51 protein-coding genes and 1 tRNA gene (1 of these 52 running past the window's edge) are annotated in these 57,017 nt (G+C 64.9%); 23 read left to right on the plus strand and 29 right to left on the minus strand.

Features of this window, described 5'->3' with window-relative positions:
- Window positions 1–542: 542 nt before the first annotated feature.
- The 4 genes from AC10QF_RS11225 to AC10QF_RS11240 form a co-directional block, all read right to left on the minus strand.
- On the minus strand, window positions 543–2,261 hold the full coding sequence (locus tag AC10QF_RS11225) for a thiamine pyrophosphate-dependent enzyme (protein WP_005418578.1): 1,719 nt from the start codon (window positions 2,259–2,261) through the stop codon (window positions 543–545).
- 109 nt (window positions 2,262–2,370) lie between these two features.
- Window positions 2,371–3,003, minus strand: coding sequence for an SH3 domain-containing protein (locus AC10QF_RS11230; RefSeq protein ID WP_229295589.1), 633 nt, complete (start codon window positions 3,001–3,003; stop codon window positions 2,371–2,373).
- A gap of 486 nt (window positions 3,004–3,489) precedes the next feature.
- Window positions 3,490–4,347 carry an SH3 domain-containing protein gene (locus AC10QF_RS11235; RefSeq protein WP_494542216.1) on the minus strand — a complete coding sequence of 286 codons (858 nt, stop codon included), beginning with the start codon at window positions 4,345–4,347 and terminating at the stop codon, window positions 3,490–3,492.
- Window positions 4,348–4,383: 36 nt separating this feature from the next.
- Window positions 4,384–4,866, minus strand: a complete 483-nt coding sequence (locus tag AC10QF_RS11240) for a DUF3574 domain-containing protein (protein ID WP_021202058.1) — start codon at window positions 4,864–4,866, stop codon at window positions 4,384–4,386.
- Between the two features lie 214 nt (window positions 4,867–5,080).
- On the opposite strand from AC10QF_RS11240, the gene AC10QF_RS11245 reads away from it, so the two are divergent.
- The 4 genes from AC10QF_RS11245 to otsA all read left to right on the plus strand — a co-directional run bounded on the left by AC10QF_RS11245 (window position 5,081) and on the right by otsA (window position 11,666).
- On the plus strand, window positions 5,081–7,516 hold the full coding sequence (locus AC10QF_RS11245) for a TonB-dependent receptor plug domain-containing protein (protein ID WP_494542217.1): 2,436 nt from the start codon (window positions 5,081–5,083) through the stop codon (window positions 7,514–7,516).
- Window positions 7,517–7,723: 207 nt separating this feature from the next.
- The gene (gene otsB / locus AC10QF_RS11250; protein ID WP_053499173.1) at window positions 7,724–8,482 is read left to right on the plus strand and encodes a trehalose-phosphatase; all 759 of its coding nucleotides are present in this window, start codon (window positions 7,724–7,726) and stop codon (window positions 8,480–8,482) included.
- Between the two features lie 41 nt (window positions 8,483–8,523).
- Complete coding sequence (locus tag AC10QF_RS11255) at window positions 8,524–10,305, plus strand: glycoside hydrolase family 15 protein (RefSeq protein ID WP_111177546.1); 1,782 nt, start codon at window positions 8,524–8,526, stop codon at window positions 10,303–10,305.
- The gene (otsA, locus tag AC10QF_RS11260; protein ID WP_065178921.1) at window positions 10,302–11,666 is read left to right on the plus strand and encodes an alpha,alpha-trehalose-phosphate synthase (UDP-forming); all 1,365 of its coding nucleotides are present in this window, start codon (window positions 10,302–10,304) and stop codon (window positions 11,664–11,666) included. The genes AC10QF_RS11255 and otsA overlap by 4 nt, the downstream gene beginning before the upstream one ends.
- A 71-nt stretch (window positions 11,667–11,737) precedes the next feature.
- Here the strand turns inward: otsA and AC10QF_RS11265 are convergent, their stop codons facing one another.
- From AC10QF_RS11265 to rluD, 4 genes are read right to left on the minus strand one after another with little or no spacing between them, the layout of a single operon-like run.
- Window positions 11,738–12,175, minus strand: a complete 438-nt coding sequence (locus AC10QF_RS11265) for a thiol-disulfide oxidoreductase DCC family protein (RefSeq protein ID WP_494542218.1) — start codon at window positions 12,173–12,175, stop codon at window positions 11,738–11,740.
- A complete protein-coding gene (locus AC10QF_RS11270) occupies window positions 12,153–12,656 on the minus strand; it encodes a DUF4166 domain-containing protein (protein ID WP_494542219.1) in 504 nt (167 codons plus the stop codon). The genes AC10QF_RS11265 and AC10QF_RS11270 overlap by 23 nt, the downstream gene beginning before the upstream one ends.
- 20 nt (window positions 12,657–12,676) lie before the next feature.
- Window positions 12,677–13,447, minus strand: coding sequence for a peptidoglycan editing factor PgeF (pgeF, locus tag AC10QF_RS11275; protein WP_069139323.1), 771 nt, complete (start codon window positions 13,445–13,447; stop codon window positions 12,677–12,679).
- Complete coding sequence (rluD, locus tag AC10QF_RS11280; protein WP_138952674.1) at window positions 13,447–14,436, minus strand: 23S rRNA pseudouridine(1911/1915/1917) synthase RluD; 990 nt, start codon at window positions 14,434–14,436, stop codon at window positions 13,447–13,449. Before rluD ends, pgeF begins: the two co-directional genes overlap by 1 nt.
- A gap of 113 nt (window positions 14,437–14,549) precedes the next feature.
- On the opposite strand from rluD, the gene AC10QF_RS11285 reads away from it, so the two are divergent.
- The gene (locus AC10QF_RS11285; RefSeq protein ID WP_032960726.1) at window positions 14,550–15,437 is read left to right on the plus strand and encodes an outer membrane protein assembly factor BamD; all 888 of its coding nucleotides are present in this window, start codon (window positions 14,550–14,552) and stop codon (window positions 15,435–15,437) included.
- Window positions 15,438–15,636: 199 nt separating this feature from the next.
- Window positions 15,637–16,842, plus strand: coding sequence for a lipase family protein (locus AC10QF_RS11290; RefSeq protein WP_065196690.1), 1,206 nt, complete (start codon window positions 15,637–15,639; stop codon window positions 16,840–16,842).
- 114 nt (window positions 16,843–16,956) lie between these two features.
- Here the strand turns inward: AC10QF_RS11290 and AC10QF_RS11295 are convergent, their stop codons facing one another.
- The 3 genes from AC10QF_RS11295 to sucC all read right to left on the minus strand — a co-directional run bounded on the left by AC10QF_RS11295 (window position 16,957) and on the right by sucC (window position 20,841).
- Window positions 16,957–18,591, minus strand: coding sequence for an NAD+ synthase (locus AC10QF_RS11295; protein ID WP_069139321.1), 1,635 nt, complete (start codon window positions 18,589–18,591; stop codon window positions 16,957–16,959).
- A 180-nt stretch (window positions 18,592–18,771) separates the two neighbouring features.
- Window positions 18,772–19,647, minus strand: coding sequence for a succinate--CoA ligase subunit alpha (gene sucD, locus AC10QF_RS11300; RefSeq protein WP_005418610.1), 876 nt, complete (start codon window positions 19,645–19,647; stop codon window positions 18,772–18,774).
- 24 nt (window positions 19,648–19,671) lie between these two features.
- Window positions 19,672–20,841: an ADP-forming succinate--CoA ligase subunit beta gene (sucC, locus tag AC10QF_RS11305; protein WP_005418614.1), complete on the minus strand. Its 1,170-nt coding sequence runs from the start codon at window positions 20,839–20,841 to the stop codon at window positions 19,672–19,674.
- A 408-nt stretch (window positions 20,842–21,249) separates the two neighbouring features.
- On the opposite strand from sucC, the gene AC10QF_RS11310 reads away from it, so the two are divergent.
- Together AC10QF_RS11310 and AC10QF_RS11315 are read left to right on the plus strand one after the other, a co-directional pair.
- Window positions 21,250–22,863 (plus strand): ATP-binding protein, encoded by a 1,614-nt coding sequence (locus AC10QF_RS11310; protein WP_188240665.1) that lies wholly within the window; start codon window positions 21,250–21,252, stop codon window positions 22,861–22,863.
- Between the two features lie 60 nt (window positions 22,864–22,923).
- Window positions 22,924–24,297, plus strand: coding sequence for a sigma-54-dependent transcriptional regulator (locus AC10QF_RS11315; protein WP_069139320.1), 1,374 nt, complete (start codon window positions 22,924–22,926; stop codon window positions 24,295–24,297).
- A gap of 169 nt (window positions 24,298–24,466) precedes the next feature.
- Here AC10QF_RS11315 and pilB read toward each other — a convergent pair whose 3' ends face one another.
- Window positions 24,467–26,197, minus strand: a complete 1,731-nt coding sequence (gene pilB / locus AC10QF_RS11320; RefSeq protein ID WP_111177532.1) for a type IV-A pilus assembly ATPase PilB — start codon at window positions 26,195–26,197, stop codon at window positions 24,467–24,469.
- A gap of 11 nt (window positions 26,198–26,208) precedes the next feature.
- Complete coding sequence (locus AC10QF_RS11325) at window positions 26,209–29,262, minus strand: fused MFS/spermidine synthase (RefSeq protein ID WP_494542220.1); 3,054 nt, start codon at window positions 29,260–29,262, stop codon at window positions 26,209–26,211.
- Between the two features lie 515 nt (window positions 29,263–29,777).
- On the opposite strand from AC10QF_RS11325, the gene AC10QF_RS11330 reads away from it, so the two are divergent.
- From AC10QF_RS11330 to AC10QF_RS11340, 3 genes are read left to right on the plus strand one after another with little or no spacing between them, the layout of a single operon-like run.
- Complete coding sequence (locus AC10QF_RS11330) at window positions 29,778–30,650, plus strand: glycosyltransferase family 2 protein (protein WP_494542221.1); 873 nt, start codon at window positions 29,778–29,780, stop codon at window positions 30,648–30,650.
- Window positions 30,651–30,694: 44 nt separating this feature from the next.
- On the plus strand, window positions 30,695–31,876 hold the full coding sequence (locus AC10QF_RS11335) for a glycosyltransferase (RefSeq protein ID WP_253136418.1): 1,182 nt from the start codon (window positions 30,695–30,697) through the stop codon (window positions 31,874–31,876).
- Window positions 31,866–33,110 carry a lipopolysaccharide biosynthesis protein gene (locus tag AC10QF_RS11340; protein WP_494542222.1) on the plus strand — a complete coding sequence of 415 codons (1,245 nt, stop codon included), beginning with the start codon at window positions 31,866–31,868 and terminating at the stop codon, window positions 33,108–33,110. The genes AC10QF_RS11335 and AC10QF_RS11340 overlap by 11 nt, the downstream gene beginning before the upstream one ends.
- Here the strand turns inward: AC10QF_RS11340 and AC10QF_RS11345 are convergent.
- Together AC10QF_RS11345 and AC10QF_RS11350 are read right to left on the minus strand one after the other, a co-directional pair.
- A complete protein-coding gene (locus AC10QF_RS11345; protein WP_253136420.1) occupies window positions 33,079–34,188 on the minus strand; it encodes a glycosyltransferase in 1,110 nt (369 codons plus the stop codon). The two genes, AC10QF_RS11340 and AC10QF_RS11345, sit on opposite strands and share 32 nt — an antisense overlap.
- Complete coding sequence (locus AC10QF_RS11350) at window positions 34,185–35,045, minus strand: FkbM family methyltransferase (RefSeq protein ID WP_494542223.1); 861 nt, start codon at window positions 35,043–35,045, stop codon at window positions 34,185–34,187. Before AC10QF_RS11350 ends, AC10QF_RS11345 begins: the two co-directional genes overlap by 4 nt.
- Before the next feature lie 108 nt (window positions 35,046–35,153).
- On the opposite strand from AC10QF_RS11350, the gene AC10QF_RS11355 reads away from it, so the two are divergent.
- On the plus strand, window positions 35,154–36,266 hold the full coding sequence (locus AC10QF_RS11355; RefSeq protein ID WP_494542224.1) for a glycosyltransferase family 4 protein: 1,113 nt from the start codon (window positions 35,154–35,156) through the stop codon (window positions 36,264–36,266).
- On the opposite strand, the gene AC10QF_RS11360 is transcribed toward AC10QF_RS11355, so the two are convergent.
- The 3 genes from AC10QF_RS11360 to AC10QF_RS11370 all read right to left on the minus strand — a co-directional run bounded on the left by AC10QF_RS11360 (window position 36,260) and on the right by AC10QF_RS11370 (window position 39,075).
- Entirely contained in the window at window positions 36,260–38,134 is a 1,875-nt protein-coding gene (locus tag AC10QF_RS11360; protein ID WP_494542225.1) for a hypothetical protein, read from the minus strand. The genes AC10QF_RS11355 and AC10QF_RS11360 overlap by 7 nt on opposite strands.
- A gap of 29 nt (window positions 38,135–38,163) precedes the next feature.
- Complete coding sequence (locus AC10QF_RS11365; protein ID WP_253136424.1) at window positions 38,164–38,568, minus strand: pilin; 405 nt, start codon at window positions 38,566–38,568, stop codon at window positions 38,164–38,166.
- Window positions 38,569–38,661: 93 nt separating this feature from the next.
- The gene (locus tag AC10QF_RS11370; RefSeq protein WP_032975177.1) at window positions 38,662–39,075 is read right to left on the minus strand and encodes a pilin; all 414 of its coding nucleotides are present in this window, start codon (window positions 39,073–39,075) and stop codon (window positions 38,662–38,664) included.
- A 354-nt stretch (window positions 39,076–39,429) separates the two neighbouring features.
- On the opposite strand from AC10QF_RS11370, the gene AC10QF_RS11375 reads away from it, so the two are divergent.
- Genes AC10QF_RS11375 through coaE form a run of 3 tightly spaced genes read left to right on the plus strand, consistent with a single transcriptional unit; the run spans window position 39,430 to window position 42,183 of the window.
- Window positions 39,430–40,689 (plus strand): type II secretion system F family protein, encoded by a 1,260-nt coding sequence (locus AC10QF_RS11375; protein WP_253136425.1) that lies wholly within the window; start codon window positions 39,430–39,432, stop codon window positions 40,687–40,689.
- A 7-nt stretch (window positions 40,690–40,696) separates the two neighbouring features.
- On the plus strand, window positions 40,697–41,560 hold the full coding sequence (locus tag AC10QF_RS11380) for a prepilin peptidase (RefSeq protein WP_005418626.1): 864 nt from the start codon (window positions 40,697–40,699) through the stop codon (window positions 41,558–41,560).
- An 11-nt stretch (window positions 41,561–41,571) separates the two neighbouring features.
- On the plus strand, window positions 41,572–42,183 hold the full coding sequence (gene coaE / locus AC10QF_RS11385; protein WP_494542226.1) for a dephospho-CoA kinase: 612 nt from the start codon (window positions 41,572–41,574) through the stop codon (window positions 42,181–42,183).
- Between the two features lie 146 nt (window positions 42,184–42,329).
- Here coaE and AC10QF_RS11390 read toward each other — a convergent pair whose 3' ends face one another.
- The 8 genes from AC10QF_RS11390 to AC10QF_RS11425 form a co-directional block, all read right to left on the minus strand.
- Entirely contained in the window at window positions 42,330–42,716 is a 387-nt protein-coding gene (locus AC10QF_RS11390) for a hypothetical protein (RefSeq protein WP_065196692.1), read from the minus strand.
- A 522-nt stretch (window positions 42,717–43,238) separates the two neighbouring features.
- Window positions 43,239–44,609 carry a sensor histidine kinase gene (locus tag AC10QF_RS11395; RefSeq protein WP_069139309.1) on the minus strand — a complete coding sequence of 457 codons (1,371 nt, stop codon included), beginning with the start codon at window positions 44,607–44,609 and terminating at the stop codon, window positions 43,239–43,241.
- Window positions 44,572–45,249: a response regulator transcription factor gene (locus tag AC10QF_RS11400; RefSeq protein WP_005410804.1), complete on the minus strand. Its 678-nt coding sequence runs from the start codon at window positions 45,247–45,249 to the stop codon at window positions 44,572–44,574. Before AC10QF_RS11400 ends, AC10QF_RS11395 begins: the two co-directional genes overlap by 38 nt.
- A 162-nt stretch (window positions 45,250–45,411) precedes the next feature.
- On the minus strand, window positions 45,412–45,873 hold the full coding sequence (locus tag AC10QF_RS11405) for a hypothetical protein (RefSeq protein WP_005418645.1): 462 nt from the start codon (window positions 45,871–45,873) through the stop codon (window positions 45,412–45,414).
- 115 nt (window positions 45,874–45,988) lie between these two features.
- Window positions 45,989–46,459: a hypothetical protein gene (locus AC10QF_RS11410; RefSeq protein WP_494542227.1), complete on the minus strand. Its 471-nt coding sequence runs from the start codon at window positions 46,457–46,459 to the stop codon at window positions 45,989–45,991.
- Between the two features lie 94 nt (window positions 46,460–46,553).
- Complete coding sequence (locus AC10QF_RS11415) at window positions 46,554–47,033, minus strand: hypothetical protein (protein ID WP_494542228.1); 480 nt, start codon at window positions 47,031–47,033, stop codon at window positions 46,554–46,556.
- 258 nt (window positions 47,034–47,291) lie between these two features.
- Window positions 47,292–48,170: a 30S ribosomal protein S6--L-glutamate ligase gene (gene rimK / locus AC10QF_RS11420; RefSeq protein WP_005418651.1), complete on the minus strand. Its 879-nt coding sequence runs from the start codon at window positions 48,168–48,170 to the stop codon at window positions 47,292–47,294.
- Between the two features lie 97 nt (window positions 48,171–48,267).
- Window positions 48,268–48,510 carry a hypothetical protein gene (locus AC10QF_RS11425; RefSeq protein WP_005418653.1) on the minus strand — a complete coding sequence of 81 codons (243 nt, stop codon included), beginning with the start codon at window positions 48,508–48,510 and terminating at the stop codon, window positions 48,268–48,270.
- A 145-nt stretch (window positions 48,511–48,655) separates the two neighbouring features.
- Here AC10QF_RS11425 and AC10QF_RS11430 point away from each other — a divergent pair, with 145 nt between their 5' ends.
- Window positions 48,656–49,159 carry a hypothetical protein gene (locus AC10QF_RS11430; RefSeq protein ID WP_494542229.1) on the plus strand — a complete coding sequence of 168 codons (504 nt, stop codon included), beginning with the start codon at window positions 48,656–48,658 and terminating at the stop codon, window positions 49,157–49,159.
- A gap of 49 nt (window positions 49,160–49,208) precedes the next feature.
- On the opposite strand, the gene AC10QF_RS11435 is transcribed toward AC10QF_RS11430, so the two are convergent.
- Together AC10QF_RS11435 and AC10QF_RS11440 are read right to left on the minus strand one after the other, a co-directional pair.
- A tRNA-Gly gene (locus tag AC10QF_RS11435) sits at window positions 49,209–49,282 on the minus strand.
- 115 nt (window positions 49,283–49,397) lie between these two features.
- The gene (locus tag AC10QF_RS11440; protein WP_026347045.1) at window positions 49,398–51,218 is read right to left on the minus strand and encodes an autotransporter domain-containing esterase; all 1,821 of its coding nucleotides are present in this window, start codon (window positions 51,216–51,218) and stop codon (window positions 49,398–49,400) included.
- A 240-nt stretch (window positions 51,219–51,458) separates the two neighbouring features.
- Here AC10QF_RS11440 and thiS point away from each other — a divergent pair, with 240 nt between their 5' ends.
- The 4 genes from thiS (at window position 51,459) to AC10QF_RS11460 (ending at window position 55,169) form a co-directional block, all read left to right on the plus strand.
- A complete protein-coding gene (thiS, locus tag AC10QF_RS11445) occupies window positions 51,459–51,659 on the plus strand; it encodes a sulfur carrier protein ThiS (protein WP_019660184.1) in 201 nt (66 codons plus the stop codon).
- Between the two features lie 106 nt (window positions 51,660–51,765).
- Window positions 51,766–52,560, plus strand: a complete 795-nt coding sequence (locus AC10QF_RS11450; RefSeq protein WP_494542230.1) for a thiazole synthase — start codon at window positions 51,766–51,768, stop codon at window positions 52,558–52,560.
- Entirely contained in the window at window positions 52,560–53,294 is a 735-nt protein-coding gene (gene trmB / locus AC10QF_RS11455; protein WP_019660186.1) for a tRNA (guanosine(46)-N7)-methyltransferase TrmB, read from the plus strand. Before AC10QF_RS11450 ends, trmB begins: the two co-directional genes overlap by 1 nt.
- Before the next feature lie 27 nt (window positions 53,295–53,321).
- On the plus strand, window positions 53,322–55,169 hold the full coding sequence (locus AC10QF_RS11460; protein WP_494542231.1) for an SLC13 family permease: 1,848 nt from the start codon (window positions 53,322–53,324) through the stop codon (window positions 55,167–55,169).
- A gap of 152 nt (window positions 55,170–55,321) precedes the next feature.
- On the opposite strand, the gene AC10QF_RS11465 is transcribed toward AC10QF_RS11460, so the two are convergent.
- Window positions 55,322–55,657, minus strand: coding sequence for a Rieske (2Fe-2S) protein (locus AC10QF_RS11465; RefSeq protein ID WP_111098281.1), 336 nt, complete (start codon window positions 55,655–55,657; stop codon window positions 55,322–55,324).
- Window positions 55,658–55,835: 178 nt separating this feature from the next.
- Here AC10QF_RS11465 and AC10QF_RS11470 point away from each other — a divergent pair, with 178 nt between their 5' ends.
- The 3 genes from AC10QF_RS11470 to mscL form a co-directional block, all read left to right on the plus strand.
- The gene (locus AC10QF_RS11470) at window positions 55,836–56,117 is read left to right on the plus strand and encodes a hypothetical protein (RefSeq protein ID WP_019660189.1); all 282 of its coding nucleotides are present in this window, start codon (window positions 55,836–55,838) and stop codon (window positions 56,115–56,117) included.
- A gap of 75 nt (window positions 56,118–56,192) precedes the next feature.
- Window positions 56,193–56,909, plus strand: a complete 717-nt coding sequence (locus AC10QF_RS11475; protein WP_019660190.1) for a fumarylacetoacetate hydrolase family protein — start codon at window positions 56,193–56,195, stop codon at window positions 56,907–56,909.
- Between the two features lie 54 nt (window positions 56,910–56,963).
- Window positions 56,964–57,017, plus strand: the start of a protein-coding gene (mscL, locus tag AC10QF_RS11480; protein ID WP_019660191.1) for a large-conductance mechanosensitive channel protein MscL. 351 nt of this gene lie beyond the right edge of the window; 54 of the gene's 405 nt are visible here — the first part of the coding sequence; its start codon is at window positions 56,964–56,966; the stop codon falls past the right edge of the window.

Below are 57,017 nucleotides of genomic sequence, written 5' to 3' on the forward strand. Positions count from 1 at the left end.
TCCCTGGGGGCTTGGCCGCGGCATCCATGCCGCGGACACCCCCGCGCCACCTACCCGACCGGCCCCTGACAGTTTCCTGCGCGTGCCAGCCACGGAAGAGAATCAAAAGATCAAAAGCAAAGGCAGGCTCTCGTTGTAGCGCCGAGCCCACGCTCGGCCGCTGTACGCGAAGCTTCTGAGCCGAGCACGGTTCGGCTCTACAAGAACAATTCGATCATTTCCACGCTATCCACGCACGGCGTGGATCTACCGGCAGATCGCGATGATCTGTCTAAGGCGGGGTGGGTCCGGTTGCGGGGGCGTGAGCCGCATGGATGCGGCGACCGAGCTTACATGGGTGAGGGCACTTTGCTTGCGAAGCATTGCTTCGCAAGCGCCCGAACGCACAGCCGCCAGCGGCTGGGCCGGGCCCCGGAGGGGGACTTGCAGCGCCCCCCGCAACCGGACCCACCCCGCCATCCCACGGATACCCAGCTGTTGCTGTTGCTTCGGCTGTTGCTTTGGCCTCCGCAGGTGCAGGGCGCAGCCCTGCATCGCCCCCCCTACTTCTTCAGGAAGTTGTCCACCAGCAGATGCTTCACGTCATCGAAGCGACCGTTCAACACTGCCTTGGCCGCATACAGCGCCGTGCCGGCGACCTGCTTGGCCTCGATCTGTGGTGGCATCACCAGCTCGGCGCGGCTGGTGTGCACATCCAGCAATGCCGGGCCGCGCTGCGACAGGAAATCCTGCACCGCTTCCTCCAGATCCTCGCTGCGGGTGACCGTGCGGCCATGGAAGCCGATCACTTCGGCCAGTCGGCCGAAGTCCGGGTTCTTCAGGTCGGTGTAGTTATCCAGAAGGCCTTCCACCTTCTGCTCCAGCTCGACGAAGTTCAGCGAGCCGTTGTTGAACACCACCACCTTGATCGGCAGATTCTCCTGTACCGCGGTCAACAGGTCGCCCAGCAGCATTGCCAGCCCACCATCGCCGGACAGTGAAATCACCTGCCGGCCGGGGAAGGCCTTCTGCAGTCCCAGCGCCTGCGGCATCGCGTTGGCCATCGTGCCGTGCAGCAGGCTGGTCAGCGTGCGGCGGCGGCCGTTCACGCGGATATGGCGCAGCACCCACACCATCGGCGAGCCGCCGTCGGCGGTGAACAGTGCATCCTCGGTAGCGTGCTTCGAGAGCAGCGCGGTCAGGTGCTGCGGATGGATCAATTCGCCTTCGCCCGGCTGCTCTTCCTGTTCGCGCTTCTTCAGCGCCTTGTCGCGATGCTCGATGCACTCGTCCAGGAAACTGCCGTCCTCGCGCGGCGGCAGCATCGGCAGCAATGCATCCAGCGTCGGTGCGATATCGCCGACCACGCCGAGGTTCACCGGGTGGCGGCGGCCAAGGTGGCTGCCATCGCGGTCGACCTGGATGATGGTGGCCTTGTCCGGGTAGAACTGGCCCCAGGCGAAGTCGGCGCCGAGCAGCAGCAGCGTGTCGCACTCCATCAGCGTGTGGAAGCCGGACTCGATGCCGAAGATGCCGGTCATGCCCATGTTGTACGGGTTGTCCGGCTCGACGAAATCCTTCGCGCGCGAGGTATGCGCGATCGGGGCCTGCAAGCGCCGGGCCAGCTCCAGCAGCTGCGCGTGCGCACCCTGGCAACCGGCACCGGCGTAGATGCCGATGCGCTTGCCCTGCCCCAGCAGCTCGGCGATGCGCTGCAGCTCGGCGTCGGAGGGGCGCAGTACCGGCTGGGTGTAATGCACCGAGAACGGCACGTCGTGCTTCACCTCGGCCTGGCTGATATCGGCCGGCAGGATCACCACCGCCACGCCACGGCGGCTGATCGCGGCCTGGCAGGCCAGGGCCACCACGCGTCGCGCCTGCTCCGGGCTGTGCACCTGCTCGCAGAACACCGTGCAGCTGCCATAGACCGCCTTGAAATCCACTTCCTGCGGGAATTCCATGCCCAGCTCGCTGGTCACCACCTGGCTGGCGATCAGCACCATCGGCGCACGGTTGCGGTTGCTCTCGAACACGCCGTTGATGAAGTGCAGGCCACCGGGACCACAGGAACCCGCGCAGGCGGTCAACTCGCCGCTCACCAGCGAATCGGCGCCGGCAGCGAACGCTGCCACTTCTTCATGGCGCACGTGCACCCAGGCGATCTCGCTGCCATGCATCGCATCGGTCACATGGTTGAGCGTATCGCCCACGATGCCGTAGCAACGGCGGACACCGGCCTGCTGCAGGGCGTCCACCACGATTTCGGCTACGCGCTTGCTCATCGGATACATCCTCGAACGGGGGAACGTCCGAGGCTAGACCCGATGAAGTGATGCCTACGTGGGCAAGTTGCCCATCGCCTCAATGTGCAGACTGCGGGTAGACCTCTCGTCAATCATTGACGTTGATCCAACCCTCCACTGCACCGCTTTTCGGGTTGCGGTAGCGCAGCTTCACCCAGCCGTCCTGTTCATCCAGCAGTTCCACGCGATCCCCCTGCACCAGGTAACGCTTGGTGCTGGACGCGCCGGGTCGATCGAACAGGAACAGGCGCGCGGGTACCACGGTGGCAGTCAACGCAACCAGCGGGCTGCCGTTGTCGGGCACAGCCAGTCCGTCATTGATGGCTTGCTCTTCAATCTCTGCGGTCGCCGAGTAGCCGGTCCAAACGGCTAGCGGGCCACCAAACCGCGTCGTCTCCAAGCTCAGCACTTCTCCGTCCAACCTGGGCAACGCAAGCATACGCTCGGAGCGATAAAGGTACAGAACTCCGTTGGAAGGACGGTATACATCAACACGCCAAATCGCACTTCGGCAGCTACTACGGAGCATCTGATTCTTGGAATCCAGTTCGATCCGGCCGAACTCCCCGCAACTTCGCCTGGCTTTGCGGATGACGGGCAGTGTCATGAACCTGCCAAGTTTCCGATCAAATTTATAGACGAGTGTCGAAAAATTGACCATTCCAACGGGTATCTGCACTACCAGATCAAGCTGACCGTCAAAGTCCACATCCAACGCCATCAGCTTTGTTTCAGATTCTGGCGACTCCGATGGGGCGCGTGGCAGCTGCTGTGTCGCGCCAGAGGGGAGTTGGACCTGGATGCTCCCGTCACGTTGATGGGAGACCGTCACCGGTGTTGCTGGCGCTACCTCGAACGATAGCTGCGCTTGTTCCCCGATTGGCTTCGACCAGGCAGTACCCGGCTGAAACAACCCAATCTGGAGAAGAATCAGCGAAGTCAGCGCAACAACCGACCGCAGGCTCCCTCTCTCAAGCAACCACTTCAGTCGCGGCGGGAAGCCGATCCCCATTGTCATTGGAATGCCCGTGCAGAAACTGGCTTTTCAGCCGGCACCACGATCATGTGGCGGAGTGCCCGGTGACTCCATGCAAGAAATCCGAAATTGCTTCCGGGACCGAGGGAACTCCAGTCCTGCAAGCGAGAAACACACCAGGCAGCAGTCGCCCGGACATCCGGGCGTCTGATCGCTGTCAGTTCCGATCAATCAATTGTTGACGTTGATCCAGCCCAGCACGTCGCCGTGCTTCGGGCTGCGATAGCGCAGCTTCACCCAGCCGTTCTGTTCATCCAGCAGTTCCACCCGATCGCCCTGCACCAGGTAACGCTTGGTGCTGGACGCACCAGGCCGGTCGAACAGGAACAGCCGCGCGGGTACCACGGTGGCCTGCTGGCCGCGCAACGGTCCATCCGGCGGCGCGCCCAGGCCATCGGCAATGGCACTTTCCAGCACACGGCCAGCGGGATCATAGGTGCGCCAGACGGCCAGCGGACCCTGCTCGTCGGTCTGCTCCCACTGCAGCGCGGCGTTTACCGTATCGCCCAGCATCAGCACGCTCTCGGCGCGGTACAGATAGAGTGTCGCGCCTGCAAAGCGATACTGGTCGGTGTACCACATCGGGCCGCTGCGGCAGCTGCTGGTCAGGGTGCGGCTCAGGTGGTCGACCATCAGGCCCATCAGCTCGCCGCAGCTCTCCCTGCCGTGGGTTGCAGCCCGCAGCGCGCGGAACCCGGCACTGGCGGGATCGAACCGGTACACCGCCACCGCTTCGTTGACCATGCCGACCGGGGCGCGTGCGACCAGTTCCGGGTAACCATCGGAATCGACATCTTCGAGCGACCATCGCGAAGTGCCGTCGGCATCCGCCGCGCCGGCCAGCGTCTGCCGCTTGCCCGACGGTGACAGCTGCACGGCAATGCTGCCGTCCTGCAGGGGATCGGCCTGTGCCTGCACGTGCGCGGCCACCTGGAAGCGCAAGGTTTCGCCGTCGTCCCCACCGGCGTGCGCCGTCGGTGCCAGCGTGCCGGCCAACACCAGGCCCAGCAGGCATTCCCTGTAGTTCATCATTGCTCCCTGCGGCACCGCAGCGGCACCTTCAACTCAGAACGATACCTCGACCGGCTGCCGCGACCACAGCACCGACTGATGCCTGGTCTGCTGCTTCCACGCCAGGCGGATCGCTTCGATATCGGCGCGGCGCTGCGGGGTGTCCTCATGCAGCACCACCAGCACCTTGGTGCGCAGGCGGTTGGGCGCGGCATCGCCGCGGAACAGCCACTGGCCATAGGCATCGAACACGGTCAGGCCATCCGGGAAGCGCGGGGTCACTTCCTTGTCCAGGAAGGTGCGCCACTGCGCGTCGCTGATGGTGTCGGCCTGCGGGCGGTTGCCGGCGCCCTGCTCCTCGCCCACGCCGAAGTACAGCTCGCTGCGCACCCAGCCGTGCGCGGAAGACGGGCGCGCGGCGTCGCCCTTCAGTTCGGCGGTAGTGGCCGTGGCATAGGCGCTGGGCGCCTGCGATGAGAGGCTGGCGCAGCCGCTGGTGGCCAACAGCACGGCGAAGACGAGGCCAAGGTGTTTCATCGGTACAGCTCCGGGGAAGGGGGACAAGGCGAGCCGGCAGCGTACAGCGCCACCGGCCCGGCGTGCTGATGCCAACCGGGCATCAGCTCATGCCGGACCGGCAGGGGCTTGCATCCGCGCCGGTCATCACGCGAAGATAATATATCGCTTCATCCGGATGGATGTAAGTGAAACTATCTCCCCTTCCCCCGTCGTCGTTGTTGCTGGAGCCCCCATGTCCGCCCGCCTGCCCGCGTCGCCGCTCGGCCTCGCCATCGCCCTCGCGCTTTCCTCCGCCGCCGCCCCGGCCCTGGCCCAGGACGCCACCAACCTGGATACGGTGATCGTCACCGGCACCCGTGCCGCCGACCGCACCGTGCTCGAATCCACCTCGCCGGTGGATGTGCTCACCGCCGAGGACATCCGCAAGGCGGGCGTGGTCAACGGTGAGCTGGGCAGCGCGCTGCAGGCGCTGCTGCCGTCGTTCAACTTCCCGCGCCAGTCCAACTCCGGTGGCGCCGACCATGTGCGCGCCGCGCAGTTGCGTGGCCTGTCGCCGGACCAGGTGCTGGTGCTGGTCAACGGCAAGCGCCGCCACCACACCGCGCTGGTCAACACCGACAGCAAGATCGGCAAGGGCACCACCCCGGTCGATTTCAATTCGATTCCGGTCAGCGCGATCAAGCGCATTGAAGTGCTGCGCGATGGCGCCGGGGCGCTGTACGGCTCGGACGCCGTGGCCGGCGTGATCAACGTGATCCTCGACAACGGCGGTGACGGCGGCGAGATCGAGGCGAGCTACGGTGCCAACCACACCGACCTCAAGCCGATCGGCCGCACCCTCACCGATGGCCAGACCGGCAACCTCAGCGCCAAGGTCGGCACCTCGCTGGGCGAAGACGGCGGCTTCCTGCGCGTCGGCCTGGAATACAAGCACCGCAACGGTACCAACCGCGCCGGCTTCGACCAGATTCCGCCGTGGGACCAGACTCCGGGCAACCTGGTGCTGCAGGGCAAGCGCAACTATGTGCTGGGCGATGGCAAGAGCAAGGACATCAACCTGTGGCTGAACACCGAGATTCCGGTCGGCCAGACCTCGACGTTCTACGCGTTCGGCACCTTCAACCAGCGCGACACCGAAGGCGCGAACTACTTCCGCTATCCCGATGGCGATGCCAACTGGAAGCAGGTCTATCCGAACGGCTACCGGCCGATCTCCGAAGGTGAGAACCGCGACGTGCAGGCCGTGGCCGGCGTGCGCGGGCAGTGGGGCGAATGGAGCTACGACGGCAGCCTGGATTACGGCCAGAACGACTTCACCTACCGCCTGCGTGATTCGCTCAACGCGTCGCTGGGCCCGACCAGCCCGACCCGCTTCAAGACCGCCGATTACCAGTACGCACAGACGGTGGGCAATCTCGATCTGAGCCGCGTGTTCACCCAGAGCGACAGCATCAGCCACACGCTGGGCCTGGGCGTGGAAGCACGCCATGAGCGCTACCAGACCCGCCCCGGCGACCCGGCCAGCTATGCGGCCGGCCCGTACACCGACCGCCCGACCGGTTCACAGGCCGGTGGTGGCCTGACCCCGCAGGATGCAGCCACCCTGTCGCGTGATGTGGCCAGCGCCTATGCCAGCCTGTCCAGCCAGTTCGGCGAAAAGTTCTCCACCGATCTGGCCGCGCGCTACGAGCACAACGACGACTTCGGCGGCGAACTGACCGGCAAGCTCGGCCTGCGCTATGAGTTCACCCCGGCGTTCGCGCTGCGCGGCGCGATCTCCAACAACTTCCGCGCGCCGTCGCTGGCACAGATCGGCTACGAGTCCACCTCCACCGGCTACAACGCAGGTGGCCAGCTGGTGCAGGGCCGCCTGCTGTCAGTCAACAATCCGATCGCACGCGGCCTGGGGGCGCAGAACCTGAAACCAGAGAAATCGCTGAACACCTCGCTCGGTTTCACCAGCCGCATCGGCGAGCATTTCGACCTGTCGCTGGACTTCTTCCAGATCGACATCGATGACCGCATCGCGCTGTCGGAGAGCATCACCGGCGATGCGCTGACCGACTACGTGGCCGCCAACTACGGCGTCAGCGGCCTGCAGAGCGCCAGCTTCTTCGTCAACGCCGCCGACACCCGCACCCGTGGCGCCGAGCTGGTGAGCAACTGGCGCCAGTCGCTGGGCGATGGCCAGCTGCTGCTGACCGGCACCTATGCGTATACCAAGACCACGCTGAAGAACGTGCTGGCCACCCCGGCCCAGCTGCGCGCGCTGAATCCGGACTACGTGCTGTTCGGCATCGAAGAGACCAACACGCTGACCGACGCCACGCCGCGCACGCGTGGCAGTTTCTCGGCCGCATGGAGCAACGACCACTGGTCGCTGAGCACCCGCGTGAACCGTTATGGCAGCGCCACCCGTGTGTTCAACTTCGGAGACGGCTACATCCCGCGCCAGACCTACCAGGCCGAGTGGCAGCTGGATGCGGAAGTCGAATACCGCATCACCCCGCAGTGGAGCGTGGCCATCGGCGGGCAGAACCTGACCGACAACTATCCGGATCGATCCAACAGCGATATCCACTACTTCGGCAACCTGCCGTACGACGTGCTGTCGCCGATCGGCAGCAACGGTGCGTACTACTACGGCCGCGTCCGCTATACGTTCTGATTGCATTGGACCAATCACTCCCGGTGGGTGCGGACCGCTGGTCCGCACTGCCTGGGTTCCATGCAAGCCTCCCCTTCGTGCCGACCAACGGTCGGCACCCACCGGAGGTGATCGCTCTGGGTGGGTGCCGACCGTTGGCCGGCACTAGCCCGATCCGTAGCCTGCCCTCGACCCCACGTACACGCCCGCGCTGGCAAGCTGGGCTTCATGGCTGAACCGCTACCCCTGCGTCCGCCGCCGCCATTGCTGGATGACGCCTGCGCGTTGTTCCTTGATGTCGACGGCACCCTGATCGAATTCGCTGCACGCCCGGATGCCGTGCAGCTGCTGCCGGATGTGCGCGAAGCCATCGGCCGCATCAGCGACCGCCTGGAAGGTGCCGTGGCACTGATCAGTGGTCGCCCGCTCGAACAGCTGGATCAACTGTTCGCTCCGCTGCAACTGCCTGCTGCTGGCCTGCATGGCCATGAACTGCGTGGGCAGGATGGTCGCGTACTGCGCGACGAACACGATGACGACACCGCCGAATGGCTGCACGCACTGCACCAGCAGGCGATGCGCTTCGCCCACGGCCATCCCGGCGTGCTGGTGGAAGACAAGGGTGTCGGCCTGGCCCTGCACTGGCGCGGCGCGCCGCATGCAGCCAGGGACGTCCGCGCCTTCGCCGACCGCCACGTGCGGGGCCGTGCCAGCTACCGCCTGCAACCCGGCGACCATGTAGTCGAATTCGTGCCCGTCGGCACCGACAAGGGCCGTGCGGTGCTTCGGATGATGCAGTACCTGCCCTTCCGCGGTCGCCTGCCGGTGTTCCTCGGCGATGACCTGACCGATGAGTTCGGCTTCGATGCCGCCAACGGCCAGCATGGCTGGAGCGTGCTGGTGGGTGAACGTGAACCCAGCGCGGCGGTGTTCGCGCTGCCCGACATACGCAGCGTGCACGCCTGGCTGCGTGAGAATGCCTATTGACCCGGCCAACCCCCACGGCCGCAACCGAGATGTACCGCGTGATGACCCAACCCGATCTTGATCTGGGCGTGGTCGGCAACGGCAGCTTCGGCGCCCTGGTCGACAAACGTGCCCGCGTTGTCTGGAGCTGCCTGCCCACCTTCGACGGCGACCCTACCTTCTGCGCGCTGCTCGGCCCCAACCAGCAGACCGGTGGCGACTTCGCCATCGAGCTGGAAGACTTCGCCAGCAGCGAGCAGGAATACCTGACCAACACGGCGATCCTGCGCACCGTGCTGCGCGACGCGCACGGCGGCGAACTGGAAATCCTCGACTTCGCCCCGCGCTGGCGCCAGAACGACCGCTTTTACCGCCCGGTCAGCCTGATCCGCCAGGTGCGTCCGCTGGCCGGCAGCCCGCGCATCACCGTACGCGCACGCCCGCTGGCGGACTGGGGCGCGCGCGTTCCGGAATCCACCTGGGGCAGCAACCATGTGCGCTGGGTGCTGCCCGAACACGTGCTGCGGCTGACCACCGACGTGCCGGTGCGCTTCGTGCGCGACGGCCTGCCGTTCGTGCTCAACCATCCCATCCACCTGATCCTGGGCGTGGATGAATCGCTCAACCGTTCGATCAGCGGCTATGTGCAGGAGGCCTTCCAGCGTACCCGCGATTACTGGCGCGAATGGGTGCGCTACCTGTCCATTCCGCTGGAATGGCAGGACGCGGTGATCCGCAGTGCGATCACGCTGAAGCTGTGCCAGTACGAGGACAGCGGCGCGATCATCGCGGCGATGACCACCTCCATTCCTGAAGCCCCCGGCAGCGTGCGCAACTGGGACTACCGCTACTGCTGGCTGCGTGATGCGGCGTTCGTGGTGCGGGCGCTGAACCGCCTCGGCGCCACGCGCACGATGGAACAGTTCCTCGGCTACATCTTCAACCTGGCCACCACCGACGGCACGCTGCAGCCGCTGTACGGCATCGGCTTCGAAGCCAAGCTGGACGAAGATGAGGTCCCCAGCCTGTCCGGCTACCGCGGCATGGGCCCGGTACGGCGCGGCAATCTGGCCTGGGTGCAGCGCCAGCACGATGTCTACGGCAGCGTCGTGCTGGCGTCCACGCAGCTGTTCTTCGACCGGCGCCTGCAGGACCCAGGTGATGCGCACACCTTCGCCCGCCTCGAACCCCTCGGCGAGCAGGCCTTCGCCCTGCACGACGTACCCGATGCCGGCCTGTGGGAGTTCCGCGGCCGCACCGAGGTACACACCTACACCAGCGCGATGTGCTGGGCCGCCTGTGACCGCCTGTGCAAGATCGCCATACGGCTGAAGCGCGACGACCGCGCCCACTACTGGCGCACACGTGCCGACACCATCCACGCGCGCATCATGGCCGAATCCTGGAGCGAAGAGCTGGGCCACTTCACCGATACCTTCGGTGGCCATCGCCTGGACGCCTCGCTGCTGCTGCTGGCCGACATCGGCTTCATCGACGCGATGGACGCCCGCTTCATCGCCACCGTCGAAGCCATCGGCCGTGACCTCAAGCATGGCAATTCGCTGTACCGCTATGTCGCTCCGGATGACTTCGGTGAGCCGGAAACCAGCTTCACCATCTGCACGTTCTGGTACATCGATGCACTGGCGGCGATCGGGCGCCTGGACGAGGCGCGCGAGATGTTCGAACTGCTGCTGAAGCAGCGCAACCACCTGGGCCTGCTGTCGGAGGATCTGGCCTTCGACACCGGCGAGGCCTGGGGTAACTTCCCGCAGACCTATTCGCATGTCGGCCTGATCACCGCCGCGATGCGCCTGTCGCGGTCCTGGCAGGAGGCATCGTGAGTCGTCTGGTCGTGGTATCAAATCGTGTGGCCGTGCCCGGCGAGAACCGCGCAGGCGGCCTGGCGGTCGGCCTGCTGGCCGCCCTGAAGGAGCGCGGCGGGCTGTGGTTCGGCTGGAGCGGCAAGACCGTGAAGGAAGGCAGCGGCACGCTGCACCGGCAGAAGGATGGTGACATCGACTACGTCACCATGGACCTGAGCAAGCGCGAGGTCGATGGCTACTACAATGGTTTCGCCAACCGCACGTTGTGGCCATTGCTGCACTTCCGGCTGGACCTGGTCGACTACGACCGCGGCACCCGCGAGACCTACCACAAGGTCAATGCGCTGTTCGCCGACAAGCTCGCACCATTGCTGCGCGAGGACGACATCGTCTGGATCCACGACTACCACCTGATCCCGCTCGGCGCACTGCTGCGCGAGCGCGGCATCGGCTGCCGCATCGGCTTCTTCCTGCACATCCCGATGCCGTCGGCCGACCTGCTGCAGGCCATGCCCGACCACCTGCGGTTGTTCTCCGCGCTGTACGCCTACGACCTGGTCGGCTTCCAGACCCAGCGCGATGCCGATCGCTTCCAGACTTACCTGCGCCTGTTCGGTGGTGGCCGCGTGCTCGACAACGGTGAGCTGGAAGCACCCGGCGGGCGCCGATTCCGCGCGGCGGCCTTCCCCATCGGCATCGACACCGACCTGATCGCACGCCAGGCCGGCACCGCCGCGACCAAGGCCGCAGTGAAGAACCTGCGCAGCAGCCTGCGGGACCGCCAGCTGGCGATTGGCGTGGATCGCCTGGATTACTCCAAGGGCCTGCCCGAACGCTTCCTCGGCTTCGAACGCTACCTGCAGCGTCACCCCGACCAGCGCGGCTCGCTCACCTACCTGCAGATTGCGCCGGTCTCGCGCGGCGATGTCACCGAGTACCGGCAGCTGCGCAGCCAACTGGAACAGATCGCCGGCCACATCAACGGTGGCCACGCCGAGCCGGACTGGACGCCACTGCGCTACGTCAACCAGAACTTCACCCATGCCACGCTCACCGGCTTCTACCGAGCGGCGGCGGTCGGCCTGGTCACGCCGCTGCGCGATGGCATGAACCTGGTGGCCAAGGAATACGTGGCCTCGCAGGACCCGGAGGATCCCGGCGTGCTGGTGCTGTCACTGCTGGCCGGCGCCGCCGACGAACTGAAGCAGGCACTGCTGGTGAACCCGCACGACCTCGACGGCGTGGCCGACGCAATCGCCACCGCAGCGACGATGTCGCTGAGCAGGCGCAAGGAACGCTGGCACGCGATGATGGAACATCTGCGCACCTACGACATCAACCACTGGCGCCGCAGCTACCTCGACGCGCTGGAAGGCTGAAGAAAAAAGGGGACGGAGGGGATTAAGTCGTTTATGCACAAACGACCTAATCCCCTCCGTCCCCTTTTTCGTCAATCCAGGAACCGCGCGGCCTGTTCCGGTGCGGGTAGATGGCAGGTGTCATGCCGACCGAACCAGCGGTAGCGGTTGCGTGCCAGCGCGCGATACGCCGCATCACGCCAGCCGCGCCGCACGAGCCGCAGCACGCCGGCCAGGCGCCAGGCGCCGCCCAGCCCCGCAAGTACGCGCAGGATCGCATCGGTATCGGTCCAGGCACCCTGTGCGTCCAGCAGCAGGAACGACATCGGGTCCTGCGGATCCAGCCCGTGCGCGCGCAGCATCGCGCTGCCCTTCTGCCCCTGCATCGCTGCAAAGCGGTAGCGCCCCCTGCGGTCGAAACGCAGCAGGAACCGAACCCAGCGATTGCACAGTGCGCACACGCCATCGAACACGACCACCGCGCTGCCAGCCTCGGCGGCAGCGTCACTACGGTTCGAGCCAACCTTCATAGCGGATCAGGGCTCCGGCCCAGGGCAGCGTCACATCGACCAGGAAAGTGTAGCGCTCGCCCTGCCAGGCTTCACGGCAGCGCACACCGCCGAACCAACGCGTCGGCAGCGGCAGCAGCCCGAACGCCCAGACCCGACGCACCGACCAGTCGATACCACCGTCGCGGGCCTGCAGCGCGAACTCGAAGCGCACCGCGCCCAGCTGCTCGCGCAGATGCCCGTCGTGCGCCCACAGCCGCGACACCATTGGCCAGCGGCCGAACCGCCGCGCCCACTGCTCGCCCTGCCGATAGCGGCTGAACGCCACCTCGGTGGGCAGCGCGTCACCGTCCTGTGGCAACCGCGCCAACGCAGCCAGCAGCGGCACCAGCCAGTGCCGCCCCCTCACGATGCAGGCCTGCCCTGCGTAGCGGCAGGGCAACGGCGCGGCATGCAGCGCCTGCACCGGTCCTGCCAGGGTGGCAAAGGCCGGCCCCAGCACACGCGCGAACAGCGGCGGAGTCAGGGCGCGATCCAGGCCAGGGTCGCCATGCGCCCGGTGCGACGATCGCGCCGATGCGAATACAGGTCCGGGTCGGCCATCGTCGACACCGTGCCGCCATACACCTGTGCCGGGTCCATCCCCGCAGACTGCAGGCGCTGCCGCGCCAGCGCGAACAGGTCCACTTTCCAGTGTCCGGGACGGGTCGCGACGAACGCCCGCTCAGCAGCGGGATCATGGCCGACGAAGGCGTGATAGACCTCCTCGCCGATCTCATAGTCGGACGGCCCGGCGGCCGGGCCCAACCAGGCCCGCAGCTGCGCCGGCGGCGTCTGCAGGGCGGCCACCGTGGCCTCCAGCATGCCGTCGGCCAGCCCCCGCCAGCCGGCATGGGCCGCGCCCACCTCGCTGCCGTCCGCGGCGGCGAACACCACCGGCAGGCAGTCGGCGGTCAGGATCGCCAGCACCACGCCCGGCACCGAGGTTACCGCCGCGTCGGCCACCGGCTCGCTCGCGCCGGGCGCCGGCGGTGCATCGAAGCGCAGCACGGTGCTGCTGTGCACCTGGCGCAGCCAGTGCGGTGCCGACGGCAGCGCCAGCCCCTGCTGCAGCAGCTGGCGGTTGTGCTCAACGTTGGCTGGGGTATCACCATCGGCCGCGTGCCGGTTGCCCAGGTTGAACTGCGCGAACGGCGCCGGCGAGATGCCCGCACCGTGCCGGCGCGTGGTCAGCGCATGGACGCCTGCGGGCGCCGGCCAGTCGGCCTGCAGCAACGGCAGCGCGGCCGCCATCACCAGCGGTCCCGCTCGCGGGCGGCGAAGGCTTCGCTGTCTTCGCGCAGCACCTTCAGCAGGTGCAGCATGTCCTCCGGCACCGGCGCGGTGTTGCGCACCGGTTCACCGGTGATCGGGTGCATGAACTCCAGGGTCTCGGCGTGCAGGGCCTGGCGCTTGAAGCCGCGCAGCGCGGCCACCAGCTCGTCGCTGGCGCCCTTGGGCAGCTTCAGCGCGCCGCCATACAGCGGGTCGCCGATGATCGGATGGCGCACGTGCGCCATGTGCACGCGGATCTGGTGGGTACGGCCGGTTTCCAGGCGGCACTCCAGCGCGGTGTGTGCCCGGAAGCGCTCGCGCAGGCGGTAGTGGGTCACCGCTTCCTTGCCGTCCTCACGCACCGCCATCTTCAGGCGGTCGCGCGGGTGGCGGTCGATCGGGGCATCGGCAGTACCACCGGCCACCAGTGCGCCCATCACGATGGCCAGGTACTGACGGTGCACGTCACGTGCCGCCAGCTGCTCGACCAGCGCGGTCTGCGCTTCCAGGGTCTTGGCCACCACCATCACGCCGCTGGTGTCCTTGTCCAGGCGGTGCACGATGCCGGCGCGCGGCAGCACCGCCACCGACGGATCGCGGAACAGCAGCGCGTTGACCAGGGTGCCGCTGTGGTTGCCGGCACCCGGATGGACCACCAGGCCGACCGGCTTGTTGATCACCAGCAGGTGCTCGTCCTCGAACAGCACGTCCAGCGGGATGTCCTCCGGCTGGGCATCGGTCTGGGTTTCCAGCACCGCGTTGAGGGTCACCACCTCGCCGCCGCGCAGCGGATCGCGCGGGCGCACCTGGGCACCGTCCAGCAGGACCTCCCCGGCCTTGATCCACTCGGTCAACCGCGAGCGCGAGTATTCGGGGAACAGTTCGGCCACGACCGCGTCGAAACGGCGGCCGGCGGCGGTGTCGGGGACGATGGCCTGGCGGGCCGATTCAGAGGGTTGTTCAGACATGGCAGGGGGCATTCTTTGAAATTTTGGGGTCCCGGCGGCCGGTTTCAGTCGCTGGACAGGACACTAGGCTATCATCGACCCTTCGTATTCCAGCCGCGTCCCGCCTCGACCCCATGATCCGACGCTCCGCCATGCTCTCCGCGCCCGTCCGCCTCACCGCCCTGCTGCTGGTGCTGGTCATCGCCGCAACCGGCTGCCATCGCGGCGCCAAGAAGGGTGATCGCCCCGATGAAGGCGTGCCGGTCGAACAGCTGTACGAGAAAAGCCACAAGCTGATGCAGGGCGGCAACTGGAGCGGCGCCGAAGCCAGCTTCCGCCGTCTGGTGGCCCAGTATCCGTACGGTCCGTACACCGAGCAGGCGATGATCGAAACCGCCTACGCGCAGTACAAGGCCGGCAAGCACGATGACGCGGTGTCCAGCATCGACCGCTTCATCCGTACCTACCCGACCCACCGCAACATTGCCTATCTGTACTACCTGCGCGGCCTGGCCAACTCCAACCGCAGTACGGTTTTCCTGCGCCGCGTATGGTCGCTGGATGCCAGCCGCCGCGACCTGTCCACGCCGCACCAGGCGTACTCGGACTTCAACATCGTGGTTGATCGTTACCCGAACAGCCGTTACGCCGCCGATGCGCGCCAGCGCATGCTGGAGCTGCGTGACGTGTTCGCCCAGCACGAGCTGGACAACGCGCTGTACTACATGCGCCGCGGCGCCTGGGTGTCAGCCGTGGGCCGCGCCAACTACCTGCTGGAAACCTACCCGCAGAGCGCCTTCCAGTACGACGCCGTGGCCGTGCTGGCCGATTCCTACACCCACCTGGGCAACAAGACCCTGGCCGACGACGCCCGCCGCGTCCTGCAGCTGAACCAGCCGGACCACCCGTGGCTGGAAGGCAAGTGGCCGAAGTACCCGTGGATGATCCGCAAGCTGAACCCGTTCGCCGGCGAGAAGTCCGCCAGCACCGGCCAGCGCAACGCGCGACTGGAAAAGAAGTAAGCGAGGGCCCCGAAAGGGGCCCTTCTTCTTTGTAGAGTCAAGCCATGCTCGACTGCTTTCCTCGTCCGCCTCCCCGCGCCGGGGCCGGCACCTAGGAATGCTACGAATCCACGGCGGATGCGACGCCGGTCGCAGCCTGCCCGGGCACGGCCATCCACACTGCAGCGCCACGGCCACACCGGCCATCACGGAGCGCCCCATGGCCCGTCTGCCCTGCTGCAGTATCCGCCCTCTGTCCTGCCTCCTCGCCATCGCGCTGCTGGCGCTGACCTCGGCGCCGCCGGCCGCCGCACAGGACGCAGCGGGCGATCTGCTGTCCGCAGCCCCCTATCGCGCCACCTGGGTGCCGTCCCAGGCCGCCCAAGCCTACAAACTGCACTACCGCACCCCTGACCACCGCGGGCAGCTGGCCGAAGGCACCGGCCTGCTGTACCTGCCCGCCGGCACGCCGCCCATCGGCGGTTGGCCGGTGGTGTCGTGGGCGCATGGCACCCAGGGCATTGCGGATCGTTGTGCGCCCTCGGTCTCCGGCCCCTACCAACCCGAACGCGACGGGCGCTTTCTCGATCGGTTCCTGGCACAGGGCTATGCAGTGGTCGCCGCGGATTACCAGGGCCTCGGAAGCTCAGGCGACCATGCCTATCTGCATGTGCGCACTGCCGCGCGCAACGCCATCGACATGATCAAGGCCAGCCGCCAGTACCTCGGCAACGGGACGCTGTCGCCGCGCTGGGTCTCGGTCGGCCATTCGCAGGGCGGTGCCGCCGCGCTCACGGCGGGCCACATCGCCCCCACCTATGGCGGACCGTCGCTGCAGTACCGCGGCAGCTTCACCACCGGCACGCCCACCGCAGTCGAACTGACCGCGCTGGTGATGAAGCCGGACAACCGCACCGCCAATCCGGGCGCGCTCAACGCGTATCACGCGTATCTGCTCGATGGCCTGCTGCAGGTCGCGCCGCAGATCGACCGCGTCCTCAGCGATGAAGGCCGCGCGCGGGTGGCGGTGGCACGCGAGCAGTGCCTGGGCGAACTGGCCACCACGCTGGACGGCGCCGACACCGGCAGCATGTTCACTGCGCCGCTGGCCAGCGTGCCGGGCATCTGGGCGGTGCTGTACGACTATCTCGGCGTACCGCGCCGCGGCTTCAGCCAACCGCTGATGCTGGGCCATGGCAGCCAGGACCGCGATGTGCCCTACCTGACCACCCTGCTGTACGCCGCTGGCCTGGCCCTGCGAGGCGAGCCGGTCGCGTTCCGGCGCTACCCCGTCGACCACCGGGGCACGCTGGACGCAGCGGCGGCCGATGGCCTGCGGTTCGTACGTGCGCGACTGGGGGACGATCCCTTCAACGACGCTGCGGAAACCGCCGGTCTCGAACAGTTGCTCGACGGAGTCCGGTAGATCCACGCCAAGCGTGGATGATCTTCGACCATCGTGCGGACCAAGCTCCGCACCCACCGGGGAGGGGCCAACGGGTTGCCGGCCAGCGGCCGGCACGACCCGCCAAGCGCTGCCTCAGCCCTTGTAGCCGTTACTGATCGGGTAGCGCCGCTCGCGGCCGAACGCGCGGCGCGAGACCTTCGGCCCCGGCGCGGCCTGGTGCCGCTTCCACTCGCTGATGCGCACCAGGCGCAGCACGCGGTCGACCACGGCTGCGTCGTAGCCGGCGGCCACGATCTCGCCGCGCGACTGCTCCTGGTCGATGTAGCGGTAGAGGATGCCGTCCAGCACGTCATAGGCCGGCAACGAGTCCTGGTCCAGCTGGTTCTCGCGCAGCTCGGCCGACGGCGGGCGACTGATCACCGCCGGCGGGATCACCGGTGCGCCGCCCACGGTATTGCGCCACTTGGACAGGCCGAACACTTCGGTCTTGTACAGGTCCTTCAGTGGCGCATAGCCACCGCACATGTCGCCGTAGATGGTGGCGTAGCCGACCGCGTACTCGCTCTTGTTGCCGGTGGTCAGCAGCAGGCCACCGAACTTGTTGGCCAGCGCCATCAGGATCACGCCGCGGCTACGCGACTGCAGGTTCTCTTCGGTCACGTCCGGCGCGGTGCCTTCGAACATCGGCGCCAGCGATTCCATCAGGCCCTTGAACGCCGGCTCGATCGACACAGCCTCAAGCTTCACCCCCAGCGCCCGGCACTGCTCGGCGGCCAGGTCGTTGGACAGGCCGGCGGTGTAGCGCGAGGGCAGGCGCACGGCGGTCACGTTCTCCGCGCCCATCGCATCCACGGCCAATGCCAGCACCAGGGCCGAGTCGATGCCACCGGAAAGACCCAGCCACACCTTCCTGAAGCCGTTCTTGCGGCAATAGTCCTGGATGCCACGGGTCACCGCGCGCCAGGCCAGCGCGTCCATGCTCTCGTCGCCGTCGTCCATCCACACATGCGGCATGAAGCGGCGGGTCTCACCGTCATACTCCACCACCAGCCACTGGTCGACGAAGGCAGCAGCGGCCGGGTGCACCGTGCCATCACCATCCGCCACCACCGAAGCACCGTCGAACACCAGCGCATCCTGGCCGCCCACCACGTTGAGGTAAGCGATGGCCACCCCGCTCTCGCGGGTACGCGCGGCCAGCACGGCGTCGCGCTGCGCGTGCTTGCCACGCTCGTAGGGCGAAGCATTCGGCACCACCACCAGCTGCGCACCCGCGCGCGTGGTGTCGGCCAGCGGCTCGGCGAACCACAGGTCCTCGCAGATCAGCAGGCCGACCGGAATGCCATTGACCTCGAACACGCAGCTGCCACCATCCGGATCGACGTCGAAGTAGCGGCGCTCGTCGAAGACCGCGTAGTTGGGCAGTTCGCGCTTGCGGTAGGTCTGCTCGACCAGGCCGTCACGCAGTACGCTGGCAGCGTTGTAGACCACCGCGCCAGCCGCCTGCGGCCAGCCGACCACGGCGGTGATGCCACGGCAGGCGGTGGCGATGCGGGTCATCGCCTGCTCGCACTCGTACAGGAAACCCGGGCGCAGCAGCAGGTCCTCCGGCGGGTAGCCGCTCACCGCCAGCTCGGGGAACATCACCAGCTCGGCGCCGTACTCATCGCGCGCCTGGCCGATCATCTCGATGATGCGCTCGGTGTTGCCGGCGACGTCGCCGACTGGGAAGTCGAACTGCGCCATCGCGATGCGGATCGAAGCCATGGGAATCCAGCCTGTGGTTGCAATGCTTCCATTGTAACGCCGGGGTCAGACCCCTTTTGCATGGCAAAAGGGGTCTGACCGCACGCCAGACGCAGAAAGGCCGCCCAAAGGCGGCCCTTCTGTTTCAGGCAGCCGGCCAGCGGCCGGCTCTACAGCATCGTCTGCGCGAGGCAGCCGATCTTATTTCACCAGCTTGGCGATGGCAGCGCCCAGGTCGCCCGGCGAACGGACGGTGACCACGCCAGCGGCTTCCATCGCGGCGAACTTGCCTTCCGCGGTGCCCTTGCCGCCCGAGGCGATCGCGCCCGCGTGGCCCATGCGCTTGCCGGCCGGAGCCGACGCACCGGCGATGAAACCGACGACCGGCTTCTTCACGTGGTTCTTGATGTACTCGGCGCCGGCTTCTTCGGCGTCACCGCCGATCTCGCCGACCATGATGATGCCTTCGGTCTGCGGGTCTTCGTTGAACAGCTTCAGGCAGTCGACGAAGTTCAGGCCGTTGATCGGGTCACCGCCGATGCCGATGCAGGTGGACTGGCCCAGGCCGACTTCGGTGGTCTGCTTGACCGCTTCATAGGTCAGGGTGCCCGAACGCGACACGATGCCGATCTTGCCCGGCTTGTGGATGTGGCCCGGCATGATGCCGATCTTGCACTCGCCCGGCGTGATGACGCCCGGGCAGTTCGGCCCGATCAGCACGGTGTCCGGGTAGGAACGGGTCAGCACGTTCTTCACGCGCAGCATGTCCAGCACCGGGATACCTTCGGTGATGCAGACGATGACCTTGATGCCGGCAGCCGCAGCTTCCAGGATCGCGTCGGCCGCGAACGGCGGCGGCACGTAGATGACCGAAGCGTTGGCGCCGGTGCTCTGCACGGCGTCGGCAACGGTGTTGAAGACCGGCAGGTCGATGTGGGTGGTGCCCCCCTTGCCCGGGGTCACGCCGCCAACAACCTGGGTGCCGTACTCGATCATCTGAGTGGCGTGGAAGGTGCCCTGCTGGCCGGTGAAGCCCTGCACGATCACCTTGGTGTTCTTGTTAATCAAAACAGACATGGGAATTTCCTTCGGTGTCGTGGATCAGGCGGCGTTCTTGACCGCTTCAACGACCTTCTTGGCGCCGTCGTTGATGTTGTCAGCCGGGATGATGGCCATGCCGCTGTCACGCAGCAGCTGCTTGCCCTCTTCCACGTTGGTGCCTTCCAGGCGCACCACGACCGGAACCTTGACGCCCACTTCCTTCACGGCGGCGATGATGCCTTCGGCAATCATGTCGCAGCGGACGATGCCGCCGAAGATGTTGACGAAGATGCCTTCAACCTTGTCCGAGGACAGGATCAGCTTGAACGCTTCGATGACGCGCTGCTTGTTCGCACCGCCGCCCACGTCCAGGAAGTTCGCCGGCTCGCCGCCGTTGAGCTTGATGACGTCCATGGTGGCCATGGCCAGGCCGGCACCGTTCACCATGCAGCCGATGTTGCCGTCCATGGTGACGTAGTTGATGTCCAGCTCCGAAGCGGTCACTTCGGTTTCATCTTCCTGGGACTTGTCGCGCATCGCGACCAGTTCCTTGTGGCGGAAGTTGGCGTTGTCGTCGCTGTTGAACTTGCCGTCCAGCGCGTACAGGTTGCCATCGTCCAGGATCGCCAGCGGGTTGATCTCAACCAGCGCCAGGTCCTTCTCGTTGAAGATGCGGTACAGGTTCACCATGATGTTGGCGAACTGGCCGGCCTGCTTGGCGGTCAGGCCCATCTTGAAGCCGATGTCACGGCCGTGGTAACCCTGCACGCCCTCGACGAAGTCCACGTTCAGGGTGTGGATCTTGTCCGGGGTCTCGGCAGCGACCTGCTCGATTTCCATGCCGCCTTCGGAAGAGGCGATGTAGCTGATGGTGCGGGTGCCGCGATCCACCAGGACCGACAGGTACAGCTCCTTGACGATCTCACCGGCGGTGGTCACCAGCACCAGGTTGATCGGCAGCTCGACGCCGGCGGTCTGGTAGGTGGCCATCTTGGTGCCGAGCATCTTGGCCGCTGCGGCCTTCACGTCGTCGACGGTCTTGCAGAACTTGACGCCGCCAGCCTTGCCGCGGCCGCCAGCGTGGATCTGCGCCTTGACCATCCAGGGGCCCTGGCCCAGCGACTGGGCGACTTCAACCGCCTCGTCCGGGGTCGCCGCGACCTTGCCGGCCGGGACCGGGATGCCGTATTCGGCAAGCAGTTGTTTTGCCTGGTATTCGTGGAAATTCATGCGTCACCGTGGGAATAGGAACGACCGCACGCAATTCCTCAGGGCCCCCTCGAAGAGGCACCGGCACGGACCGCGGCGGGCCCTCTATTGTGGCCGAGCCGGCGCCGGGGCGCAAAGAAGTCTGTACAAAACGCCAGACCCGGCCAGATTTCCGCCGTCATTCAGGCAGTTGCGCCCGGGGGCCGGCTGGCCAGCGGTATCCACCCCAGGCCAAATGCGCGATCCGGGCCGCAGCGGCGGGCCCCTGCCGGGGGCCCTATACTGGTCAGCCAGGGTGTGTAGCGTCGGGGGTGCTCGACGGTTTTCCACCGCAGGCCACATCGAAGCGACGTACCGCCCGGCCTCAGGGGACGCCGGGCAGGCCCGCCGCAGATTCCAGACCCAGGCAGCCAGAAGGGGAGTTCCGGCGTGTCACCCAGTGCTTCATTGATCGACCGCATCGAATCGATTCCGCGGCGTGAGCTGTATTTCTTCGCGCTGTACCGGGTGCTGATCGCTTCGGTCATCGCCGCCCTGCTCTACAGCCCCCTGTCGGCCCTGGTCGGCGAGGCCCACCACCCGCGGCTGGCCGACACCGTCGCCGCCATCTACCTGGTGCTGTCGCTGCTGGCGCTGGTGATCGGCCGCAACGAACGCTGGCTGCGCCCGATCGTGGTCAGCGGCGTGCTGGTGGACATCGTCGCCGCCACCCTGTTGTCGCATGCCCTGCCCGGTGCCAGCGCCGGCATCTCGATGTCGCTGCTGTTCAACATCGCCGCTGCCGCCACCCTGCTGCCGCTCAGCCTGGGGCTGGGCCTGGCACTGGCCGCCAGCCTCGCCACCGGCGTGGAATACACCTGGAAGCTGCTGGAAGGCGGCGATCCCACCCGTACCCTGGCCGAACTGGCCATGTTCGCCACCAGCTATCTGGCGCTGGCCTTCATCAGTTACCAGGTCGGCAGCCGCGCGCGCCGCAACCAGCAGCTGGCCAACCAGCGCGGCGACGAAGTAGCCAACCTGTTCCAGATCAACGAGCTGATCATCCGCCGCATGCGCACCGGCGTGCTGGTGGTCGACGCCGACAACCGTGTCACCCTGGCCAACGAGGCCGCCTCGATGCTGCTCGGTGACAGCGACGGCAGCGGCGAAAGCGGCCGCCTGGACCTGGCCAGCGCCGCCCCGGAACTGGCCCGTCGTCTGCAGCGCTGGCGCAACGGCTGGGCGCAGGACGAACTGCCGCTGCAGCTCAACCCCGACCAGCCCGAAGTGCAGCCCCGCTTTGCGCGCCTGCTGGCCGGCAGCGAGCTGGCCCTGGTGTTCCTGGACGACTCCAGCGTGGTCTCGCGCCGTGCCGAGTCGCTCACCCTGTCAGCAATGGGACGCTTCTCGGCCAGCCTCGCCCACGAGATCCGCAACCCGCTGGCCGCGATCAACTACGCGGTGCAGCTGCTGGAGGAAGGCACCGGCTTCAACGAAAGCGACCGCCGCCTGCTGCAGATCATCCGCCAGCAGTGCCAGCGCACCAACGGCATCGTCGAAAGCGTGCTGGGCCTGGCCCGGCGCGAGCGCGCCACGCCCGAAAACGTCGACCTGGCCGCCTTCGTGCGCCGCTTCGTGCTGGAGTACAAGCAGGGGCAGACGCTGGAGACCGACAGCATCGAGCCGATCATCAACGACACCTCGGTGCTGGCCCAGGTCGACAGCAAGCACCTCTACCAGGTGCTGACCGTGCTGGTGCACAACGCGCTCAAGTACGGGCGCATCGGCCAGCAACCGGCGCGGGTGCGCCTGCGCGTGGCGCAGCACGAGCGCAGTGCGGTCATCGACGTGATGGATCGTGGCCCCGGCATTCCCGAAACCGTGGCCGCGCAGTTGTTCCGGCCGTTCTTCACCACGTCCGAGCATGGCACCGGGCTGGGCCTGTACATCGCCCGCGAGCTGTGCCGAGCCAACCAGGCGCGGCTGGACTACATCCCGGTTCCCGCTGGAGGCTCCTGCTTCCGCCTGGTGCTGCCCGGCCCGCATACGCTGTTACCCACCTGATCTCGATTCTGTGCGTCAAACATTTGTCGCTTCCAGCCCCCTCGTTTATCTTTCACGCCCATGAACGAAACCCGCAGCGCCCTCGTCGTCGACGACGAACGCGACATCCGCGAACTGCTGGTACTGACGCTCGGCCGCATGGGGCTGCGCATCAGTACCGCAGCCAACCTTGCCGAAGCGCGCGAACTGCTGGCCAGCAATCCGTACGACCTGTGCATCACCGATATGCGCCTGCCGGACGGCAACGGCATCGAGCTGGTCAGCGAGATCGCCCAGCACTACCCGCGCACGCCGGTGGCGATGATCACTGCCTTTGGCAGCATGGACCTGGCCGTGGAAGCGCTGAAGGCCGGCGCCTTCGATTTCGTCAGCAAGCCGGTGGACATCGCCGTGTTGCGTGGCCTGGTCAAGCACGCGCTGGAACTCAACAACACCGAGCGCCCCGTGCCCGGCCCTGCCGCCGAACAGGGCGCACGCCTGCTTGGCGACTCGCCGGCCATGGACGTGCTGCGTACCACCATCGGCAAGGTCGCGCGCAGCCAGGCGCCGGTCTACATCCTCGGTGAATCCGGCGTGGGCAAGGAGCTGGTCGCACGCACCATCCACGCCCAGGGCGCCCGCGCGGCCGGACCGTTCGTGCCGGTCAACTGCGGCGCCATTCCCGGCGAGCTGATGGAGAGCGAATTCTTCGGCCACCGCAAGGGCAGCTTCAGCGGCGCCCACGCCGACAAGCCCGGGCTGTTCCAGGCCGCGCATGGCGGCACCCTGTTCCTGGACGAAGTGGCCGAGCTGCCCCTGCAGATGCAGGTGAAACTGCTGCGCGCGATCCAGGAAAAGTCGGTGCGTGCGGTCGGCGCCGCCAGCGAGGAGCCGGTGGACGTGCGCATCCTCTCGGCCACCCACAAGGACCTGGCCGAGCTGGTCGAGGACGGCCGTTTCCGCCACGACCTCTACTACCGCATCAACGTGATTGAGCTGAGGGTGCCGCCGCTGCGCGAGCGTCGCCAGGACCTGCCGGAACTGGCCGCGTCGGTGCTGGCACGGCTGGCCCGCAGCCATGGCCGCCCGACGCCGTTGCTGGCGCCGTCGGCACTGGACGCACTGGCCCAGTACGCCTTCCCCGGCAACGTGCGTGAACTGGAGAACATCCTGGAGCGTGCACTGGCACTGGCCGAAGAAGACCGCATCGGCGCCGACGACCTGCGCCTGCCGCAACATGCCCCGCGCACGCCCGGCAGCGCAGCACATGCCGAAGCCGTGGCTGACCTGCAGCCCGGCAACGCCGCCCTGCCCTCGTACATCGAACAGCTCGAGCGCAGCGCCATCCAGCGCGCGCTGGAAGAAAACCGCTGGAACAAGACCCGCACCGCCGCGCAGCTGGGCATCACGTTCCGTGCGCTGCGCTACAAGCTGAAGAAGTTGGGCATGGAGTAAGGACAGGGCCCGACGCGGGCCCGCCAACCTGGTAGTGCCGGCCGCTGGCCGGCAAACTCATGCATCGCGGCATCCACGCATGGCGTGGATCTACCCACCAATGTGGTAGTGCCGGCCGCTGGCCGGCAACCTCATGCATCGCGGCATCCACGCATGGCGTGGATCGACCTCAATCCTTGGTAACGCGGTTGATCTCGGCCAGGCTGGTGATGCCCGCAGCGGCCTTCTTCAACGCCGACTGGCGCAGATCGTTCACCCCGATCTGCTGTGCGGCCTCGGCAATCTGCAACGCATTGCCGCCAGCCAGTACGATCGTGGCGATCTCGTCGGTCATCGGCATCACCTGGTAGATACCGGTACGGCCCTTGTAGCCCTCGGTGCACTCATCACAGCCGACCGCCTCGTACAGCTCGATACCCGCGTCCAGCTGCGCCTGGGTGAAGCCTTCGGCCAGCAGCGCATGCTCGGGCAGGTTGGCCGGGCGCTTGCAGTTGTTGCACAGCCGGCGCGCCAGGCGCTGCGCGATCACCAGCGTCACCGAGCTGGTGATGTTGTACGGCGCGATGCCCATGTTCATCAGGCGCGCGATGGTCTGCGGCGCGTCGTTGGTATGCAGCGTGGACAGCACCATGTGGCCGGTCTGCGCCGCCTTGATCGCGATCTCGGCCGTTTCCAGATCGCGGATTTCGCCGACCATGATGATGTCCGGATCCTGTCGCAGGAACGAGCGCAGCGCCGCGGCGAAGGTCATGCCGCGCTTGTTGTTCTGCTGCACCTGGTTGACGCCGGGCAGGCGGATTTCCACCGGGTCTTCGGCGGTGGAGATGTTGCGCGTCTCGTCGTTGAGGATGCCCAGCGCGGTATACAGCGACACCGTCTTGCCCGAACCGGTCGGGCCGGTCACCAGCACCATGCCGTAGGGCTTGTGGATGGCGTCCAGGAACAGCTTCTGCTGGTCCGGCTCGTACCCCAGCTTGTCGATGCCCAGCTTGGCCGCGCTGCCATCCAGGATACGCAGCACCACCTTCTCGCCGAACAGAGTCGGCAGGGTGCTCACGCGGAAGTCGATCTGCTTGGTCTTGGACAGGTTGAGCTTGATGCGGCCGTCCTGCGGCACGCGCTTCTCGGCGATGTCCAGCTGCGCCATCACCTTCAGGCGCGCGGCAATGCGCTGGTTCAACTTCACCGGCGCGCGCGCGACCATCTTCAGCAGGCCATCGATGCGCAGGCGCACGCGGTAGTCGTCTTCATAGGGCTCGAAGTGGATGTCCGAGGCGCCCTTGCGAATCGCGTCCACCAGCACTTTGTTGACGAACTTCACCACCGGGGTGTCGTCGCCCTTGGCATCGATGCCGGAGTCGCCGCCGGCGCCGAGATCCTCGTCTCCGGCTGCAACATCGAGGTTGCCCATGCCATCGTCGTCACCGCCCAGCGCGTCGCCCAGCGTGTCATGGCTGGCATGCCACTGCTCGAGCGTGCGGCGGATCTGGTCCTCATCCACCAGGATCGGCTCCACCACCAGATTGGTGTGGAACTTGATCTCGTCCAGCGAATGGGTCGGGTTGCTGGTGCCCACGAACAGCTTGCCGCCGCGCTTGAACAGCGGCAGCACGTTGTGCTTGCGCAGCAGCTCCTCGCTGACCAGGCTCATCGCGTTCTGGCTGGCGTCGAACGTGGACACGTCGAACAGCGGCATGCCGAACTCGACCGCATTGGCGGCCGCCAACTGGGCCGCCCCGACCACCTTGTTCTGCGCGAACCAGGTCGGCAGCGGCTGGCGGGCCGCAGCGGCCTTGGCCATCGCGTCGCGGGCGGAAGCCTCGTCCAGCGCACCATCCTGGACCAGGCGACGGGCCAGGCCGGTGATGCCGACGAGATTGGCGGTGGTTACGGCGTTCATTTCAGCTACTCCTATTTGCTTCCAGGCGGCAAGCTTACGCCCTCAATTGGATCGGTTCCCACACTTGGGGCCGGACCCGAGACAGGGACCTTCTGCATCGAAAGACGCGCAAGCAATTGCAGGGTCGGATTCCTTGAGGCGATAGGTGGCAGGCGCGGGGTGTACTTCGAGTGAAAGCTCTTCGCAAGTTCCGGCTGCTGAGTCGCCAGGGCCGCATAATGCAGGCTTCCCAGTACGTAGTAGCTTGCGATTTCACTACTCAATACGCCACGCGCGCCCGGGCCTCCCAGCATCCGCTGCCCGATTACCAAGACGGCCTCCTGATCGTCCTGCGAGGCTGCCGCAACCAGAGCGAGGGCATCCGTCACCGCTGGATCCTTCGGGGCACATTTGACCCACGCCGGCTTCTGCCACAATCCCACCTCATCCCCGGCCGCCATGAACGGCACAGTTTCGATCGCAAGCGAATAGATGATATCGGCAGAACCTGCCGGGTCCTTATCCAACGAGCAGGCCTCTGCACGCGACCGAAGCACCTCAGCATTCAGGGCATCGCTGGGCGTCACGTCGACAGTCAATTTTTCCTTGCCGTCGACGATAGCTCGGCGAAGCTCACGCGCGGCCCGATTCTTCGTGACGACACGTAGTGGCAGTCCACTTCCGCCAGTCGCGTCATCATTAAGCGGCCGCCTTGAATGCCCAGCAAGAAGCTTCGTAATCGGCCACGGGGCAACGCTGATTCCACCGAAGTCGGCAACCTGATCGTTGCGGAATCTAGCTTCGGGCGCCATCAACTGCAAAAGGGGGAAATAGTCGGAGTTGGCGCGCGCAGGATATTGCTGAGTAAAGGCAACCAAACCGCGACGGTCCATCACGAAGCTATCCTGGAGGTCGTCCAGCGTCTTCACTCCAACTCGAGCCAGGTCTGCTCGCAGAAGTTCGCTATTGAAAACACCGGCACTCAATGCCGGAACGCTGCCTTTCGGCGAAGCTACCAGGATCAGATCGCTTTCGTTGGCCAGATAGGCCCTTACGTCCGAAAAATTGGCCAGCATTCCAGTGATCACCGAGCTCACAAGTTGTGGATCGATCTCGTACAACTGTAGCCATTGAACGAACAAGCCGCCGGCATTCAGCTGCCCCGGGACGAAAGAATAGAACTCCTCGCTGAAAAGGGATGCCGTACCTCCCATCCAAGGATTGGAAGGTTCTGACACGATGAGATCGTACTTCACCTGCGACGCGGAGAAATACGCCTTCGCATCATCAATGACGATGTTGGAACGAGGATCCTTGTAGGCGCGCGCCACCTTGCTCCCAAAGTGACGGGCGGCCTCCACCATGGCTGGTTCGATTTCCACTGTATCCACACGGCCAACATTTGGACTACCCAGCAATGAATGGGTTGTCATACCTGAGCCGAACCCAATGACACCAATATGTGCATACTCTGCTTTGAGCGAGAGAGGCAACGCTGCCAACAGCACCATGGTGGACTCGTCAATCGCCGGCGGCGCCGACGGATTGATCGTCAAGCCCGCGTCCACCTTGCCATTGGTGGAGATCGAGCGTGAGATCGCGCCATCACCGCGGGCGGGCTCCTCGTATACCGCGACTGTGGCCGTCTTGCCGTCCTTGGAGAAGATCACCCTGGTGCCCTCTGCCAGCATGGGTCGGCCATGCCTGTAGACCGAAGAGTTCAACCTAAGTGGATCGAAGTGCGCAAACATAAAGGCACACAAAATGCCCGCCGCAGACAACCCTGCTGCCCAGGCGATCTCCTTGCGCATGTCCTGCCTGGAAGTCGAATAGCGCTTCAATAGCAGTATGCCCAACAGCAGATCAATCGCGGCCGCAGCGGACAGCGCCAGCTTCAGGCCAAGGCCTGGCAGCAAAACATGGGCCGTGAGCAGAATGCCTACGATTGCCCCCAGCGTATTGAAGGCGTACACCTGCCCGATTGAGCGCTCGCCGTGCCCCTGCTGCAGCAGCGCAAGGGTCAGCAACGGCAACGTCATACCGGCAAAGAACGCTGCGGGGAACATTACCAGCAGCGAGATGATTCCGCTGGCAACGTTGTAGAGACCGTATCCTTCACTGCCACGAACGATGACTCGCATCAGCCAGCCGACCCACTCGAACGAGTTGGCATAGACGAACATGGACGCCAAAGCAGCGAGGCCCATCCACACCTGGACCCAACCTGCAGTGCGCAGAGGAGACTCGAGCCTGTCCGCACGGGATCGCAGCCACAATCCGCCCATGGCGATGCCCGCAATGAACGCCGCCAGCATCAGTTCAAATGCATGAATGGTCGTGCCCAAGGCAAGCGAGAGCATGCGGACCCAAGTGATTTCGTACACGAACGACGATGCGCCCGTCAGGGCTGCAACGAGCAGGACGAACATTGGCAGGCGACGCCTTTTGTCGCCATGCGCTCCAGGCAGGGTCGCAGCAACTGCCAGCGGTTGCGATTTCGTCAGCGGATAGATGAAGATCGCAATAAGAACATTGAGCAATCCAGCCGTCATCATCGCGCCCGGCAAGCCTACGCGAGGCAGAAGCAGATAAGTTGCCACCAGCGCACCGGCAGCAGCACCGATGCTGTTGGAAAAATACAGACCGGAGAGCACCTCACCGTGCGCCCCATCCTTGATGCGGATGAAGCCCGCGCTCATCAGCGGGAACGTGGCACCCAGCAGTATGCATTGCGGCAACACCAGAGCAGTTGCCAGGCTCCAGCGCACAAGCTGGACACCTTCAACGCCCATACCCGGGAAGACGCTCGTGTACGCCCAGCGGGTCAACGCACCGTAGGCTGGATCGAAGGCAAGCCCAAACAGACCGATGATCAACTCAATAGCAGCATATGCCAGCAAGGGTCTGGAAAGCATCTCACTGCGTCGGCTGACAAGCCAGGCACCGCATGCCATCCCGCCCATGAAAAGCAATAGGACGAGGGATTGCGCGTAGGAAGAATGGCCCAGGAACAGTCCCAGGTAGTGAGTCCAGATTGACTGGTACACGAGACCTGAAAAGCCAGAAAGGACGAACAACCACAACAACAGCGCGCCACTAAGCGACGACGAAGATCTCAAGACGTTCTCCCCGAAAAACGTTGGATACAGGGCGCTCGTATCCCCACACGCGCCCTGGCGACATCGTAACAGTTGCGGGCACTGTCAGCGGCGGACATTTATGCGGCCCGAGCCAGACAACGCCCCCCGCACAGTGCGTGACAGACCTGCCGATGTATCGATGCGCCGCCTCGCAGGCTCAGAGATGGATCAACATCCGAGGGGCAAGGCTTGACGACAGCGCCATCGGAGGACGGTGCACCTAGGGCATTCCTGCGCAATGGCAGCTGCTTGTCCATGCACCACGCCCCACAGGCATCCGCCGCGTCCAGTCCGGCAAGCGCACTCTGGGCTCCCCCTGAGGTGATCGCTCTCCCGACCAACAACCGCGGCCCAACCGGCGCACATAGAGGCAACCAGAGACCGCATGAACTGCGACCGCCAGTCGCCCATTCAGGCACCATGGCGGAGTAAGATTGGACAGGGGAGAACGGGGACACACATTGAATCAGCTCAGCATCATCCTGCCAGCGAAAAACGAAGCGGAAGGTCTTCTTCGCACGCTTCCTGCACTTCGCCAACAGTACCCTTACGCCGAGATCATCGTCGTGGATGACGGCTCCACGGACGCCACCGCAACGATAGCCCAAGAACAAGGCGCGCGGGTGCTTTCCAATCCCTATCCCATGGGCAACGGGGCCTCGATCAAACGAGGCGCTCGCACGGCCACGGGGGATATTTTGGTGTTTATGGATGCCGACGGGCAGCACAATCCCAGCCATATCGCCGGCCTGCTGGAAAAGCTGCAGGACGGCTATGACATGGTCGTCGGGGCCCGCGACAGTAGCGGCCAGGCCAACGTCCACCGCAGCCTGGCCAACCGGTTCTACAACTTGCTGGCGAGCCACATGACGGGTTTCAATGTCATGGATCTCACCTCCGGCTTCAGGGCAGTGCGGGCTGTGCGTTTCCGCGAATTCCTGCATCTGCTGCCGAACGGGTTCAGCTATCCTACCACCAGCACTATGGCCTTCTTCCGCAGCGCCTACCCGGTGGCTTACGTCCCCATTCCCGTGGGCAAGCGGGTGGGCAATGGCAGCCACATCCGCCCCATTAAGGACGGCATCCGCTTTCTGCTGATCATCTTCAAGATCGCCACGCTTTATTCGCCGCTCAAGCTGTTCGCACCCGTTGCGCTGGCTTTCTTCCTGCTCGGGCTGGGCTACTACGGCTACACCTTTACCACCATGCACCGCTTCACCAACATGAGCACATTGCTATTCAGTGCATCAGTGATCATCTTCCTGATCGGCCTGATTTCGGAACAGATCACCGGCCTGACATACCTTGCGTCGCGCAAGGATTCCCAGCCGTGACAGTAGGGGGCGGGGCCACTTCAGCTCTTCCAAAGTTGCTGGTCGTGGCGTCCACCTATCCGCGCTGGCGAGGTGACCCGGAACCCGGGTTCGTCCACGCCTTGAGCCGGAACCTTACCGCCCAGTTCCAGGTCACAGTGCTATGCCCGCATGCCCCCGGCGCATCCCGCCGGGAGCATTTGGACGACGTACAAGTAATCCGCTACCGCTACGCACCTGAGGCGTTGGAACAGTTAGTCAACGGCGGAGGCATCGTCTCCAACCTGCGGCGGCGCCCGTGGACGTTGGCGCTTGTACCCAGCTTTCTGTTATGTCAGTGGTGGGCCATGCGGCGCGAACTTCAGCGGCATCATCACCACGCCCTGCATGTCCACTGGATCGTGCCACAAGGCTTGGCCAGCGCCCTGCTTCCGAAGCGGCTACGGCCGCCGATACTAGTCACTTCCCATGGCGGCGACCTGTTCTCGCTGAATGGTCGGATGTTCCAGGCGCTGAAGCGCTTCGCGCTTGCCCGTGCACAGGCGGCCAGCGTGGTCAGCGAAGCAATGGTCGCGCCGATGCAAGCGCTGGCGCCGCACCTGCCCCTGTTGGTCTCCCCGATGGGCGTGGATCTGCAGAACCAGTTCACGCAGTCCACGGTTGCACGCGCAAGCAACGAACTGCTTTTCGTCGGCCGCCTGGTCGAGAAGAAGGGCCTGGTCTATCTGCTCGACGCGCTGCCCACAGTTCTTGCCCACCATCCTTGCACGACACTCACCGTTATCGGGGACGGCCCGGAGCGCGAGGCACGGCAATCCCAGGTGGAAGCCCTGGGACTGAAGGACCATGTGCACTTCCTTGGCGCCTTATCGCAGGACGCTCTGCCGGCGCACTATCAGCGCGCAAGTGCCCTGGTGGCCCCTTTCGTGCAGGCCCGAAACGGCGACCAGGAAGGGCTGGGGCTGGTCACCGTCGAGGCCCTCGGCTGCGGCTGCCCGGTGGTGACCACTGACGTCCCTGCGGTACGCGATGCGTTCCCTAACGCCCCGCCGCGGTATCTGGCCCCGCAGCGCAATGCCGGGGCCCTTGCGAGCGTGCTGGTGCAGCTGTTGGATGCGCCGGAAGAGGCCGAGGCCTGGGCCCGATCGCAGCGCCCTGCCCTGCTGGCGCGATTCGACCACGCCGAGGTCGCCGCCAAGTATGCCCGTCAATTGCAGACCATCATGGAGGCAGCGGGTGCCCCTTGAATTGCCGCGCCTCGGCAAGCTGGCTAGAACATCGATCTTGGTGATGTTCTGGCAGTGCGTCCGCATGATCTGCCTGGCCGCGTGGATCTTTGTCGGTGCGCGCGTGCTGGGCGCGGAAAACTATGGTCTTTTCTCCGGCACAGTCGGAACCGCATCGGCCCTAGCTGGCCTGGTGGGATTAGGCGGCGGCATGCTGATGTACCAGTATGCCGCCTCAGACCGCGCACGCTTTGCCCGCTACTGGAAACAGTGCCTGCTGCTCTGCCTGGTGAGCGCGCCGCCCCTTACCCTCGTATTCTGTCTGCTCAGCATCGGGCTGCTGTCCTGGCCGGCTCTCTGTCTGATCGCGCTTTCGGAAATCGTCGCGTTTCCCTTCGTGACCAGTGCCGCTTTCGCCTTGTCTGCAAATGATCGGATGGGATGGTCAGCCGCGCTGCCTGCGCTGAATGCAATGCTACGGCTGGCCGCGATCTGCATGTGCAGCGCCCTGCCATCGTCCGCGGCCCTGACCGGCTATCTTCTGCTGCATCTGGCGTCAGCCGCCAGCAGCGCACTATTTGCATTGCTTGCGGTACGCCACCTGCTGAAACCGGAGCCGGCGCGGTTGCGGATCAACCGTAGCGACCTGATCCATGGCACCGGCCATGCCGCTGCATGGAGCTCATCCGTGGGGACAACCACCTTGGACAAGTCCTTCGTGCTGCACACCGGCAGCAGCATGATTGCTGGCCAGTATTCGGCCGCCTATCGCATCGCCACGGTCTTGGCGATGCCCCTAGATGCCATGGTGATGTCCGCCATGCCGCGCCTATTCCGCGCTCAGCAGGACGATGTCCGATACCGCCGCCTGGTCACCTCGATGGTACTGGCCGCGTTGGGTTACGGCGCCATCGCCGGCCTGCTTCTGGCGTATTGCGCCCACATGCTGCCGCATCTGCTCGGCAGCGAGTTCACTGCCGCCGTACCGGCCCTGCAATGGATGGGGCTGTTCGTCGCCGGCTACAGCCTGCGACAAATCGGCTGTAACACGCTTGTAGGCCGAGGCTGGAAGATGCGCAGGTTCCTTATCGAAGCCCTCGGACTGATGCTGATGGCGGCGCTTTCGGCTCTATGGATTCCCAAACACGGACTGCAGGGCGCGGTGTGGATGATCATCACTGCCGAAGCCGTGATGGCCTCCCTTGCATGGCTGGCAGTCCCCTTCAGCCGCGCACCTGCGCACGCGCCGCACTGAACAGGTCGAGATACGCGCGACAGGCGGCGTCGATGGAGAATGCACTACTGCGTGCCCGCAGCACCTCCGCAGGAACCTCACAGCGCCCGTCGACGACATTGCGTAGTGCTTGGGTCAGTGCAATCGCATCCCCCACCGGCACCAATTGACCATACTTTCCGGCACCGAGCACCTCGGCCGGGCCATGCGGACAATCGGTGGCCACCACTTGGACGCCGCAGTGCATGGCCTCGACCAAGACGTTGCCGAAGCCTTCGTAATCAGAACACAGCACCAGCGCCCTGCTGCGCGCTATCCACGGCAGCACGTCCTCGACATGCCCGGGCATCGCAACGTCCTCCCGCAAGGCGCTGGCCGCCACCCAAGCCGAAAGATGACTCCCCTCCCTGCCCTTCCCCAGTACCAGCAGGCGAACCCGATGGGTCTGCCGCAACTGCGTGAACGCTTCCCACAACAGGTCCAAGCGTTTTTCCGTCGACAGACGCCCAGCATAGATCAACACCGGAACGCCATCATCGGGGAACGGCCAAAGCTGCTTGGGCAAGGCTTCGGCGCGGCGAGATGCGCGCGTGATCGGATTGTGGATAACCTGCAGCTTAGAAGCAGGAAGGCCAAGCTCCTCTTCAACATCTCTGGCCAAGGCCGCGGAAACCGCGATCACTCCCTGTGCGGCTGGCGTTGCGATGCGCATCAGCCAGCGGATGATCTCCCATTTGCACCGCGCATACCCGCGTGCCGCCTTCCGCGGGGCGGACAGTGAAAGGTGCTGGGCAATCACCACGGCTGTTGTGGGATATAGCAGTCGGCGCCAGAAAACGACCCAGATGGCTACATCGTTGGCGGTGGTAACGATGACGAGAGGACGCTGCTTCCGAATCAGCAACGGCAGCCGAAGCAGCAGTTGCCAGGCACCGGCGGGAGCGATGAAGTCAACCTCGCCAGCATCTCCCGGCCCACCCAGATCGCGACCCGCAATGATGCGCGCCGCCTTCCCCTGTTTCTTGAAGCCCCGCAGCAGATTCAGCTGCACTCGCTCCAAACCACCGGGCTCCCAGCGGCTGGCCAGCAACCAGATCATGCCGTTTCGACCGCTCTGAACGGCCCAGCGATACAGATGACATCCTGGTAGTCGCGCAGGTCTGCAATTTCGATCCTGACCAATCGACCTTGGGCTTCCAGCCGATGGAAGCGATATCCCAACGGCTGCAGAAACGCGAGGATATCCCGGCTTTGATAACCCGCTGCAATGCAGGCCTGTTCCTGTACCTCGACGGCAATGACCGGAAGAAACCGACGCAGGATGTTCAGCCCACCCTGCAGGCACGGGAGCTCACCGCCTTCGATATCGATCTTCAGCACATCCAGACGGGTCAGCCCGACGCGCTGGGCGACGTTCTCCAGCGTAGTAATGTCGGCCATACCGACACAGCGATCCACGCTGGCATTTCCATACAGGCTGCCAAGACCCTGGTTGAACTCCGGTCCGTCGGTCTGCCCACAAGATGCATAGATCGGCAACTGACCGGCTTGGGCCGCGAGTCCTTGCCGGTGAACATGTACTGTTTCGTGCAGACCATTGATCTGAACGTTGCACTGCAACTGATCAGCGATCCCCGCGATAGGCTCGATGGCTATTACGCAGCCGCTTGACCCCACGCGATTTGCGCAGACCAAGCTTATCTCGCCGATGTTGGCTCCGACATCGATCACGGTCATGCCAGGTTCGAGAATACGATCCAGGAATGAGACCAAGTGCATGTTGTAGTAGCCCATCCAGAACATGCGCCGTTGCATGTGCTCGGCAAGATCCAGTGACACAGTGAACCTCCCGTCGAAGTCATCAATGATCTCGCGCCCACGCAAATGCCGGAACAGCCTGCGCAACGCACTCTGGGCCACGCCGGGCCGCTCGCCAACGCGCAGGTTGTTGCCCATCTGCCGAAGCACCGTCATCAGTCCCATCGGTTCTCCCCAAGGTGACTTTCCACCTGCAGCTGCCCATTATTAGGCACTGCCCCCAAGAATAGCCCTACAGGTCCGTCCATGCATGTCCTCATGCTCTGCAAGCGGCAGTACACCGGAAGGGATCTGCTTGATGACCAATACGGAAGATTGTACGAACTGCCAGAGGGTCTGGCCCGTCATGGCTTCGTGGTCAGTGGCATCACCCTGAGCTATCGCCTGCGGACAGAACGGGAGCATCGATCCGCAGCGGGCGTGCATTGGAAATCGCTCAACGTCAGACCCAAAGGTCTTCTTGCCCTGCCGGGTTCCATCCGGAACATCCACCGACGCAGACCGATAGATGTCGTGTTGGCAGGGTCGGACGCACCCTGCTGCGTTCTTGGCAGGAAGATCGCAGAACATCTCGGCGTCCCCTATGTGCTTGATCTGTACGACAACTACGAGAGCTTTGGACTGAGCCGTATCCCCGGCGTAACCACTGCCTTTAGGAGCGCATGCGCATCGGCAAACGGGATCAGCGTGGTCACTCACACGCTGGCCGACTACCTTCGCCCCATCGTCAACCCACGCTCGCCCATTCAGGTGATTGGAAACGCGGTGCGAACCGATATCTTTCGCTCACTCGACAAACAGGAATGCCGGAAGGCGCTGCGCCTGCCAGCGCACGCACGCTTGATCGGTTGTGCCGGTGCTATAGATGAAAGTCGGGGTATCGCCGACCTGTTCCAGGCATTCCTACAGCTGGCGGAACAAGACCCCGAACTTCAATTGGTGGTTGCCGGCCCCGGGGATGGAACAGCCGAGCGCTTCGCGCACCCCCGCCTGCTGGATATGGGTGTATTAGATTGGAAGCGCGTACCGATCTTGCTCAATGCGCTGGACGTGGCCATCACCTGCAATCGGGACTCGGCTTTCGGTAGGTACTGCTACCCGCTCAAGCTCGCCGAGAGCCTGGCGTGCCGTACGCCGGTGGTCGCAGCCGCTATCGGAGACGCCAGCGTATTGGTGGACAATGTGTCCACCTGTCTCTATTCGCCCGGAGATAGCCGTGGCTTGGCTAGGGCCATCAGCCACCAACTCTTCAGCCCAAGGCACCCCGCTTCAGTAGAGATCTACGACTGGAGTCATCGGGCAACGACTCTGGCGGACCTGCTCATCCGAACGGTGGCGAGGGCAGCCCCCCCTCACTGAGGAGGCTTCGCTGGAGATGCCATCGGGGGAGCAGTCTCTATTCCCAACTGATTCGCGGCCTGTCTGGCCACTGCAGCCTGCTGAAGGTGGCCTTGGCGCTCCATCGTGGAGATCATCTTCCGCACATAATCGGGCGAGTCCAAGCTTTGCTCTACGGCCTTTGCGAAAGCCCAATTGGCCATTGCTGGATTACCCGCATGGGTCAGGGCGTAGTCACCGAACTGAGCGTAACTGCTGGGCGGCAAGGTGGTGCGATCGAACAATACGCCAAAGGCCTCCATCAGTCGGCCATCATCCAATTCAAAACCCTCGTAACGACTGTTCATGAGCGAAAACAGTGCACCTCGTACCTCTGGGGCAATAGGCTGTCGTCGCAGCTTGCCTATCAGTCGCTGCCACCACGCATCCGGCACCGGGCGCCTCGCCTGGGTCGCCGCCAGGATCAGTCCCTGGTCGCTGATCACCGAGCTGCCCGGTAGAGCGGCAGAGCGCTCGAACTGACTGATGGCCAGGTCTACAAAGGGAGAATCCGGATATCCGTCAGACATCTCCAGATAGATCGCACCCAGATCGTTAGCTGCGCGTGCCGAGCGCGGATTCTCCACCACCAGGTCAGAAGCAAGCAGCAGAGGATCGCCCCATATACTGGATCGGATCAACGATGTGCCTGACAGAAGTACGACAATCGCAGCCACAACCGCCCAACGAACGAGAGGCGATCCAGCACGAATGTTGACCGTGATCGCAGTCACAGCCCAGAGGATACCTAAAAGTGCAAGGTAGTTGCGATGCTCGAAAATCAACTCAAGGCCGACGACGTTGCTGGTCAGCAGATGGGAAACAAAGAACCAGAGTACCCCCAGGCAGAGTAGCGGCGCTCTGCGTCTCAGAACAAAAACTACCAGCACAAGCGTCGACAATATCAGGCCAGAGAGCAGGGTCGAAGCCGGATGCAACCAATCATGCGAGGGCTGGAAGTCGTCGTAATAGAACGTCAGCGAAGTCGGTAGCGGCAGGAATACCTGGACCAGGTACATGCACAGGACGCGCATCTGACTCAGTAGACGCTCGTAAGTTCCAAAATCGCGCCCGGGGTAATTGTCAACCCAGTAGGCCGGGGCCACGATGAAGAGGAACCCGCCTATCGCCAAGATCACGGCCATGACGCAGAGCGACTTCCAAAAACGCATCACTTGCGGCGAGCGCGCTCTGAAACGCAGGACTCCCCACTCCAACAACACGCCATAGGCAGCGACCAGGGCGCCCGACTCCTTGGCGAGCACTCCCAGCAAAGCGAGCGGCAGACATGCAACGAACCAAGGCCATGCGCGGCGCCCCTGCATCTGCTGAGTACGTGCCCGTAAATAGCACAGCAGCGTACCGAGCATGAAGGTCGCCGCAAGCGTTTCCATCCGCTGCACGACATACAGCACGCTCGAGATCTGCAGCGGGTGAATAGACCATATGAACGCCACGACAAAACTGATGCGCAGCGCGACAGTCGGCGTTGCGACCTCCAAGAGGACCAAGATCTGGCGGGTCAGCAGCAGCACGAGCACAACGTTGACCAAGTGCACGAGCACGCCGATCAGCTTGTAGCCCCAAGGATCCAGCCCCCCCAAAGCGTGATTCAGCGCGAAGCCAACCATCGACAGCGGCCTGGCGCCCAACAGGCCGCCAGGTTCGAACGAGGTCGCCGCCTGAAAGAGCGCCTGCCACGTCAACGAATCTGCATGGATAGCGCTGTTTTCAACGATCGTTCCGAAATCATCAAAGAGGAAGGGCCCACGCATGCCGGGCCAGTAGATGCCGGCCACCAGCAACAGGACAGCCGCCAACCACAGGTAGGACGATGCGAACAGGCGCATTGTGCGTGTGTCATTCAGAGGCAGCGCCATCAGTTGCAGTCGCGAGGCCGGGCGTAGGAGGGGATATCCGCATCAACCTTACACTGCCAGACGCCTGACGCATTGCGTGCAATCTGCACCGTCTTTCCGTTGATGATCGGATTGCCCTTGAGGCGGCAGCGGATGCTTCCTGTCTCCGACGAATCCATGCTCATGATGCAGCGTGCAGTGCTGGACTGGAGGCCGATATCAGCCAACTGAAAAGTGGTTATGTTATTGGCAAGTATCTGTGATTCGAACATGGTACGGCCGCCGGCCACCTCAGCCAGTCCCGCTGTTACCTGCGATTTCGCCACGAACATCTGGTACGCAGGCACGGCAACGGCTGCCAGAACTGCGACAATCGCAACCACGATCATCAGCTCGATCAACGTAAAACCACGCTCCCCAAGCATGGCGCCTCCCCTTGGATACTCTTGATTTCCTATGATGAAGAACGAAGAAGGGGGCGAATCCGCCCCCTTTTTCTAACGCCTGCGGGCCCGCTATCAGCAGCCGGCCGGCTTGTAGTCAGCCAGCTTGGCCGATGCGGTGCAGTTCCAGGCACCGGAAGCGTTGCGGGTGAGGGTGACGGTTTCGCCGACGACCTTCGGGTTACCCTTCAAGGTGCAGACAATCTTCTGACCAGAAGCATCGCTCCAAGCGCCGCTCGGCGCAATGCCGCAACGCGGGGTGTTGGAGTTCAGGCCAAGGTCAGCCGCCACCGGGCTACCAGTTTTGGTGCCCGACTGGATGCCTTCTTCGAAGGCAGTCACGCCGCCGCGGATGTCGGCCAGGCCGGCAGTGACCTGCGACTTGGCGACGTAGTTCTGGTAAGCCGGCAACGCAATGGCGGCCAGGATCGCGATGATCGCGACGACGATCATCAGTTCGATAAGGGTGAAGCCCTTCTGGTTCTTCATCATGGTACATCCCCAAGATAGTGGTGGTTGATTTCAGTACACAGGTAACGAGCCGGTGTCGCCGGTTGAGCGGGTCCTGTGCCCTGCGGGTGGATCAACGCAGGTTGCGTGCCAACCCCGGCACGCCTCCCCCTGGATTTCCCCGCGCCCATGATGGCAGCAATTTCGTGGATGGGAACCCCCCATATGCGAATCTGCGATGGACGCGGCAATGTGACGCAGTGCGTCACCTTTGGTCGGCGGCCGGCACGAAATTGCATTCCGGCCCGCCCGGCAACTGCCCAGACGGCAATGAACCCGCTACCATCGACGGCTAGACGCCCGCCTGGGGATGGCGGGTCTTGGGGAGTCCACATGTCTGTCAGTCGCAGTGCGATCAAGAAAGAGCCGGTGGCGCGTGCCACCACGGAACTGCATCCGTTTGTCTGGGAGGGGACTGACAAGCGGGGCGTGAAGATGAAGGGCGAGCAGATGGCGAAGAATGCCAACCTGCTGAGGGCCGAACTACGCCGGCAAGGCATCAATCCGGGAACGGTGAAAACGAAGCCGAAGCCCTTGTTCGGCGCCGCTGGCAGTGCGATCAAGCCCAAGGACATCGCCTTCTTCAGCCGTCAGATGGCGACAATGATGAAATCCGGGGTGCCCATTGTTGGCGCCTTGGACATCATCGCGAGCGGGCATAAGAACCCACGCATGAAAAAGATGGTTGACTCCGTGCGTACCGACATCGAGGGCGGATCTTCTTTGTATGAGGCTGTCAGCAGGCATCCTGTGCAGTTCGACGAGCTCTACCGCAATTTGGTGCGGGCGGGCGAGGGGGCGGGTGTACTTGAAACGGTGCTGGACACCGTCGCTACCTACAAAGAGAACATCGAAGCCCTGAAAGGCAAGATTCGCAAAGCACTCTTCTATCCCGTCATGGTGATGGCAGTAGCGCTCTTGGTCAGCAGCATTCTGCTCGTTTGGGTGGTCCCGCAATTCGAAGATGTATTTAAGGGTTTCGGTGCCGAACTACCTGCCTTCACTCAGATGATCGTCAACCTATCCCGGTTTATGGTGTCTTGGTGGTGGTTGATACTGATCGCTTTGGTTGGAGGCATTGTTGGGCTGATCGCCGCCTACAAGCGCTCACCCAAGATGCAGCACGGGATGGATCGCCTGATCCTGAAGGTACCGGTCATCGGTCAGATCATGCACAACAGCGCCATTGCGCGCTTCGCACGCACCACGGCGGTGACCTTCAAGGCCGGTGTACCGCTAGTGGAGGCGCTCGGCATCGTGGCTGGCGCTACAGGCAACGCTGTGTACGAAGAGGCGGTGCTGCGGATGCGCGATGACGTGTCTGTCGGCTATCCGGTCAACGTATCCATGAAGCAGACCAATCTGTTCCCGCACATGGTCATCCAGATGACCGGTATCGGTGAAGAGGCCGGTGCCTTGGACGCCATGCTGTTCAAAGTGGCTGAGTATTATGAACAAGAGGTAAACAATTCTGTTGACGCCCTGAGCAGTCTGCTGGAACCGATGATCATGGTATTCATTGGTACCATCGTCGGCGGCATGGTCATCGGCATGTACCTGCCGATCTTCAAGCTCGCTTCCGTCGTCGGATAATCACTACATGGCATTTCTCGACCAGCATCCCGGCCTCGGCTACCCTGCCGCGGCCGCCCTGGGGCTGCTGCTGGGCAGTTTCCTCAACGTCGTCATCCTGCGCCTGCCCAAGCGGCTGGAGTGGCAGTGGAAGCGCGATGCGCGCGAGGTCCTGGAAGAACCGGACTTCTACGAGCCCCCACCACCGGGGATCGTAGTCGAGCCCTCGCACTGCCCGCACTGCAAGCACAAGCTGAGCTGGTACGAGAACATCCCGCTGTTCAGCTGGATCATCCAGGGCGGCAAGTGCCGCCACTGCAAGGCGCCGATCTCGCTGCAGTACCCGCTGGTCGAGGCCCTGACCTCGGTGCTGGTGCTGGCCTGCGTCTGGCAGTTCGGCTTCGGCTGGCAGGGCTTTGGCGCCATCGTGCTGACCTGCTTCCTGATCGCTTTGTCCGGCATCGACCTGCGCACCCAGCTGCTGCCCGACCAGTTGACCCTACCCCTGATGTGGCTGGGCCTGATAGGCAACATCGACAACCTGTACATGCCGGCCAAGCCTGCATTGGTCGGCGCGGCGGTGGGCTATCTGTCGCTGTGGATGGTCTGGTGGCTGTTCAAGCAGCTGACCGGCAAGGAAGGCATGGGCCACGGCGATTTCAAGCTGCTGGCCGCCCTCGGCGCCTGGTGCGGGCTGAAGGGCATCCTGCCGATCATCCTGCTGTCGTCGGTGCTGGGCGCCATCATCGGCTCGATCTGGCTGTACACCCGGGGCCGTGACCGCGCCACGCCGATTCCGTTCGGCCCCTACCTGGCCATCGCGGGCTGGCTGTACTTCATGTGGGGCGCGCCCGTGGTCGAGCAGTACCTGGTGTTGAGCGGATTGCGCTGAGGGGAATCCCCATGAGCCGGTATGTGGTGGGCCTGACCGGTGGCATTGCCGCCGGCAAGAGCGAGGTGACCCGGCGCTTCGAGGCGCTGGGCATCGTGGTGGCCGACGCCGATCTGGCCGCCCGCGCGGTGGTTGCTGCCGGCAGCCCTGCCCTGGGCCGCATCGCCGAGCGTTTCGGCGCCGACATGCTGCAGGCGGATGGCAGCCTTGACCGGGCGCGCCTGCGTGCCCACGTATTTGCCGACCCGGCCGAACGGACCGCGCTGGAAGCGATCACCCATCCGGCCATCCGCCTTCTGATGCAACAGCAGTGCGAGCAGGCCACCAGCCCCTACGCGATTGCCGCCATTCCGCTACTGACCGAGGTCGGTGGGCGGACCGCCTATCCGTGGCTGGACCGGGTGCTGCTGGTGGATGCGCCCGAAGCCGTGCAGCACGCCCGGCTGATGCAGCGCGACGGCATCGACGCCGCACTGGCCGACAAGATGATCGCCGCCCAAGCCAGCCGCACGCAGCGGTTGGCACTGGCCGATGATGTGGTGGTCAACGATGGCCACCCGGAAGACCTGCAGGCGCAGGTGGAAGCGCTGCATGAGCGCTATCTCGGGTTGGCTGGGAGCTGAGGCCGGGTTGCCGGCTAGCGGCCGGCACTACCGAACAGCATCCACGCATGGCGTGGATCTACTGGACGGCTCGATTGCCGGCCAGCGGCCGGCACTACCGAAGCGAATCCACGCATGACCGAAACGCATCCATGTGTGGTGTGGATCTACTCCAGCTGCAGGCGCGCATAGCGGGCCAGTTCTCGTGCGCCAAGCAGCAATCCATCTACGACATCCGGGCTGAGCTGCTGGTGGGCACCGCCCTGCTCGCGGGCGGCTTCGGCGGCGTGCAGCACCTGCATGAGTGCATTCAAGCCGGCCAGGGTGCGGCTGAGGCCGGCCATGGTGGCCGCCTGTGCCGGGCTCAGGCCCTGCGCTTCCAGCCGTCGGCCGTCGGCTGCATCGCGCCCGTCCATGCGGGCCAGCAGCGCAGGCAGCAGATCCTTGGGATCATCGAGCAGGGCTTCGATGCGCTCGGCGACGTCGACCGGCAGCAGGTCAGCGGCTTCGCCGATCAGGGCGTGCAGTTGGGGGAACAAGGGGCGTGCGGACATGGTGAATCTCCTCGCAGACGACGAGCCACCTGCGGATGCGAGGTGGCGGACGGTGCGGGTTGGCGTACCGGAGGTCCGACATTCAGCAAAAAGACTCCAGCGGATTCTGATGAATCCCCACGCACCGCCCGCCGAAGCAAGGCACGCGGTGCATTTTCGACGACTGACCGAGGGGCCGTCGAAGATTGCTGAATGTTGGATTTTTTTCAGGACGCCAATCCCGGCCAGGGCACCTGCCCCGGCCGACCCATCTGGCCATCACGCAGCGCTGTGATCTGTAAGGAAATTCTCAAGCCGCAGTTGAGGGTACGAATGCGTGCATGCGGACACGCACGCGGCGTGGCGGCGGTCACGGTGATGTCGTGTTGGGCTTCTGGCCCTGGGTTCCTGCGAGGGGGATTCGGTGGCACAAGCGACACTGGGCGCTATACGGCGCCGGCCGGATTCGTGCCGACCAAGGTCGGCACCTACCAAAGCAGAGCCATTGCCGACCAAGGTCGGCACCCACCAAAGCAGAGGCCCTTATAACGGCTTCGGCGAGAACGTCAGGGTGGCGATCACGCCGCGCTCGCCACCGGGGCGCACGCTCACCTGCCAGCCATACAGATCGCACAGGCGGCTGACGATCGACAGGCCGATGCCACCGCCCTGCGAATGGCCGGCATGCGTGCCGCGATAGCCCCGCTGGAACAGCTTGGCGGCATCCTCTTCGCTCAGGCCCGGTCCGCTGTCGGTCACCGACACCGAATTGCTGCCGACAAAGACGCGCACCTCACCATCCTGCGAGTACTTCACCGCGTTGCCGATCAGGTTGCCCAGCGCCACCGACAATGCGGCTTCCGGCGCATCGATCACCAGGTTGCGTTCGCCTTCCAGCGCCAGTTCCAATGGCTTGCCGCCCAGCTGTGCGCGGTGGGCGTCCAGCAGCTGTTCGGCTACGCGCGCGACGTTGCTGGTGCCCTGCCCGCGTTCGTTGCGCGACAGCAGCAGCAGTGCGCCGATCAGGTCGCTGCACTGTTGTTCGGCGCGCTGGATGCGCTGCAGACGCTGCAGCACCTTCTCATCCAGGCCGGGCCGGGTCAGCAGCAGTTCGGTGGCGCCACGGATCACCGCCAGCGGCGTGCGCAGCTCGTGGCTGACGTCGGCATTGAACTCACGGTCGCGCTGCACCACTTCGGTCAGCCGGGACGAATAATCATCCAGCGCCTGCGCCAGCTGCCCCACTTCGTCATCGGGGAAACGTGGCGCCAGCGGCTCGGGCTCGCTCGTGCCGCCGCGATAGGCACGCAGCCGCGCGGCCAGGTCCGAGACCGGCTTCATCACCTTCGAGGCCGACCACCAGCCCAGCACCAGCGACAACAGGCTGAACACCAGCACAGACAGTACCAGCGCGCGGTTGAGCTGCTGCCCGCCGCGCACGCTGTCGGTCATGTCGTAGGCCAGGAATGCCCAGGCGTCGGGCGTCTTGCGCACGGCCAGCTTGTACGCATAAGGTTGCCCGCGCTCGTCCACCCCGGAGATGTTGTGGTTGCCATCGGGCAGCGCGGCCCAGTCCGGCTCTTCCTCGCGCAACGCCTCGAACTTGTCGGGTTTGACGAGGCGCGCACGCATCTGCTGCACGGGCAGGTCGGGGTTGCGATCCGGGCTCTCGTAGAACCGCCGCACGTACTCGTTGATGTTGCGGTTCATCACGTCTTCCACCAGTTGGTTTTCCACGCGCATGCGGGCCCAGTTGGTGGCGAACGCGAACAGTGTCGTCAGGCAGAAGCCCAACAACACGAACGAGACGATGATGCGGCTGCGCAGGCGCCGCCGATACGGCGAACGCCGGCGCTCCCCCTTGGTTGCCACGGAATCAGGCTTCCGGGGTAGCGATGCGGTATCCGATGCCATGGCGGGTCTGGATCAGCGGCACTTCAAACGGCTTGTCGACCACCGCACGCAGGCCGTGGATGTGGACACGCAGCGAATCCGAATCGGGCAGCTCTTCGCCCCAGACGCGGGTCTCCAGTTCCTGGCGGGTAACCACGGCCGGCGCGGCCTCCATCAGGGCCTGCAGAATCTTCAGCGCGGTCGGGTTGAGCTGCAGCAGCTTGCCCTGGCGACGCACTTCCAGCGTGTCCAGGTTGTATTCCAGATCGCCGGTTTCCAGCACGCGGGTCTGCACGCCCTTGCCGCGGCGCGACAAAGCGTTCAAGCGCACTTCCACTTCCTGCAGCGCGAACGGCTTGATCAGGTAGTCGTCGGCGCCGGAATCGAAACCGGCCAGCTTGTTGTCCAGCGAGTCGCGGGCGGTCAGCATCAGTACGGGGGTCTGCTTGCGCGCTTCGTTGCGCAGCTTGCGGCAGACTTCAATGCCGTCCATGCCCGGCAGGTTCAGGTCCAGAACGATGGCGTCGAACTCGTGGACCACCGCCAGGTGCAGGCCGGTCACGCCGTCGGCGGCGAAGTCCACGGTGTGGCCACGATCCTCAAGGTAGTCGCCAAGGTTGGCGGCGATGTCGCTGTTGTCTTCGATTACGAGAATGCGCACTGGGACCTCTGGTTCTTGAAGGGTCGTCGGGGGGCCAGGCCCACCTGCTCAGGATGCCCCTGTGCGGGTGGACGCGACGTCTACCTGCTGAACGATACAGGTTCCATTCTTAACATTTCGTACCGAAGGGACGACACCGGCAAACGCCCCCGGGGCGAGCGCTCAGCGGCTGATGCGCTGCTGGTCGGTCAGCGCCCGGCGGCTGTCTTCCTGGGCCTTGCGACGCTGGGCCACGGTCAGGCAGACACTGGTCGGCATGTTGCTGCCGGTCAGGCGCTCGCGGCGGCAGATCATGCGGCTGTCGGCCTGGGCGCGGGTCATGATGGTGTTGACGATCTCCTGCTCGTTGAACAGGTCGTTGCGCTCCTGCGGGGCCAGCTCATCCAACTTCTCGCGGCCATTCATCTTGATCCGGATCCGGTTCAGCGCCTGCTGCACGCGGCTCTTGTCCTCCAGCCCGATCTCGCTGTAGTCCTCGCTGCCCATGGCCGTTTCAACGCGGCGGATCTGCTCGGATACCGGGGTGAAGGAATCCATCTGCACGGTGTCCTTCTGCGCCTTGGCCTGCACGGTGGCCACCAGGCCGAGCGACAGCATCAGGGCGAGCGTAGTGGTGCGGTACATGACGAGCTCCATGTTCGTCCATGAATAGGGTCTCGACTTTACGGTTGCGCCGATGCGTCCACAAGGGACGCACGGCAGGGTGACCGATGGCGGCCTGCGACCGGTCCAACCACGGTTACGGCTTGTAGTTGTTGAAGCGCTGGTTGTCGTTGAGGGCCTTGCGGCTGTCTTCCTGCGCCTTGCGGCGCTGGGCCACGGTCAGGCAGACGCTCTGCGGCATGTTGCTGCCGGTGGTGCGCTCGCGGCGGCAGACCATGCGGCTGTCGGCATGGGCGCGGGTCATGATCGTGTTGATCACTTCCTGGTCGTTGAAGATCTCGGTGCGGTCCTGCGGGCTCAACTGCTCTACCCGTTCGTGGTCGCCCATCTTGATCTTGATACGGCCCAGCGCCTGCTGCACACGGCTTTTGTCTTCCAGCCCGATCTCGCTGTAGTCCTCGGTGTTGATCGCCGTCTCAACGTTGCGGATCTGTTCGGCCACCGGTGCGTTGGCGTCGAACTTCACCTGCCCTTTCTCGGGCTTGGCGCGCGCGGTGGTGGCCAGTGCCAGGCCCAGCATCAGGGCGAAGGGGGTCATGCGCTGCATTGTTACCTCCAGGTTCTTCCATGAGTGGAACACCGACCCTGCGGTGCCACCGACACGCCGTTACGGCACCCCGGTGGACCGAAAGGCGGTGCGGTCAACGCCCGGCGGGCGGTGGGCTGAGCGTGTTGTAGCTGCGCTGGTCGTTGATCAGCGCCTTGCCTTTCTCTTCGATCCGGCGCCGTTCGGCCACGGTCAGGCAGCGGCTCCTGGGCATGTTGCTGCCGGTGGTGCGTTGGTACCTGCAGATCTGCCGGCTGTCGTCATGGCCACGCGCCATCAGGGTGTTGATGCGTTCCTGCTCGTTGAAGACCTCGGCCTGCAACTGCGGCGGCAGCTCCTGCACGGTCTGGCGTTCGCCCATGTGCTGGCGGATACGCGACAGCGCCTGCTGCACCTGGCCGCGATCCTCGGCAGACAGTTCGGCATAGTCGGGGGCAGCCAGCGCGGTTTCCACCTGGCGCATCTGCTCGGCGACCGACCCCTGCCGGTCCATCTGTACAGCGGTTTTCTCCGGCTTGGCGGCAACAGCGCCAGACAGGCCCAGCAGCAACGCGATCGTCATGATGCGGTACATCGCCAACCTCCCGATCCATCCCGGAACGAAGGGCCAACTCTACGACCGTCACGCGGCCTCCACAAGAGACCTTGGGCACAGAGCCGACAGGCATAAAAAAGGCCCAGGCGGTGCACCCGCCTGGGCCTGAAGTCGTATCCCGATACCGATCCTGCTGAGAGGCAGAGCTGCGGTTCGCTGAAGCCTACGCCGGCGCCGATTAAAGCCTCGTTAAAGCCCCGGATCATTTACCCATGAGAATCACAACCCCATGAATAATCAAGGCTTTTTGATCTTCTCTACGTGTTCGATGATGCGTGTGGCCACGTCCACACCGCAGGCCGCTTCGATGCCCTCCAGCCCCGGCGTGGAGTTGACCTCCAGCACCAGCGGGCCGCGCGCGGAGCGGATCAGGTCCACGCCGCACACCGACAGGCCCAGCGCCTTGGCCGAACGCACCGCCACCTGCTGCTCGGCGCGACTGGCCTTGGCCGCCACGGCGGTGCCGCCAGCGTGCAGGTTGGAGCGGAAGTCACCCTCCGGTGCCTGTCGCTGCATCGACGCCACCACCTGGTCGCCCACCACGAAGCAGCGCAGGTCGGCGCCCTTGGCCTCGCCGATGAATTCCTGCATCAGGAAGTTGGCGTACAGGCCGCGCAGCGCTTCGACAATGCCGCGCGAGGCACTGGCCTTTTCGGTCAGGATCACGCCGCGACCCTGGGTGCCCTCATTGAGCTTCACCACATGCGGCGGCGGGCCAAGCATGGACAGCAGATCGACGGTGTCATCGGGGTTGTCGCCGAACACGGTAACCGGCATGTCGATGCCCTTGGCCGCCAGCAGCTGGTGCGCGCGCAGCTTGTCTCGCGAACGCAGGATGGCATCGGACGGATTGGGCGTGCGTGCGCCCATCAGTTCGAACTGGCGCAGCACGGCGGTGCCGTAGCGGGTGATCGAGGCACCGATGCGCGGAATGACCATGTCCACGCCGGTCATCGGCCGGCCCTTGTAGTGCATGGAAAAGCCATCGGCGGCGATGCGCATGTAGCAGCGCAACGGGTCGAGGATGCGCACGGTGTGGCCGCGCGCGCGCGCCGCCTCGACCAGCCGACGGGTGGAATACAGGGAGCTGTTGCGGGACAGGATGGCGAGCTTCATCGCGGAGGGATCGGTCGGCAGGCGCGCAGCATAGCGCGGGCGTGTGGCGGGCGGATGATGCCCGTCGTCGACGATCTCGAGCGTTGTGGATGAAGCTTCAGCTGTCCCGTTCAGCACTGACCTGGAAGCCACGGGCCGCTTCGCCCAGCGCCGCCACGCAGGCCATCTGCAGGGCAGAATTGCTGAACGCCTGCTGGTAGATCTGCTCGAGCAGTTCCGCGGCCTTGGGACCACCGGCACGCCCCAGCGCGCGCACGGCTTCAAGCTGCTTGTTCGAGCCGACGCCGGCGGAAAGAAAGATCCGATGGATGCGCTCGACGACGTCGTTCCGGCAGTTCATGGAAGGCAGCTCCTGATCAGTATCCGCTCACGCTAGTTGCTCAGTGCGGGCCTGCCCATGGGAAAAGTTTGAAGCGTTACGCGCCCCTCCGCAGCGCCTCTAGGAGTTCTACGAAAATGTCGCTTTCGGCTGGAAGCAGGCGAGCGTGCCGATCACCATGGAAGCCCCTCCCAAAGCGGAAATCCCGATGTCGAAAATGGAGCAACTTGCACAGAAGCTGCAGCAGTCCGCACACGCGGAGCAGGCCAGGGCCGCCGCTGTCGAAAAGCAGTACCAGGACTGGATCCAATCGCTGCATGTGTTGTTCGACACCCTCGAACTGTGGCTGCAAGCGTTGGTGCAGGCGCAGGTGGCCACGCTGCGTCGGGACACGGTCACCATCACCGAGAATCCGTCATCCGGGGAACTGAAAACCTACGCGGCCCCCGCACTGACCCTGAACGTCAATGGCAAGGCCGCCGCGATCAAGCCTCTTGCCCGCTTCTGCTTCGGCTGCCAGGGACGGGTGGATATTCTGGCCCGGGAAAACCAGTGGCACCTGACACGGCACTTGGAGCCGGGCGAGGTCTGGTACCTGCACACGCATGATCGCGCCCAGGGACGCGTGCTGGACGCGGACGCGTTGGCCGCGGTGTTCGCGGCGTACTGAGGCGGTCTGGAGGGACCTGCGCGGCGGAAAGCGGCGCGGTCTTGAAGGATGGAGCGGGCGATGGGAATCGAACCCACGTCAGTAGCTTGGGAAGCTACAGCTCTACCATTGAGCTACGCCCGCGTTGCGGTGGAAAGTCTATGCGCTGGGGCCGGTGTTGCGCAATGGTGCCCCCGCATCAGAGCGGGGCCGGATCCCCTTCGTTCCCGAAAGGGCTCCGGCCCCGCCTGGTTTCTGCTTAGAAGCTGCCGCTGAAGTTGGCGAACAGCGTCGCGTCCTGGGCACGCTTCTGCCCGGCCGAAGCGCTCAGGCCGAAGTTGCTCTGCAGGCCGAACAGCTCGGTACGGGCACCCAGCACCACGGTGGCGTAGTTCTTGTCGAAGTTCAGGCCCGGCACGCGATAGCTGCCCAGTTCCGGCAGGGTCTGCAGCCATGCGCTGGCCTGCTTGGTGTCTTCGAACTCGTGGTCGTAGGTCACCTGCGCGTACGGCTTGACGGTGCCGCCATCGAAGCGGGCCTGCCAGCCGATGCGGCCGACGGTCGAATCGACGTTCTGGCGGTCGTAGCCCAGTGCGGTGGCCAGGGTGCCGGCCGCAGCGCTTTCGGTGTAGCCATCGATCTTCACCTTCTGCCAGATCACCGAAGCAATCGGGCCGTGGCGGAAACCGCCTTCGGTGCCGAACTCGTAGCCGGCGTTCAGCGCGGCGGTCAGGTTGCTGCCGTCCGGCGAACCGCCGTGCTCACGAGTGGCCGGGCCCAGCTGGACCTTGCGGTTCACGTCATAGGACAGCCAGGTGTAGCTGACCTGGCCATTGATCCAGATGCGGTCACCATACCAGCCGGCGAACAGACCGGCAGTGGTGTCCTTCTGGGTGAAGTCGCCACGGCTGTTGCCGAAGTCTGCGTTGAGGCGGCCGAAGCCGGCGAAGCCGCCGAACACCATGCCGTCGCGTGCCCAGTCGATACCGAACAGGCCGGCGGGCGCCAGGCCGTCGTACAGGTCGGCATGGTCATAACGCTGCAGGTCACCGCGCACGCCGCCCCACCAGGACAGGCCATCGGCCGGGCGACCACCCAGGTGCATGCTGACCTGGTCGGCACGCGAACGGCCGATGGTCTGGGCCGAATGGCTCAGCACCTGCTGCAGACGCGGGCCTTCCAGCACCGAGACAGCATACTGGCCCAGCAGCTGATGGCCGGCGGTGGTCGGATGCACGCCGTCGGCGAACAGGTAGGTGTTGGCTGCATCCGGGCTGACGTAACTGGTCGGGTTGCAGCCGATGATGCTGGCGGTGGAGTTGTTCGGATCGATCCTGCAGGCGGTGCTGGTGACGTTGGTGAAGCCGTACATGCCCGGATTGGCAGTCACTTCGCGCAGGATGCTGAAGGTATCGAGCGGAATGAACTCGATGCCTGCCTGCTTCAGGCCACCGTACAGCGCCTTGTTGTAGCCGGCCGACAGTGCGGTGGCGGCGGCGGCATTGGGGCCGCGGAACTGCGGGGTGATGCCCACATCCGGCAGGTTCGGTACCAGCACGTACTGGGCACCAGCCTGCTTCAGCGCACCTACCAGCGCGATCTGGTCGGTGACCGCTGCGCCGATGATGCCCTGCACCTGGGCCTGCGACGCGCCACCTGCCGCCGCACGGGTGGCCGCAAACAGATCATTGGCGCCTCCCCATACGGTGTACAGGGCGTTGCCGTCAGCCTTGCCACCGTTCGCGGCAAGGTAGCGGGTTGCTTGCGACTTCAGCGACGGAATCACGCCCAGGCCACCGGCCTCGTCCACCGATACCCGGGCACCGCCCACGGCGTAGTTATCGCCACTCTGGCCGTTGCCGTTGGCACCCCCGTTGAGGCCGTAGTAGTTGGCGACCTGCTGTGCCCACACCCAACCCGGGTTGGTGGTGAACTGGCCGGTGACCGGCTGAACGCCCGGATCGAGCAGCGGCCGGAAATAGCCGGCGTCGGTGAGGCTGTCGCCGAAGAACACGGCCTTGGAATACGGACTTTCGCCTGCCATGGCCGGCAGCGCGGCGAGTGCGATCGCAGCCGCCATCAGGGAGCGGATCGGGTGTTTGCTGAGCTGCATCTAGGAACTCCTGTGGGGTAAATAGGTTGGAATCCGGCACACGTACGCCGGCGCACGGTCAATGGTTTCACCGGGCCGCCGTTTGCTCACGCTGCGCCGCCGCATGGATTGTCGCCTGAGCACGCCGAAGCCTGCTGTGCTGGAGCTGGCGCCCCGATCAAATTGCAAACGTTCCGATCACGAAGGGCTATAAGCGACAATGCAGGCATGAACATCCAGCTCAACGGCGAACCCCGCACCCTGCCCGCCTCGGCGACCCTTCACGACCTGCTCGAGGCCGAGCAGCTGCTGCAGCGCCGGGTGGCAGTGGAGGTCAACGGCGAGATCGTCAGCCGCAGCCGCCATCGCGAGCATGTCCTGGCTGAAGGCGACATTGTCGAGATCGTGCACGCGCTGGGTGGGGGCTGAGGCCTGTCCGGGTTTGCCGGCCAGCGGCCGGCACTACCCATGCCGATCCACGGCCGGCACGCCATTGCGTGATCCCATCTTCAGGCGGATAGGCGATAATCGCGCCATGAACGTTCATGTCTCCCCCGATTCGCTGGTGATCGCCGGCAAGACCTATGGCTCGCGGCTGCTCACCGGCACCGGCAAGTTCAAGGACCTGGAAGAAACCCGCCTGGCCACCGAGGCTGCTGGCGCCCGGATCGTCACCGTGGCCATCCGCCGCACCAACATCGGGCAGAACCCGGGCGAGCCGAACCTGCTGGACGTGCTGCCACCGGAGCGCTTCACCATCCTGCCCAACACCGCTGGCTGCTACACCGCCGAAGACGCGGTGCGTACCTGCCGCCTGGCCCGTGAGCTGCTGGACGGCCACAACCTGACCAAGCTGGAAGTGCTGGGCGACCAGAAGACCCTGTACCCGGACGTGGTGCAGACCCTCAAGGCCGCCGAGCAGCTGGTCAAGGACGGCTTCGAGGTGATGGTCTACACCTCCGACGACCCGATCCTGGCCAAGCGCCTGGAAGAGATCGGCTGCGCCGCAGTGATGCCGCTGGCCGCGCCGATCGGTTCGGGCCTGGGCATCCAGAACAAGTACAACCTGCTGCAGATCATCGAAGACGCCAAGGTGCCGATCATTGTTGATGCCGGCGTGGGCACCGCGTCGGATGCGGCGATCGCGATGGAACTGGGCTGCGACGGCGTGTTGATGAACACCGCCATTGCCGGTGCGCGCAACCCGGTGCTGATGGCCACTGCCATGCGCAAGGCAGTCGAGGCCGGCCGCGAGGCTTTCCTGGCCGGGCGCATCCCGCGCAAGCGCTACGCCAGCGCATCCTCTCCGGTGGACGGGCTGATCGGCTGATGACCAATCCTTTTGACAGCGCCGGCTCCAAGGCCCCACCCAAGCCCTTCACCGTAAGCGAGGGCCGCCGCGAGGTGCGCAGCTTCGTGTTGCGCCAGGGACGTTTCACCCCCGCCCAGCAGCGCGCGTTCGACGAACGCTGGCCGCGCTTCGGCCTCGACTACACCGGCCAGCCGCGTGACCTGGATGCCACCTTCGGCCGCCCGGCACACAAGGTGCTGGAAATCGGCTTCGGCAACGGTGCCGCGCTGCGCTTCGCCGCCCAGCACGATCCGTCGCGCGACTACATCGGCATCGAAGTGCACGCCCCCGGCGTGGGCCGGTTGCTGAACGCGCTGGCTGAGGACAATGCCGACCACGTGCGCCTGTACCACCATGACGCGGTGGAAGTGCTGCAGAACGAGATCGCCGATGGCGCGCTCGATGAAGTGCGCATCTACTTCCCGGACCCGTGGCACAAGAAGCGCCACAACAAGCGCCGCCTGCTGCAGCCGGCATTTGCCGAGCTGCTGGTGCGCAAGCTGCGCCCGGGTGGCCGCCTGCACTGCGCCACCGACTGGGAAGACTACGCCGAGCAGATGTGGGACGTGCTTGACGCGACTGCCGGCCTGGTCAACCGCGCCGGCCCGCGTGGCAGCGTGCCGCGTCCGGACTGGCGCCCGCAGACCCACTTCGAGACCCGCGGCCAGAAACTCGGCCACGGCGTCTGGGACCTGCTGTACGACCGCACCTGATGATCGCCTGAGGACGCCGCGCCCCACATGGATACCGCGCTGACGCTGACCAACGACATGAAGCTCGTGCTCGGGCTGGTCGGCTTCACGATGGCGATGTTCCTGTTCGAGCGCATCCGCGCCGACGTGGTCGCGCTGGTGGTGCTGGTGGTACTCGGTGTCACCGGCCTGATCGCGCCGGAGGAGATCTTCGGCGGTTTCTCCGGTAACGCGGTGATGAGCATCATCGCCACCACCATCCTCGGTGCGGGCCTGGACCGCACCGGGGCGCTGAACCGGCTGGCCGCATGGCTGCTGCGGCGCGGCCACGGCGTCGAACAGCGGCTGCTGATGATGACCACCGCCATCGCCGGCCTGAACTCGTCCTTCATGCAGAACCCGTCGGTGATGGCCTTGTATCTGCCGGTCGCCTCGCGACTGGCAGCGCGCACCGGGCTGACGATGCAGCGCCTGCTGCTGCCGATCTCGGCGGCGATCGTGATGGGCGGTGCGCTGACCATGGTCGGCAATTCGCCGCTGATCCTGCTGAACGATCTGCTGGCCTCGGCCAACAACAACCTGCCTTCCGGCCTGGCCACCATCGAGCCGCTGCGCATGTTCGCGCCGCTGCCGATTGGCGTGGCACTGCTGATCGCCTCGCTGCTGTACTTCCGCTACTACGGCGACCGCAAGCTGATCGAGGAAGAAACCCTGGTCAACGACGGGGTCACCCCAGCACGCACCGAGAGCTACTTCGCCAAGACCTATGGCATCGAAGGCGATGTGTTCGAGCTGGTGGTCAGCGCGGAAAGTCCGCTGGTGGGCATGACCCTGGGCGAGGCCGAGACCCTGCACGACGCCCCGCTGCTGCTGGCCCTGAAAACCGGTAATGACACCCGCCTGGCGCCGCCGGCGGAGATGCGCATCTGGGTAGGCAGCGTGCTCGGTGCGATGGGCCCGCGCCAGCAGATCAACGATTTCGCGCAGAACCAGTTCCTGCGCATGTCTTCGCGCCTGAAGCACCTGGGTGACCTGTTCAACCCGAGCCGCGCCGGTATTTCCGAGGCGGTGGTACCGCCGACCTCGAACGTGATCGGCAAGAGCGCGGCCGACCTGCGCCTGCGCAAGGAGCGTGGCATCAGCCTGCTGGCGATCAACCGCGACAAGCAGGTGATCCGCGAGGACGTGCGCGACGTGCAGTTGCGTGCAGGCGACATGCTGGTCTTCCACAGCATCTGGACCGACCTGGCACAGGCGGCCAAGAGCCGCGACTTCGTGGTGGTGACCGACTATCCGACCGGCGAGCAGCGCCCGCACAAGTTCAAGATTGCGATGGCGATCTTCGCGCTGACCATCCTGATCGCGCTGACCAGCAAGCTGCCGGTCGCGCTGACGCTGATGACCGGCGTGGCCGGCATGCTGCTGACCGGCGTGCTGCGCATGGACGAGGCGTATGCCTCGATCAACTGGAAAACGGTGTTCATGATGGCCGGGCTGATTCCGCTCGGCTGGGCGATGGATTCCAGCGGCGCGGCGGCATGGGTGGCCGGCCACACCATCGACAAGCTGCCCACCGGCATTCCGATCTGGGTGCTGGAAGTGGCGCTGGCGCTGTTGACCACGGCGTTCTCGCTGGTGATCAGCCATGTGGGCGCGACCATCGTGATGGTGCCCATTGCGGTGAACCTGGCGCTGGCAGCGGGCGGCAACCCGACCGCGTTCGCGCTGATCGTGGCGCTGTCGGCGTCCAACAACCTGATGACGGCCTCCAACCCGGTGATTTCGATGATCACTGGCCCGGCCAATTACACCCCGCGCGAGATGTGGCGGGTCGGCGGACCGTTGTCGCTGATCTACACCTGCGTGGTGGTGTTGATGATCAACCTGATGTTCTGAGGGTTGGGTTTGTTGGCAGGGCTGCGCCCTGCACCCGCAGAAGCCGAAGCAACAGCAACAGCAACAGCGTGCATTCCGTGGGATGGCGGGGTGGGTCCACGCCATGCGTGGATGCCTTTGTAGAATCGAGCCGTGCTCGACTGCTTCCGGCCTCAGGCCAGATAGACCTGCCCATCGCGGATATCGACCGGCACCGCACGCAGGCGGTCGCCCTTGCACGGGCCGGCAATGCAGTCGCCGCTGTCCAGCGTGAACGAGGCGCCATGCGCGGCGCACACCAGGTGGCCCTCGCGGCTCTTCAGGAACTGGCCCGGGGCCCAGTCCAGGCGACGGCCGGCGTGCGGGCAGATGTTCAGGAATGCGCGCACCTGCGCGCCGTCGCGGTACAGCACCAGCGATTCGGCATCGCCATCGATCACCGCTTCGACCTCGGCAAACGCGCCATCGGCAATGGCATCAAGGGCGATCAGGGCAGCAGCGATAGTCATGGCGAAAGCTCGGACGGTAAACCGGAATTGTCGCATGCCTGCTCAGGTGACTGGCTGTGACATGAACACAAGTCATTGATCCGTAATAAGCACAGGCTATATTTAACGAGTTTTTCACTCAATGACAGTGGCGCGTCCCGATACTCTGTTTTCGCTGATCCCAGCCTATCGAGCCGCCATGTTCAACCGCGCATCCGCCTTCAACCAGTTCCGCACCCTGTTCGCGCCGCGCAAGCCGCGCCATCCGTTGGTGCGCGTTGCCGTGGGCCTGCTCGGCCTGGCGATCCTGGCCGCGATGGTGTTCATCGGTGTGTTCGTCGGTGCCGCGATGATCCTGGTTGGCCTGGCATGGAAGCTGCTGGCCTCGCGCAAGCCGGGCGCCGCGCGTCCGGTGGACCCGACCGTGGTCGAGGGCGAGTACCGCGTGGTGCGCAAGCCGGTGTTGCCGGCCTCGCGCTGATCCAGGCCTTCCGCGCCCGCTGACGGCGGGCGCCATGCGTTCTAGACTGCGGGCACGCCCTTCCTGGATGCCCGCATGTCCGATGTCTCCGATGTGATCCCTGCCGTAGCCCTGCCGCGTGTACCGGTAGCCGGTGGCGGCAGCTTCCCCGTGCACCGTATCTACTGCGTCGGCCGCAACTTCGCCGACCACGCCCGCGAAATGGGCGCGGCGGTGCCGGCGGCCGATGACCGCGGCCGCCCGATGTTCTTCAGCAAGCCGGCCGACGCCATCGTGGTCGGCCACGACGATGCCATCCCCTATCCGCCAGCAACCGCCAACCTGCACCACGAAGTGGAACTGGTGGTGGCGATCGGTCGCGATGCGCCCGCCGGCGAGCTGGCCGTCGCCGACGCCGATGCGCTGGTCTACGGCTACGCCGTTGGCCTGGATCTGACCCGCCGCGATCTGCAGGCCGCAGCCAAGGACAAGGGCCATCCTTGGGATGCCGCGAAGGGGTTCGATGCCTCCGCGCCGATCAGCGAAATCGTGCACGCCGAAGAAGTCGGCGACCTGGCTGCGCTGAACCTGTCGCTGGAGGTCAACGGCGAGGTGCGCCAGCAGGCACTGCTCGACCAGATGATCTGGAACGTGCCGGAGATCCTGCATGAGCTGTCCAAGCTGTGGCAGCTGCGTGCCGGTGACCTGGTGTTCATGGGCACCCCGTCCGGGGTGGCTGCGCTGAAGCCCGGCGACCGCTTCAGTGCCCGCCTGGAAAACGTGGCCGAGCGCCACGGCGTGATCGCCGGCTGACGTCACCTGCGCTACCCTGCGCGCTGTCCACTTCCCCACCGGAGAAAAACAACAATGGGAATGCTCACCGAGTTCAAGGAATTCGCCATGCGCGGCAACGTCATCGAC

The sequence above is a fragment of the Stenotrophomonas maltophilia complex sp. Om-AH-Sm3 genome, assembly GCF_059337855.1.

Excerpts from the sequence above, each read along its gene's own strand:
- AC10QF_RS11375 (WP_253136425.1), top strand. The coding sequence starts at position 39,430 with ATGTCTGTCAGTCGCAGTGCGATCAAGAAAGAGCCGGTGGCGCGTGCC.
- AC10QF_RS11450 (WP_494542230.1), top strand. The coding sequence starts at position 51,766 with ATGAACGTTCATGTCTCCCCCGATTCGCTGGTGATCGCCGGCAAGACC.
- AC10QF_RS11415 (WP_494542228.1), bottom strand. The coding sequence starts at position 47,033 with ATGTACCGCATCATGACGATCGCGTTGCTGCTGGGCCTGTCTGGCGCT.
- AC10QF_RS11460 (WP_494542231.1), top strand. The coding sequence starts at position 53,322 with ATGGATACCGCGCTGACGCTGACCAACGACATGAAGCTCGTGCTCGGG.
- AC10QF_RS11395 (WP_069139309.1), bottom strand. The coding sequence starts at position 44,609 with ATGGCATCGGATACCGCATCGCTACCCCGGAAGCCTGATTCCGTGGCA.
- sucD (WP_005418610.1), bottom strand. The coding sequence starts at position 19,647 with ATGTCTGTTTTGATTAACAAGAACACCAAGGTGATCGTGCAGGGCTTC.
- AC10QF_RS11350 (WP_494542223.1), bottom strand. The coding sequence starts at position 35,045 with ATGGGCAACAACCTGCGCGTTGGCGAGCGGCCCGGCGTGGCCCAGAGT.
- trmB (WP_019660186.1), top strand. The coding sequence starts at position 52,560 with ATGACCAATCCTTTTGACAGCGCCGGCTCCAAGGCCCCACCCAAGCCC.
- AC10QF_RS11465 (WP_111098281.1), bottom strand. The coding sequence starts at position 55,657 with ATGACTATCGCTGCTGCCCTGATCGCCCTTGATGCCATTGCCGATGGC.
- AC10QF_RS11235 (WP_494542216.1), bottom strand. The coding sequence starts at position 4,347 with ATGAACTACAGGGAATGCCTGCTGGGCCTGGTGTTGGCCGGCACGCTG.
- AC10QF_RS11410 (WP_494542227.1), bottom strand. The coding sequence starts at position 46,459 with ATGCAGCGCATGACCCCCTTCGCCCTGATGCTGGGCCTGGCACTGGCC.
- otsB (WP_053499173.1), top strand. The coding sequence starts at position 7,724 with ATGGCTGAACCGCTACCCCTGCGTCCGCCGCCGCCATTGCTGGATGAC.
- rluD (WP_138952674.1), bottom strand. The coding sequence starts at position 14,436 with ATGTCTGAACAACCCTCTGAATCGGCCCGCCAGGCCATCGTCCCCGAC.
- AC10QF_RS11265 (WP_494542218.1), bottom strand. The coding sequence starts at position 12,175 with ATGAAGGTTGGCTCGAACCGTAGTGACGCTGCCGCCGAGGCTGGCAGC.
- AC10QF_RS11225 (WP_005418578.1), bottom strand. The coding sequence starts at position 2,261 with ATGAGCAAGCGCGTAGCCGAAATCGTGGTGGACGCCCTGCAGCAGGCC.
- AC10QF_RS11285 (WP_032960726.1), top strand. The coding sequence starts at position 14,550 with ATGATCCGACGCTCCGCCATGCTCTCCGCGCCCGTCCGCCTCACCGCC.
- AC10QF_RS11315 (WP_069139320.1), top strand. The coding sequence starts at position 22,924 with ATGAACGAAACCCGCAGCGCCCTCGTCGTCGACGACGAACGCGACATC.
- AC10QF_RS11370 (WP_032975177.1), bottom strand. The coding sequence starts at position 39,075 with ATGAAGAACCAGAAGGGCTTCACCCTTATCGAACTGATGATCGTCGTC.
- AC10QF_RS11475 (WP_019660190.1), top strand. The coding sequence starts at position 56,193 with ATGTCCGATGTCTCCGATGTGATCCCTGCCGTAGCCCTGCCGCGTGTA.
- AC10QF_RS11240 (WP_021202058.1), bottom strand. The coding sequence starts at position 4,866 with ATGAAACACCTTGGCCTCGTCTTCGCCGTGCTGTTGGCCACCAGCGGC.
- AC10QF_RS11380 (WP_005418626.1), top strand. The coding sequence starts at position 40,697 with ATGGCATTTCTCGACCAGCATCCCGGCCTCGGCTACCCTGCCGCGGCC.
- rimK (WP_005418651.1), bottom strand. The coding sequence starts at position 48,170 with ATGAAGCTCGCCATCCTGTCCCGCAACAGCTCCCTGTATTCCACCCGT.
- AC10QF_RS11405 (WP_005418645.1), bottom strand. The coding sequence starts at position 45,873 with ATGTACCGCACCACTACGCTCGCCCTGATGCTGTCGCTCGGCCTGGTG.
- AC10QF_RS11470 (WP_019660189.1), top strand. The coding sequence starts at position 55,836 with ATGTTCAACCGCGCATCCGCCTTCAACCAGTTCCGCACCCTGTTCGCG.
- AC10QF_RS11360 (WP_494542225.1), bottom strand. The coding sequence starts at position 38,134 with ATGCGCCTGTTCGCATCGTCCTACCTGTGGTTGGCGGCTGTCCTGTTG.
- AC10QF_RS11245 (WP_494542217.1), top strand. The coding sequence starts at position 5,081 with ATGTCCGCCCGCCTGCCCGCGTCGCCGCTCGGCCTCGCCATCGCCCTC.
- AC10QF_RS11255 (WP_111177546.1), top strand. The coding sequence starts at position 8,524 with ATGACCCAACCCGATCTTGATCTGGGCGTGGTCGGCAACGGCAGCTTC.
- thiS (WP_019660184.1), top strand. The coding sequence starts at position 51,459 with ATGAACATCCAGCTCAACGGCGAACCCCGCACCCTGCCCGCCTCGGCG.
- AC10QF_RS11295 (WP_069139321.1), bottom strand. The coding sequence starts at position 18,591 with ATGGCTTCGATCCGCATCGCGATGGCGCAGTTCGACTTCCCAGTCGGC.
- AC10QF_RS11365 (WP_253136424.1), bottom strand. The coding sequence starts at position 38,568 with ATGCTTGGGGAGCGTGGTTTTACGTTGATCGAGCTGATGATCGTGGTT.
- AC10QF_RS11345 (WP_253136420.1), bottom strand. The coding sequence starts at position 34,188 with ATGATCTGGTTGCTGGCCAGCCGCTGGGAGCCCGGTGGTTTGGAGCGA.
- AC10QF_RS11425 (WP_005418653.1), bottom strand. The coding sequence starts at position 48,510 with ATGAACTGCCGGAACGACGTCGTCGAGCGCATCCATCGGATCTTTCTT.
- AC10QF_RS11390 (WP_065196692.1), bottom strand. The coding sequence starts at position 42,716 with ATGTCCGCACGCCCCTTGTTCCCCCAACTGCACGCCCTGATCGGCGAA.
- AC10QF_RS11230 (WP_229295589.1), bottom strand. The coding sequence starts at position 3,003 with ATGGCGTTGGATGTGGACTTTGACGGTCAGCTTGATCTGGTAGTGCAG.
- pgeF (WP_069139323.1), bottom strand. The coding sequence starts at position 13,447 with ATGGCGGCCGCGCTGCCGTTGCTGCAGGCCGACTGGCCGGCGCCCGCA.
- pilB (WP_111177532.1), bottom strand. The coding sequence starts at position 26,197 with ATGAACGCCGTAACCACCGCCAATCTCGTCGGCATCACCGGCCTGGCC.
- AC10QF_RS11355 (WP_494542224.1), top strand. The coding sequence starts at position 35,154 with ATGCATGTCCTCATGCTCTGCAAGCGGCAGTACACCGGAAGGGATCTG.
- sucC (WP_005418614.1), bottom strand. The coding sequence starts at position 20,841 with ATGAATTTCCACGAATACCAGGCAAAACAACTGCTTGCCGAATACGGC.
- AC10QF_RS11440 (WP_026347045.1), bottom strand. The coding sequence starts at position 51,218 with ATGGCGGCTGCGATCGCACTCGCCGCGCTGCCGGCCATGGCAGGCGAA.
- AC10QF_RS11290 (WP_065196690.1), top strand. The coding sequence starts at position 15,637 with ATGGCCCGTCTGCCCTGCTGCAGTATCCGCCCTCTGTCCTGCCTCCTC.
- coaE (WP_494542226.1), top strand. The coding sequence starts at position 41,572 with ATGAGCCGGTATGTGGTGGGCCTGACCGGTGGCATTGCCGCCGGCAAG.